Consider the following 57671-nt stretch of genomic DNA (forward strand, 5'->3'; position numbering starts at 1 on the left):
ACGGTTATGCGTCATATTCTTCTTCGAAATAAATTTCTCCATATTGATGCTCATCTTGATAATCTTTTCCCCACGATCCTAATTGCTTTAAAATGGGTAAGAGCGCTTCGCCAGCCTCCTTAAGAGAATATTCTGCACGTGGTGGAACTTCGTCATATATTTTTTTAGCCAAGAGATCTGCTTCTACTAGTTCTTTGAGTTGACGAGAGAGTACTCGTTCATTGATGTTCGGAATTTTACGTTTCAATTCTCCAAATCGGATCACGCCAGCACCGCCTACGTGATAGATGATAAGTGGTTTCCATTTCCCCCCCATCACATCGAGCGCCAACTCTACATTACAATAAAAAATCTTATATTCTGCTTCTTTCATGATTCCCTCCTCATCATTCCTAACACAAAAAGACACCGTCTCCGATGTCTTAAATCTTACAGGATACAATCACTCGTAATCCACTCCATAGTTCCAACAACCGACAACGATTGATGATGTGCAGTCACGATGAGATGATCACCTTGTTGAACATCCACTCCATCGATTTGACCATTCCCTTTTAAAATCGATATGAGTCGAAAACGATTCAATGACGAAAGATTGAAACCTGTCTGAACATTCATATGATAGACATTGAATTCATTCGTTTCAACCAACGTTGTAATTGTGCCCTCAGGAACTTTTATTGTTTCTGGGACAATGACTACCTGTTCATTCGGGAAGTTCGTGACAGCTAATGCTTTTTCTAAATGTAATTCTCTAAGATTTCCCGTCGCGTCGACACGATCAAAATCATATACCCGATAAGTCGTGTCTGATGACTGCTGTGTCTCAAGAATAACGATTCCTTTTCCAATCGCGTGAATCGTACCACTTGGAACATAGATGAAATCACCTTTTTTTACCGGCATGCGACATAAGAGGTCATCCCACTGGCCATGCTCAATCCGCTCCAAAAATTCTGATTTTGTTTTTGCACGATGACCAAGAATCAATTCCGCATCAGGTTCTGCATCGACCACATACCAACATTCGGTTTTTCCGTAAGGTTCACCTTCTAAACGTTGTGCCTGATCGTCGTTTGGATGAACTTGTACGGATAAATCCTCCCTCGCATCTAACAATTTAATGAGTAGAGGAAATTCTTCATTTTTGTACTCTCCGAATAAATAACGGTGATTTTTCCATAGCTCCGCTAGAGACATTCCTTTATATTCTCCAGCCAAAACGTAGCTCATGCCGTTCGGATGCGCCGAGATCCCCCAACATTCCCCAATATTTCCATCTGGAATTTTATAGTTAAAGAGAGTACTTAACTTTCTACCGCCCCATATTCTCTCTTGAAATACCGGTTCAACTTTTAGAATCATTGTTCCCTTCCTTTCTGGCTTGGAAAGTAGCATAGCAATGTGCCGCCGTCTGTTTAAGATGTTCATAAGCGACTTTTGGTTTCATTAACTCTTCGAGAGACATTGGGCCCGACGCGATGGAATGTGCTGCGAGAACGGAGGTATGTTGTAACTTTTCAAATGAGATGTTGACACTTCCCCCAAGTAACACTACGGGTATCTGTTCTTTCGCTCCAAGCTTTCCAATCATCAACGGAAGCTTCCCGTTTAAGGTTTGCTCATCGATTTTCCCTTCGCCCGAGATCACTAAAGCGTAGTTGGCAATTCGTTCGGGAACATCGTTCAGCGACAACACCAATTCTGCACCGGATGTATATTTAGCACCGGCATAGGCGTATAGTGCTCCTGCAATTCCGCCCGCCGCACCGCTTCCGACACATAATTGAACATCCACTCCTGTATCTCGTTCCATCAGTTTTGCGAAATGTTTCAACCTCTCATCTAGTAACAACACGTCCTCTTGGGTCGCACCTTTCTGTGGTGCATATACATACGCTGCCCCGGTCTCTCCGTAAAATGGGTTCTCTACATCGCAGACCAGAACAATCTCTGTGTCTTCTAACCTCTTCTTAAGCTCACACAAATCACTGCGAACCACAGAATGAAGGTTTTCGACGTTAGTGACTTCTTTTTGTTTAGCATCGAAGAAGATTCCTCCGAGTGCACGTAACATCCCGAATCCGCCATCCGTTGTTGCGCTCCCACCTAACCCGACATAAATCGTTCGACTTCCTTCTTTGATTGCATCAAGGATGAGTTGCCCGACCCCATAAGATGTCGCAAGTCGCGCGTTCCGTTCTTCGATTGGAACTTGAGGTAATCCACACGCCGCCGAGACTTCGATTACCGCTGTTTGATGTTGTCGATTGATTCCATACATCGCCATCACTTGTTTTTTTCGTGAATCAAGTACTTCAAGCTCCCGATTTTCGAGTTGTAATGCATGTCGTAATGCAGAGACCGTTCCTTCTCCTCCATCTGCAACTGTCAAAAGATCAATGCGTTCATTTGGATTGACCATTCGGATTCCATCTTTTACAGCTTGGTTAGCTTGTTCGGATGTCAGACTTCCTTTGAATGAATCAAGTGCTACTAATACAGACATGTTGATTCCCTCCGTATAAAAATCAATCAGGACACGGATCATCCATGTCCTGATTCGTTTTATTTCATCAAGATGGACTTCACTTGATTCGGTAAGATATTAAACTGATTGTTTGACACGACCTCAGTAATGTCTCGAACCGGTTCTTCATTCAAATTGACTTCAGTGAATGAATCAAAGTCTACTTTCGTAAACATGAGAGGAATCGTATGTTCAGTCGGGTTATACACACGCAACAGTAACGCTTTTTCGTTCTCTGCTTTCTTCAAAGTGCTCATCAATAACCCATTTTCAGCCATTTCAAAAAGCGATGCAGAGGCGTTTAAGCAAAGTCCGGTAGGGTTAAGCTTCATCGCATCATGCGGAATTTTGTTATAGGTCACAATCGGTGTAAGATGACGTTTCGTCAAGTCAGAGAGACGTTCAGTTCCATCCAATGATGTGAATGCAAGGTCAAACGTATACGTTCCGATCATCTGGGAATCCGGTGTCGATAATTTGATTCCAGATGGTCGCCCAGGTCGTCGAACAAGCTCTTCTTTACCTAACACGCCTACACTTCGGAACAAGGTGATGGCTAGTGTCGATTCACCTTCTTCTATTACTTCAAACTCACGTGAGCTGTTCGTAATGACACCCATTCCATTTCCTGATTCTTCTTGTAATCCCACATAAGACAACATCGGGAAAATTCCGTCCGGTCGTTCATTCCATCCTTCTTCTTCCCATACATGAATTGCATCATCGATGAACGGTCGTTTGATTTCACCGAACTGATTGTCGGAAAACGAAACATTCGTTTGGACAGAAGTTGGCAAACAAAGGCGAAGGCGATGATCATTTGCGTCATTATCCACGACTACTTTGAGTCCAATTGTTGAATCATTTTGTTCAATGACCAATTCAAGTGAAACCTTCAATAGATTCGTCAGTCGCCCATCTTTTCGTTCCATCAAATCACGCGGAATCTTCATATCATGTGAAATCGTGACAACTGTTCGGTTGGATGTGCTCGTCGTTTGAATGATCGGACGACTCGATTGTGTCGTGATCGGATTGTCTCCTGCGAGCGGAGAATAGTCATATTCATCTCCATCATCTCCACTATCTTCGAGCCACAACAAATCTCGGTGCAATACGCCCGATCGTTTATCCAGCAAATCGATAGTTCCATTTTCTTTGACCGTGATGTCATAGACTTTTGTTTCAATCAGTTGTGGACCAAATACTGTCGTCTCTTCTACAACTGTTGGCGTCGACTCTGATACTACAAATACGGTTTCATAGCTAAGTGCTGCCAATTCACGTCGAACTTCGATTGTATACTTGTAAAACGGATCATAGTTGCCGTAGTGAACGATTTGGCGATCAATCAAGCCTGGATCAATGATTTCTTTTTGAATCAATTCATAAGGTACTTCCGTTCCGTCTTCTGTTTCTAAGCGGAATGATTCAAACTTTGTGATGACTTCCGTCCGAATCACACGTTCTTCGGCAATGCTTCTCAAATTAAAGAACGTCAATCTATCTTCTGTTCGTTTCGTGTCAATCGAATCCACAATTCTACGTTTATAGAATGTGATCAATTGATCTGTTTTTTCGTTTGCGATGAAGAAACGGTTGAAGATTTCAGCATGGACTTTATCCGAACAACAGCAACCGATGCTGTCATGGGCATGATTTTTCATGATTTCTTTCCAAATCAATTCGATCAAACCGTGATGATATTCAATGCCGAGGGAATACGCTAAACTCATCAATGGTTCGAGCGTGTTCGTCAACTTGTTCTCAATGATGGCGTTCATCGTTTTGATATCCATTCGAGTTGAATAGATACTTCGGTGAACCCGCATGTATTTTCCATCGAGAAATTCGCCGCTAATCGTCGGAAGATTCAACTGTTTCTCGAGTTGCTCAAACACTTTTTCATAGCGACTCAAGAAAAATTCACGTTCAGGATACAAACGATGCAGTTCGGTGAGCACTTCCGTAATATTTTGCTGAATCGGCATCTGGTCATGACCATTTGGAAGGAGAAGGTTTTCACCTGTGGCTCCGCGATCAAGTACTGGCAAATATTTATCCATGCGTTTCTTTAACGCCTCTGGTTCGGTAGGCAAATACTTTCCGATTGCATAACCGAGTGGCATCAATTGAACCAATACGTTCGATCCATCTTTCGATTCCCAGTAGAATTCAGTCTTGTTTGTCCCATGACGTTCCGACGTTCCACGCCAAAAGATGGAGCGCTTGATCCCGAAACCATTCAAAATCATTGGCATTTGTGCAGATTGACCAAAGGAATCAGGCAGATATCCGATTTCCATATGGGGTCCAAACTCTTTAGAGTCTTTAATACCGTATAGCAAGTTTCGAACTATTGATTCTGCCCCAACAATCATCTCATCCGTCTGTGTATACCAAGGTCCGATGATCAACTTGTTCGCCTGAACGAGGCGTTTAATCCGCTCACGATTCTCCGGCTTTACGGCCAAATAATCTTCTAAAATAGACGTTTGTCCATCTAACACGTAATACGGATAGTGCTCATCTGTTTCCAAACGATGCATAATTTCTTCTAAGTTATTCACCAACAGAATTCTTGACTCTTCTGTGGAGAAGTACCATTCACGATCCCAATGCATATGTGGAACCACATGAACCTGTTTCATTTCTATCTCTCCTTTATGCTGCTTCTTTCTCCGCTTTCAACTGCTTTTGAACTTTGTGTCTCCGTGTATACAAGAGAAGGAATGTAGAGATTGCAGCCCCTACTAATGCTGCTCCCAACCAAATCGTTGCCGCGAAGAACAACGGTGGACCTTGAAGTAGTGCTAATGAGAAAATCCCTGCTCCCGGAACGTTCAATCCGATCCCAAAATATGCAACGATTGCGCCCGTCACGGCTGAACCCGCAACGAGTGACGGAATCACTCGGAGTGGGTCATTGATCATGAATGGAATAGCCCCTTCTGTAATACCGGCAAGTCCGAGTAACCAAGTCTGTTTCCCAATTTCACGTTCTTCACGTGTGAACAATGTTCTACCTAAACGCGTTGCCAATGTGACCGAGAAAGCAGAAACCATCTTGACCGAAGCGAATGCCGCATACGGGATAAAGTTCCCGCTTGCCATCGCACCGATACAGAACGTATATGCCGCTTTGTTGATTGGACCACCTAAGTCAAACGAGACCATGGCTCCGATAATCGCTCCAAGTAAGAGCGCATTTGCTCCTTCTAAACCACTTAACCATTCGAGCAATCCTGTGTTTAGCGCCGCAAGTGGTCGACCAATGACGAACAACATAATGGAACCGACGACTAATGTTCCTACTACCGGGTACACCCAGAAACTAATGAATCCTGCAAATGTACCTTTTGGTTGTATTTTCACTTTTAAATACTTAAGGAAGTAACCCGCTAACAAACCACCGAGCATCCCACCTAAGAAACCGCTACCAATTAAGTTCGCGGCAACACCAGCAGCAAAACCTGGACCTAGCGCCGGTTTATCTGCAATCGAATACGCCATGTATGCTGCAAGGATTGGAATCATAAGTTGACCTAAGAGCGATCCACCTAATTGTCTTAACAACCACAACCATGAGCCTTCTTCAGCATAAAGCGCCTGTAAATCAAAAATTTGGGCGATAAAGACCGCGACCGCAAGCGTCATTCCCCCGGCGACGATGACCGGTATAATATGAGAAATCCCAGTAAGCAGTGAATTTTTCACTTCTGTCTTCCATGACTGACCATCTTCTTCAGTATGCGTAGCCGAAACTTCTTTGAACTCACCGCGCGCTTCACTTTCGCCTTTATTTAATGCTTTTTGCACTAATTGTTTTGCATTACGAAGCGGTGATGCGACTGACGTTTTTACTTTCGGCAAATGACTGAAACGTTCTTCTTCTTTTACGGAAACGTCCACAGCAAAGATAACAGCTTCAGCACTTTCTAAATCTTTTGTCGAGTGGCGATCCTCAATCCCGTTCGCACCCTGCTTCTCGACTTTGACTTTCACGCCAAGTTCTTGACCCGCTTTTACTAGAGCTTCTGCCGCCATATACGTATGAGCGATGCCGGCAGGACAGGCTGTGACGCCCAAAACTAACTTTTGATTTTCATTTGATGAAATCGAATTCTCTTTCTCTTCCGTTTCATCTAATCGAACAAGCATCTCTTCTGGAGATTTCGCTTGTAATAAACGATTCTTATATGCCGTGTCAGTCAGACGAATAACAAATTCTGATAATAGCGACAAGTGAGTAGATCCTGCTTCAGCAGTAGGAATGGCCAACAAAATGACAAGATTGACTCGATTGGTAGGGTCAACACTTTCCCAGTCATCGATTGGTTGTTTAAGGGTGGCGATAGCAAAACCAGCTTTTACAACTGCATCTGACTTTCCATGAGGAATTGCAAGTCCTCCTTCAAATCCTGTCGGCGATAATGCTTCACGCTCCATCACTGCTTGATAAAATGTTGATTCGGACGTGATATTGCCATTTTGCTTAAGTTGTTTGATTAAAAAACGAATCGCTTCTTCTTTTGAGGAGAAGGATTGTTCAACATTCAACAATGAAACGTCTGTGCTCTCTCTCAGTTGCATAACTTCTGTCCTCCTTATGAGAATGAATAACTTTCTATATGCCAAGTGTATCAACAAAAAAAAGAGAAGAATGATTCTTCTCTTTTTTGCACAAACTCTATTCATGTAAGGGTTTTCATGTGTATTTATACACATCATTTATACGATTTCCAATAATCTTCAAGGATGTGTCTTAATAGATAAAAAATAGGTGTAGGGTCCGTAATGTTATGATGATGACTGTAGATTGGAGGGGATGAAAAATATAATGAATATGAGGATTCTCTCTGCAAGGTATTGTCGCATAAATGAGTAATAGCAACTGTTCGGACATGACGCTGTTTTGCGAGATGTGCCAGCTCAATCAATTGACTCGTTTCACCCGAAACGGAAATAAATATTAACAAGTCCTTACTTGTTAAAGTTTCAAGTTCTGTCAGCATATTATGACGATGAAGATAGAATTCACACTTCTTGTTTACTGTTCTTAATCCATTCATTAGATATTCGCAGTAAATAGCCGAGTCACCTATTCCATATACGATGACACGAGAAGATTGGTGAATCATCATATTAAACGTTTGTATTTTCTGATGACTTAGCAAAGCATGTGTTTTTTTAATGTTTTGCATCGCATCTAACTCTTCTAGTTCGCGCAATTCTTCCTTCATGGCCGTTTTCATGTGTGAAAATCCATCGTATCCAAGCTTTCGCGATAAACGAATAATCGTATTTGGTACCGTAAACATTTGAGTAGCCAATGATTGTACTGACATATGGGTTACATCTTCAAAATTGGCCTGAATATATTCTATGATTTGATCGTCTGTATCATTTAACAGATGCTCAAAATTTAGAATCCGATCATTAAAATGAAGCATAATCTCCTCCCGAAACACAATAATCCTACTCATTTTTCATTTGCATTAAATATAAAATAAATTATATACATGTATCACTCTTTCATTTAAGCGATTACAACAATCTCCATTAGCTTATACGACACGTAAAGAACTTGCAATCAAACAAAAAAGAGAGGTGTGTCCCCCTCTTTTAACTTCCTTATTGAACTTTATTCTCTGGACCGAATGATGGATAAAGCGATAGTCCACCATCCGCAAAGATTGTTGTACCGGTCACATAGGACGATTCATCTGATGCGAGCCAAGCGGCAACGGCGGCAATCTGCTCTGGCTTCCCAATGACGTGAGATGGGATAAGTGCCTCCAGCCCTTTCTTCTCTTCCGGGTCGCTCATCGTCTCTTCGTTGATCGGCGTATCGATTGCACCTGGTGCGATCGCATTGATACGAATGTGGTTCGGTGCATATTCGAGAGCGACTGATTTTGTGAACATTTTCACGCCGCCCTTACTTGCCGCGTAATGTGTGTAGCCCGGACGCGGAATGACTTCGTGAACGGAAGACATATTAATGATATTGCCTTCGATTTCATGTTCAACAAAGTATTTCAAGGCAGCACGCACACCAAGGAACGTACCGTTCAAGTTGACGTCGATAATCTTCTTCCAATTATCGAATTCCATCTCATGCGTTTTCGCTTCGACTTGTACGCCGGCATTGTTGACGAAGATATCCATCTTCCCAAACTCAGAGATAGCTTTCTCAATCATCTTCTCCGCGAGTCCTTCTTCCGAGACGTCTCCTTTCACGGCGACGGCTTTCCCGCCACCCGCCTCGATTGCACGGATGACTTCCTCCATCTCTTTCTCACTGCTGCGATAGTTCAGGACAACGCTCATCCCTTCCTTCGCATAGCGTTCCCCGATGGCTCGGCCGAGACCTTTCGAACTCCCCGTGATGACTGCGACTTTTCCTTTTAACTCTGGATAGTTTGCCATATCAATTCCTCCTTCATCTTCTCGGGTTTAGTTCCCGCATTCCCCTCTTCATCAAACATGATTGGCTGCATTTTGAATATTGGAGACAAATCAACTATACTGAAACAAACTATTCGTTTTCAGGAATTGCCTGAAAGACGTTTGATCTTATACTCAATGGAGGTGACTCCCCGATTTTTGGGGGAATTGTTGGACAGTCCCATGTTACTCAGCTTACTCATCGTTGCGCTCTTAATCTTTTTGACCGCCTTTTTCGTGGCAGCCGAATTTTCAATTGTGAAAGTGCGTGGCGCTCGACTTGACCAGCTCGTGCTTGAAGGAAATAAGAGAGCGGTCAGCGCAAAAAAAGTCATCGAGAATATCGACGACTCCCTTTCTGCATCTCAGTTCGGAATTACGCTTTCTGCACTCGGGCTCGGGTGGATTGGTGCCGATCAAATCGAAACATATATCCACACGTTGGTCGACCAGCTAAACTTATCGCCATCTCTCGTGACATTCTTGTCGTTCCTGATCGCATTCTTATTGATTGCATTCTTGCACGTCGTCATCGGGGAACTCGTTCCGAAAACACTTGCAGTTCATGAAGCCGAAAAGTTGACGCTCCTTGTCGCACGCCCGCTCTACGTGTTCACGAAAATCTTCTACCCGTTCATTCGTGCCTTGAACAGCATGGCACGCCTCACTCTCCGTTTATTCGGAGTGCAGACGACGGCGCAGGAGACGGCACACTCAGAAGAAGAGCTGAAAATCATCATGACGGAAAGTTTCCGCAGTGGTGAAATCAACGAAAACGAGTTGGCGTATGTACAAAACATCTTCTCGTTTGACGAACGAATCGCAAAAGATGCCATGGTTCCACGTATGAACATGGTAACCATTGATGAAGAAGATACAATTGAAGAGATCATTTCAGTTGTTGAAGAGCATCAGTACACACGTTATCCAGTCACAAGAGATGGGGATCGTGATGACGTCCTCGGATTCGTGAATGCGAAGCAACTCTTTACTGCTCAACTGTCAAAAAATGATGCACCATTCGAGTCGTTCATTCACCAATTACCACTCGTCACCGAATTCACACCGCTCCAAGAAGCGATGGTGAAGATGCAAAACGCGCAGACGATGATGTGCTTAGTCATCGATGAGTACGGGGGGACTGCGGGCCTCTTGACGATTGAAGATATTTTGGAAGAAATCGTTGGTGAGATTCGCGACGAGTTCGACCGAGATGAACAAGCAGAAATTACCGAAATTGCTCCGAAACATTACCGTCTCTCTGGACTTGTGTTGACACAAGAACTCGAGGAACGGTTCGGGATCGAAATCGAAGATGATGTCGATACGGTCGGCGGATTTGTTTTGTCACAAAAAGCGAACGCACGAACAGGAGAACGGTTCATTTTGCCTGGTAATCATGAACTGATTGTCAGCGAGGTCGATAACCATCGAATTGTCTTCGTCGATTTGATCTTAGCCTCTTATGAAGATGAGGAACCCGTATCAGAATAACGCTTTTCTTAACGCCCTTCTCTATATTTTAGAGAAGGGTTTTTGATATGTGAGCTGAACTGTCGCTATATTTTCGCCTCTTGCCGTGATATACTGCACATATGTTGCTTATTTGAGTGTCACGCACTCAATGACACAACATCACCGAAACATGGCGAGATGTTCGGTTTAAACAGAAAGAAATAGAAAGAAGGTTACGCATGGAACGCAAACTATTTTTGATTGACGGTAACTCCATGCTGGCCAGTGCTTACTATGGTGCCGCCGCGAGCCGAACGAAAAAAGGACGCGAGGTATCTAAAAACGATCGGAGTGCCGTCATCGGAATGACCGGCCTCATCCGGACGATTCTACGTAGACATCGTCCGACTCACTTTGTCGTCGTCTGGGACGTCTCACGTGAAACATTATGGCGTCGAGAACTCTACCCGGGCTATAAACGCCGCAGACGTCAAACACCGCCTGAATTGAAAGCGCAAATGGAACTCATGCGTCAACTGCTTGAAGATAGTGGGATTCCACAATTCCAAGTAGAGGGCTATGAAGGGGAAGATTTAATTGCCCACATCGCGCGTAAATTCAGTTGCAGTGCACCTGTGGTCATCATGACAAAAGACAAAGACTTGTTACAGCTTGTCAGTCCACGAATCACCGTTTGGTTGCAAACACAGGAGCTTCAGCAAATGCAGGCTCGCTGTGACATTCGTGATAACCGCCCATTACCGCTCAAACGTCATTTAGAAATTCGACCAGAAGAGATTGCGGCGTTATACGAAGGATTGAAACCGAAGCAACTGTCAGCCGTTAAAGCGTTGACGGGAGACCGTTCTGACGGGATTCCGCCAGTTGCAGGGCTCGACGAAAGCCAATCGGTCCAATTGATCAAACGATTCGGTTCGCTCGATAAGCTGTATTCTGCCTTGAGTATCAAAGGTGACAAACGACAACAAGTAAATGAAACGATCGCGGCACTGACGTCAGAGGAGGTGCCCCGTAACTTGAGACGAACACGCAAAAAAGCAGAGCGCAATATGGAGCTCGTTCGTCTCGATGTCACGGTGCCAGCACTTGAACATTTGAAGCTAGCTCATCTCGAGCTCAGCATCAATCCGAAGCGAGTCGAGCAAGCGTATCAAAAACGCGGACTTCGTCTCTCATTCAATGCAAGTCAGAAGAAAGTATCCGCACGTTAATAAAGAACGGACGCCTCAAGCGCCCGTTCTTTTTATATGCACGGTAATTCCGTCTTCATCGGTCAACGACCACTCAGACGATGTTCCTCCTAGTGCCTGATTCGTCTCTTCATCGACGAGAAGTGTCCACGCCTCGAGTCCGGCCTCAACGCCTAGCGCATCACTCGGACGTGCCCACACGTTCGTCCCAACGTGATGGTGATATCCGTCGGCCGCAAGGAACAATGCCCCTGGGTAAGAATCAGTCGTGATGGAGAACCCGAGTCGGTCATGGTAGAAGCGTTTCGCCGCCTCGATGGACCGGACTTTAAAATGCACATGTCCCATCGTCGTCCCGACTGGTAAACCTGTAAACGGTCGATCGGCTGCAGCTTGAAGCATCGATTCATAGTCGACCGGCTCAGTCGCCATTTTCACATGCCCGTTCGCTTCATAGCTCCATTGTTCTTTCGGACGATCGGCGTATAGCTCGATTCCGTTCCCTTCTGGGTCACTCAAGTAGAACGCCTCGCTCACCAAATGGTCGCCTTGCCCGACTTCGATACGCCGCTCGATGAGATGTGCCAAGATACTTCCTAACGCTACACGATTCGGTAAGAGAATCGCTAAATGAAATAATCCCGCCGCCCGCGGATTTGTCTTCGCCTCGGGAACACTGTGCAAGATGACGAGCGGGCGCTCCTTCGTTCCGAGCGTGACAAGCTCTTCGGTTTCTTCTTGGACGCTCATCCCGATCACGTCTACATAAAATTGTGTCACTTGTTCGATGTCACGAACCCGAAGTGTCACCGGTCCTAGTTCAATATTTTCGATTTTCATATACAATCACCTCACCTTCACTATACCCGCTCGACTTATGTTGCAGAAGTAGGCACAAAAAGGTGGTATAGTTACCTCAACGATACTATTGGAAAGGAAGAGCGATTGTGACGAAGATAGCAAGCTGCGAAGTCGATACGGCACTTGAACTAATCACAGGAAAATGGAAGCACTCCATCCTCCTCGTCCTAATCAATGGGGACACGTTACGCTTCAGTGAGTTGAAGCGAGCATTACCAAAGATCAGTCAAAAGATATTGACCTCGCAACTCCGTGACTTAGAAGAACAGGATATCGTCATCCGGACCGTCTATCCAGAAGTTCCACCCCGTGTCGACTATCGCTTAAGTGAGTACGGGAAAACACTCATCCCGATTCTCGAAGCAATGAACGAATGGGGAATGCGTCATGCAGAACGTATGCGTTCCAACTAGTTGTCCACATGTGGATAACCGTCTTACCCCATCCCATTTATCACTTATCCACAGGAGGTCGTCATGATTCGTTATCCACAGTTAACCGGTCATCAAATCGGGGTCACTGCCCCATCATCCGGTATACCAACAGAACTACACCATTTATTGCATCAAGCGGAACATAAGTTTTCTGATCGAGGGTTCACATTACAATTCACTCCAAATGCGTGGAAACAACAATTCGGGAAGTCTTCCCCGGCTCGCGTACGAGTAAATGAACTGACCAATCTCCTTCAAGACGACACTGTCGACTTGATCATTCCGCCTTGGGGCGGAGAACTTTTAATGGAGATCCTCGACCAAATCGAGTGGCAATCCTTACCCGCAAAATGGATGCTCGGTTATTCAGATACGAGTTTGTTGCTCTTCGTCTATACGTTAAAAACCGGGATCGCCTCGGCCCATGGTCCGAACCTGGTCGATTTACGTGCGGATATGTGGGACGAGACGAGTTCACGTTGGCTCGATGTTTTGTCGACGCGGGTCAACGAGACAGTCATCCAGCGCTCGTCTGAGAAGTTTCAAAAGGAATGGCAGTTTGACAATCCGACGCCACACCTGTTTCATTTAACGGAAACAACTGAATGGAAAGCGATTGGGGGTCAACACGCGACAGGTCGATTGCTTGGTGGATGTCTCGATGTGCTCTTACATACAATCGGGACACCGTATGGCGACGTCAGGACATTCCAACACGATTACCTGAATGATGAACCGATTCTTTGGTATTTTGAGAATGCCGAGATGAACGTCCCCGCATTAAAAAGGACCCTCCTTCAAATGAAGTGGGCCGGTTGGTTCGATCATACGTCTGGTATTCTATTCGGACGAAGTGATGCACCATCTGTGCATCAAGACTATACGGTCGAGATGATATATGAAGAGCTTCACCACATGCTAGGTATTCCAATCTTTTACGATATTGATTGTGGACACGTCCCCCCACAGATGACGCTCGTCAACGGGGCTCACGCTTCTGTCCAAGTCGAACATGGTCAAGGGACATTGATTCAAACATTCAAGGGCTGATACGTCAGCCCTTGATTTGTTGTAGCAATGTTTCTAAACGTTTGCGAAACAGCCCTTGCGGGAATTCCGCTACTTGTTCTTCGATGACCAGTACCCAATCGTCCCCACATCCGTTCAGTGTTCCCCTCAATAACCCTTCGTAGTAAATCGCGATATCGACTAAACTGTGTGTTTTCCACTCGTCTTTGTTTCCCCATAATGCCAATAAACACTCTCTTCCTTTTTCCGATTCCCCTTGGTAAGCGTAGTACACACCTTTTGCCATCGAAATCGCCGCAATGAAAGGCTCGATCTCTGTCGTGAGCGATTCCATCAACTTGACGTTTGCCCCTAACAGATCGATATGACGATATTCCATCGCATAGAGTGCTTCAGAAAGCGCCACTTTGATTTCTGCCAAACGGTCTTCGGTGAATTGAATGTATTGCTTCGCCTTTTGTAAAGAATCACAAACTTGCTTCTCGTCGTTCAAATAAAGCGCACAAATCGAAATGGTGCGATACACGTCGTCCGCACGATAATAAATCATCGTTCGCTTCATATAGTCGAGCACGTCTTCAAGCTGTCGAATTGAGCCTTCCAAATCCTCATCACACAGAAGATTTTTAAAGACAATCAACATGGCATATTCAGTTCGTGTCTTTGTTTTCATATATTTTGCATCAAGCAGTTCAATCGCTTCAATCCGTTCAATCGATTCTTCATATCGATTCCACATCAATAAATAATAAGCCTGGCTAATTCGTCCCATCGCCAATTCCTCGGACTCACCTAGCTTCTCAAAAATCTCAATCGCGCGGTCATAGTAAGCTAGTACTCTCTCACTCTCGCCCTCTTGAAAGTACGTATCACCATACAACATGTATGCTTTTCCTTGCCACACAGAGTTCATTTCTTCCTGTAAGTAAGGATTGAGCATTTCCCGAATTTCCTGATCCGGTAGTGAAAGGAGTTGCATCTCCTCAAACTCTAGCTTTTCCACCAGCGACTGCAGTTCAGCCTCTTTTGGATCGGTCAATAACTGTTGCATCGATACATCTAATCGACTGGCAAGTTCTCGCAAACTGCGCATTGATGCTTCTGCTTTCCCGTTCTCAATCATACTGAGCATCGATTTTGTGACAATCCCTTCCGCCAATTGCGTTTGGGTCATTTTTTTCTGTTTTCGTAACGCTTTAATTCGTTCACCAATCATATGCCACCTCATTAAGTTAAATTACATTGAACTTTATGTTTACATTTCACTCAATTACCTTTATGCTAATGTTAAATCACATTTAACTATTTTGCAAAGGAGTGCTTTTGATGAAATTCTTTTCTTCCAATTTATCAATTTTATTACTCGGTAAATTTATGTCTCTGTTTGCATCCAACTTATTTACGTTCGTGGCAGGATTAACGGTGTTGACGACGACTGGATCTGGACTGCAATTCGCATTCGTCTTACTTGCAGGAACATTGCCGCGCGTTCTTTTGTCACCATTTGCCGGCGCTTATGCGGATAAGCTTGACCGAAAACGAGTCATCATTAGGATGGAGTCTTTGAATGGAGGATTATTTTTACTCGCAGGGATTGCAAGCTTGATTTGGACGTTTGAAGCACCTGCCTTTTATGTCATCACCTTCTTCTTATCCATCGTCTCCACGTTCTTATCGGTCACGATCTCGAGTTCGATTCCACTTCTTTTTAAAGAAGAAGAACTTCAACGCGCCAACTCCCTTATCCAAAGCATCATTTCCATCTCAAGTATCGGTACACCGCTTCTTGCCGGAGCACTGTTTAAACTCATACCGATTCCAGCTTTTTTATTCAGCTCAGCCCTATTCTTTATGATTGCCGCCTTGCTTGCCTCTCGACTCAAATTCCATCAGAAAGAGGTTGCTCCAACCGAACAATCCACCTGGGAAGATGTACGGTCTGGTCTCTCTTATTTAAAACAGCAACCGGTCTTATGGACAGTCGCCGTCTTAGCTGCATTTTTGAACTTCTTTTTCGTCGCGTCAGAAGTGTTGTTCCCGATTGCAGCTTTACAAGAGGTCGGTGTGTCGCCGTTTCAGTTCGGGCTACTTGAAAGCATGGTTGCCATTGGTTTTTTAGTCGCTTCTTTACTTCACGCCTTGCCGTTATTCAATATCAAACATCGCCTGTCGACTATGCGCTCTGCACTGACCATACTTAGCGTTCTATTCGTCGGCCCTGCCATTCCATTATATTTTAACTTCAACGTCTTCACTTCGATTTTCTTTTTTGCGATGTTCGCTTTACTGAGTGGTTTCTTTATCGTACGTGTCAACATTCCAGTTCAATTGCTCTTACAAACGAATACGGACCCTAACTATTTAGGTCGCGTGATCGGGGTACTCGAGTCACTTGCGATGGGCATCACGCCAATCGGATTCATCCTATTCGGGGTATTGAGTGACCTTGTTCCGGTCGCTCATCTATACACCGCCTGTATGATTGGTCTACTCTTATGTACATTCACACTCACCTATCGCATCCGTCACGATATCCAAGCAGAACGAGCAGAAGTCCAGTCGATCGAACGCATCTCGTAACGAAAAAAGACATCGAACGAATCAGTTCGATGTCTTCTCTGTTGACGGGAGTACCCGTTTTTCTAATAAAAATGGTCCGAATGGGATGACCGATGCCATGACGGCAAGCGTCAGAACTTTGAAGCCCCAACGGAAGCGCCATGCCATGTAAACGGCTGCGAGCACGTAAGCAACAAACAAGAAACCATGTGCAGCGCCGACGATGCTGACCGCGAGTGGAATACCCGCCATATATTTCAGTGGCATCGCGATGAACAGTAACAACAAGAAGGACACACCTTCTGTGTAGCCAAGCCATTTAAAATGAGTCGTAGTCATATGCGTTCTCCTTTATCTCTGTAGGCTATATCTATCGTAGCCGAAACATGAGAGGTTTGTCACAGGAGAGTGCATAAAAGTTACGAGGCTATTTGACGATTTGGTGAACGATGCAATACTTTTGTTTCGACGAAGTTGCGAAGGAACAAGCCATCGACTCCGATTTTTCCTGCGTTATGTCCAGCAACCAAAATCAATACAGATACGATCAACATCGTCGGGTTCGTACTGACCGTCCCTGAGAGCAAGAACGCCATGTTCATGACAAGACCGAAGAACGCCGCGCTACGTGTGAGTGCACCGAGCAATAACCCTAACCCGACCAAAAATTCACCATAAGGAATAAGGACATCGAATAATCCGGCGTTCGGAATCGCAAAGTTTTCTAAGAATGCAGCCCACCATCCCGCGACGGCTGGATGCTCTCCAGTCGCGAGCGTCACCGCGTTGTTTAAGAAACCTTCCGTTCCAAAGCCACCTGTGATTTTACCCCAACCTGCTGTTAACCAATGATAACCGAGCCATACACGTAACACCGTCAAGATTGCCGTAGCGATGTTATGATTTTGCCAAAATTTCGTGAACATGATGATTCCTCCCTTTCAAGAAGTTGAATAAATGAATAATGTGATTACATTCACAATATAACACCTATGTTCACTATTTCACATATGTATTTTGCTTTGTTCATGATTCGTCCATATGTACGTCACACTCTATTCACATCCAGCAAAAAGACGCCTACTCGAGGCGTCTTTGAGAAGTTTACAATGTTACTTCTTGAGGTGGCTGCCCTTTTTTGTTCATCACACGCATCGATTCTGGTTCGATTTTGAGAATGACCAATTTCGGATCGTCCGGACCATCAAACCAGCCCTCGAGTTTGTCGTTCCACACTTTTTCTTTCATCGATTCATCGTCTGACACAGTCGCTTTACCTAAGATTTCTAAGTAGGTGTCTCCCACTCCATCTCCATCATAACCAATCAAAATATGCGTATATGGATTCTTTTCTAATTCCTCTACCTTATCTGTATCATTCGAGGTTGCTGTATAGAGCGTGAAATCATCATGGAAAAATGTCATGTATCGACTATGGGGCTTCACCTTATATACGGTCGCCATCGTCCCTACATCACTTGAATCTAGGATCTTCAAAGCTGTTTCTTTTGCACTCATTCCAAATTCCTCCTTCATGATTTGTCGCTCGTATACTGTTCCCTCAAACTACACGATTAAACACAAAAAAACCTGCTCGCCGATGCGAGCAGGTATCATATTCCTTAGAAAGGAAGATTAGATTTTTTCAACGTTAGAAGCTTGTGGTCCACGAGCTCCGTCTGTGATTTCGAAAGTTACTTCTTGGCCTTCTTCAAGTGTCTTGAAGCCGTCGCCTTGGATTGCTGAGAAGTGTACGAATACGTCGTCTCCGCCTTCCATTTCGATGAAGCCGTAACCTTTTTCTGAGTTAAACCATTTTACTTTACCTGTGTTCATGAATGAACCCTCCTGAAATAAACGCTATGCGTTATAGTAGTGCCTTACTAGAAAAAACTTGACCAAAAAAAATACAAGCCTCTGGATTATCTAATGAAAAATAATCCCAAGCACTTGTGAATTATGATTCCAGCTATTCTTAATTAAGCACATATTGAATATAACACGACTAGATGCTTCTGTCTAGTAAATACTTCTGATTGCTAAAAAACAAGGTGAAACGGGTACATGCTAGAGAAGATGATGCTAGGAGGATCTATTATGAAAAACGCAAGAGAGCAACAATCAATCGCCTCGATGATCGCTTCTTATTCGGATTGGTCTGAAGACCTGATTCATCAATCACTCGAGTGGCACCGAGCGACACGCGAAAAGTCTTACTCAGCGCAACAACTGTCCATACCTTGCCGAATTCCATTGACGGAACGCATTGCTCCTGTCCAAACATCACTTCCGCTCGAACAAATCGATGGAATCGTTCGTCCTGTTTGGATGCGGCGACTCGATGCGGAATATTTGAATCTGATACAGGTCACGAAACAACGCGTCGACGTGACGGACTATGGGGCCGTCGGAGATGGTAAAACGGATTGTACCCTCGCCTTTCGTCTCGCCCTCCGTTCCAACCGTCGTGTCTTTGTCCCAGCAGGCGTGTATATCGTTCGAGGTATTCGCCTCCCTTCCAACTGTGTGCTAGAAGGTGCCGGTCAAGATGTCACGATTCTAAAACTATCCAATCGTGCCCCAAAGCATCGAAGACTGTTGCGAAACGCCACCCCATTTGCGGGAAATCATCATATCGAGGTATGTCACTTGACGCTCGATTGGAACGTTGCACGATTAGGCGATGTGAAACGTACGACGAGCGGTGACACGACATCGAGCGCTTTGACGTTTGCGCACGTGACGTATGGCTGGGTGCATCACGTGACGGCCAAGAATGCCGGACTACATGCGTTCGATATCACGTCTCCACACTATCATTATCTCGGAGATGGACTCCGCGCCGCAAACGGCAGTCGCTACATCCACCTCGACCACCTCGAGGCGACGAACTATGGCGATGACGGAATCACGACACATCATAGTGATGCTATCTATATTACCAACTGCTATTGTCATCATCCTCATGGTCGAACGCATGCCCTCGGATTCTCAAACTCGAACGGCATTGAAATCGACGACGGATCTCGACATGTCACACTCGTAAACAATAAAAGTGAAGGCTGTTTTGGCGGAATCGAAGTGAAGGCACATGGCACCTCGTCAGCCGCTCATGATGTCCATATCTTCGGACATCTCTCCGTTCATGACAATCGCTCATTCAATTTCCGCCACATCAGTCATCATTTAGCGGACGACCCCGATTCGGCGACGGCACGCTTTCTGTCTGGTACGAACTTGGTGTCCATCGAACCGGTTAGAAGTTCGCTATACGCAAAATCCTCTCCAAGAAGTCTAGTCGTCTCGGCGTATCAGGATGTCTTGATTCATGGATTGACCGCCATCGGTGACCCGACTTACGACTATGAGCAGAACCCAGCGCTTGCGATTCAATATAAGTCGAAACGCGTTCAATTACATCGCATCTCTGTGAGCGGATTTACAACGGCTCGGGCTGACCTCGAACTGTTCGGGGGAGACAACCGAACCGATGAAGTGACCATCAAAAACTTGCGATGCCACGAATCTGCGCCAATCGCTTTGAAAATAGGACGTCAGCTGGAGAACATCGCACTTCATCAAATCGAAGGGCAGAAAAAAAGTGGAGATGTACTCATCTCCACGAAAAGCCCAATCGATGTGCAAGATCTACTCGCTTACGGATTCTCAGACCGGGTGCGTTCGGACGTTTGAGCCGCCTCCACGAGCTGGTCCAATTTGTCCTCATCGAGTTCAAGCGAGCTTTCTTTCTGTTTGGCCATCATTCTCACGATTGCTTTGTCTAAAAAGCCCATTCGTTCAAAGTCATACCCGCTGCCGACGACTTCGACGAAATAGGCATGCTCGCGCAGTGCGGCACGATAGGCTTCTTCTAACTCACGAATCCGCTCTGATTCTGTCGGTGTGCCAGCACACAAATACAAAGCAAGGGGGCGCTCGAGCAAGTGTTCTTCATGATTGGTCAACCATTCCTTCATCTCGTCCTGGATGGTGCCCATCCGAATCGAGCTGCCGACGATGACGTGATCGATTGTCTCCCACATGACAATCGGCTCTTCCACGATATTTTGGACATGAACGTCTCCCGATAACCGTTCAGCGAGTAGAGACGCCACTTTTTCACTTGTCCCATATCTCGAAGAGTAAGCGATTAAAGTACCCATGTCGTTCCCTCTTTTCATGTCAGACGTTATTTATTCTATTCCCGAATCATGAAAAGAAGATACGTATGCACTCAAAAAAGCTCGCCAAATGGCGAGCTTTTCGTCACAGTTTATACACTTGTGCTTCGTAAGGACGAAGGGTGAAAGGGTCAATCGGTTCCATGTTGCCGATGACGCGTTCTTTGACGTCATATGGTAAATCACGTTGTTGTGTGTCGCCTGAGAAGTTACAGAGCACGAGCCAAGTTTCTCCTTCGAACGATCGTGTGAACGCATAGACCGCCTCATCTTCCGGGAGCAAGAGCTCATACTTCCCATAGACGACGAGCGGATTGGCTTTACGAAGCGCAATCAACTGACGGTAGTAATGGAATAACGATTCCGGGTCTTTCCGTGCCGCTTCCGCATTGATGTCGACATAGTTCGGATTGACCTCAATCCAAGGCGTCCCCGTCGTAAATCCACCGTGCGCTTCGTTCGACCATTGTACCGGCGTGCGTGAATTGTCGCGTCCCCGCTCATGGATTCCACGGAAAATCTCGTCGTGCGTTAACAACCCTTTTGATGTGTAATCACGATAGGCGTTCAACGTCTCAATATCCCGATACTGATCAATCGAATCAAACGCGACGTTCGTCATCCCAAACTCTTCGCCTTGATAAATATAAGGTGTTCCTTTTAATAGATGAAGGAGCGTCGCAAGCATCTTCCCAGAACGGACTCGATACTCAGGTGAATCGTTTCCGAAGCGCGAGATGGCTCGTGGCTGGTCGTGGTTACTCCAGTACAGGCTGTTCCACCCTTCCTCTTCCAGTCCTTCTTGCCAACGTGAGAAGATCGTCTTTAACTCGGTCAACTTCCAGTCCGTCGGATTCCATTTCCCGAAGCTGCCGTTTCCGACGTCTACGTGCTCAAAATGAAAGACCATGTTCAGTTCGTTACGGTCTTCCCCCGTATAAAGCTTCGCTTCTTCCACACTGACACCTGGCATCTCACCAACCGTGATGGTGTCGTATTTCGATAAGACTTCTCGATTCATCTCTTGCATGAATTCATGGATGCGTGGTCCATTGAAGAAGAATGGCGTACCGTCACCGTAGCCCGTTCCTTGCGTTTGACCATCCGGATAGCTTGGATCTTTGGAAATCATATTGATGACGTCCATCCGGAACCCGTCGACTCCTTTATCGAGCCAATACGTCATAAGGTCATACACTTCACGACGAAGCGTCTCACTTTCCCAGTTCAAATCAGGTTGTTTCTTACTGAAGAGGTGAAGATAATACTCATCACTTGCTTCATCATACTGCCAAGCACTTCCGCCGAAGAAAGCTCCCCAATTCGTCGGTGGCTGACCGTCTTTCCCTTTTTTCCAAATGTAATAGTCACGGTATGGGCTCTCTTTTGAAGAACGCGACTCTATGAACCATTGGTGTTCGTCAGAAGAGTGGTTGACGACAAGGTCCATCATGATTTTAACCCCGTGACGGTGTGCTTCCTCAAGCATCGCATCAAAGTCGTCCATCGTACCGAACTCATCCATGATGGCACGGTAATCACGGATGTCGTATCCGTTGTCATCGTTCGGCGAGTCATACACCGGCGAGAGCCAGATGACATCGATCCCGAGTTCTGCCAAGTAAGACATCTTCTCCGTGATTCCTTGGATATCACCGATTCCGTCCCCGTTCGAATCATTGAAGCTCCGTGGATAAATTTGATATACGACCGCTTCTTTCCACCATTGTTTCATGTTACATCCTCCTTGAAGTTCATTTCCGTTTCAACGCTTTCATCGTACTGCCTTCAAGTATGCATGACCATCCATGATATGATTAAGATATATACAATCTTGCTATTAAAAGAGGAGATTATTATGGAAATCGGCTTTTGTGGCTATTCATATCATACAACGACTTATACTTTTCCATTTGCTAACCGACTCGATACGTATCTGATTCGATTGCAGACGGAAGGAACGGCTCGGGTGGTCGTCAATGGGGAAACACTATTCACACGACCTGGTGACGTATTGATTGTTCGTCCGGGTGACTTCTATGAAATGCATGTCGACACACCCGCGAGCGGAGACTACCATATCTTTTGTACCGGATCCTTGATTGATACATGGTGGCATGCGATCCCACGGGAGCGACTGTATTCCATCACCATTGATTCCCGTCTCCTATCGCTATGGCAACACATCACGGAAGAAGTGCGTCGGCCGCCTTCTGAACAGAGCACTGGATTAATCGAAACACTCGTCCAAGCGCTCTTACTCATGCTCGATCGCGCCATCCAAGACGTTCATTCCCATGCACGACCTCCAGTCGTCTCACGCATGATGCGTTTTATCGAAGCCCACGTCACGAGTGACTTCAAAGTGGCAGACGTCGCTATAGAGGTCGGACTTAGTGTTTCACGGACCGTCCATCTCTTTAAAGAAGGGACCGGGATGACGATCATCGAATATGCACAATCGATTCGTCTACAGCTTGCCGAAGAGCAAATGCGCTATACAAAACATTCGTTAGAAACGATTGCGGAACTGTCTGGATTTCGAAGTTATCCATATTTCCACAGAATTTTTAAACGAAAATATGGCGTAGCACCAGGGGTTTATCGCACTCTTCAACAAAAAAACGAAAAAAAAATAAAAAAAGAGTGATCCATTTTTTGAACCGCTCCGTTAGATGGGTGTAAATAACGACAACACTCACTTACGAAAAGGAGCGATTACACATGAAGAAGAAGACGTTAAACAAAATCGTAGCACCGGCACTAGCCTTAGGACTACTCGTACCGGTCAACGCACAAGCGGCGGATCACACACCGACAGCAAGCACACCAGCAGGTGACCTTCGCGCCACACTCGATCAACTCTTATCTGAGCACTACGTATTAGCCGTCACATCGATGATGAAAGGATATGACGAGGCAGCAGATGCTGAGGTCGCAGATCAAGCACTCGATCAAAACGCACTCGACATGACACCAGCTATCGCTTCAATCTACGGTGAAGAAGGCGCTGCACAGTTTGAAGAAATCTTCCGTGGCCATAACGACTATTCAGATGATTTCGTAGAAGCTGCAAAATCAGACAACCAAGAACTACGTATGGAAGCTGAAGCGGAAGTCGATGAGTTCGTAGAAGAATTCTCAACATTCCTCGACGCAGCGACTGAAGGAAACTTACCGAAAGACGCAGCAGCCGATGCACTTGAACTTCATGAAGACCAAGTCCTCTCTGTATTCGATAACTATGTCGAAGGAGATTATGAAGAAGCTTACATGACGTTCCGTGAAGGTTACAAGCACATGTTCAACATCAGTAAAGCCCTCTCAGGTGCAATCGTCACACAAATGCCTGACAAATTCACGACTGGAGCTGACACACCAGCTGTTGAACTCCGCTCGACATTGAACAGTCTTGCAGGTGAGCACTTCGCCCTCGCTGCAATCGGTATGCAAAAAGGTTACGATCAAGCAGAGGACTATGACTACGTGACATGGGCAGAAGACCAAAACACACTCGACTTTAAAGCGGCCATCGCATCTGTATATGGTGACGAAGGTGCTGCACAGTTCGAAAAAGTTTGGAACTCGGATCACATCACAGCACAAGGTGATATCGTAGCCGCTACACTTGAAGGTGACGAAGCGATGATTGAAGATGCGCGTATGCGACTTGATACTTTCGCTGTCGACTTCAGCACATTCCTCGATGCAGCAACAGAAGGTAACTTACCACAAGCTGCCGGTGAAGAAGCCATCAAACAGCACGAAGCGCTTGTACTCGACACATTTGATCAATATGTCGCAGGCGATGCAGAAGCGGCTTGGATGTCATTCCGTGAAGGATATGCGTTCATGTTCGGTGTTGGTGAAACACTCGGTAACGCGATCGTGACACAAATGCCTGACAAGTTCGAAGAAACAATGATGCCTGAAGAGATGCCTGAAACAGGTCTCGGTGGTGCACAAGAACAATCAATGAACACTCTCTACGCTGGATTAGCTGTACTTGGCGGAATCTTACTCGCCTTCGTAACGCTTCGCAAACGTAAAGTGTCTGAACAATAATCAATAAGGAGGGAGTCCCATGAACAAGCGCCTTTTGTTTCTGGCGCTCTCTCTCTTTTGTTTTAGCTTCTGGACGTGGACGAGCGCCCAAGAATCGTCGTCACCACCTGTAGAAGAAAAACAAATAGAGGAGAGCCCAGATTTAACGGCTGAATTCTCACTTCTACAGGAAGAGGTGAAAAAGCTACGTTTAGCCGAGGAAGAAGAAAACGCCAAGGCCGTTACCCCTGTTCAAATCCAGATCCCTAAAATCGATGTCGACACCGCCATCGAACAAGTTGGGGTCCTAGACAATGGACAGATGGGTGTACCAGAAGATGAGAACCAGGTCGGGTGGTTCGAACCCGGTGTCACACCGGGTAGCAAAGGAAATGCTGTGATTGCCGGTCACGTCGACAGCAAAACCGGCCCGGCTATCTTTTATCAACTCGATCAACTGACAAAAGGTGATGACGTTCTGATTCAAGATGAGGCGGGAAACACCTTACGATTCCGCGTCACGAAAACAGAACGCTATGATACGAAAACCGCGCCAATCGAAGAGATTTTCGGTGCCACATCAAATCGAAACTTAAATTTGATTACCTGTTCGGGTACGTTCGGGGACGGGGGCTATGATAAACGATTTGTCGTCTATACAGAGCTTGTGGATACCGAGCTGAACGAAACTGTCGAACTCGAGACACCAACGGCAGTCGAACTAAAAGGAAACTTGTTGACATGGCACGCCGTTCGTCAAGAGAGCGTGATTGGATATCGCATCTATGAAGTCGTCGACGGAAAAGCGACTCATATCGAAAGCATTCCGTCCCATGCACGAAAGAGTATCGAAGTTGCAAGTGACAATACCACATCCTATTATGTGACTGCGATTGACCAACTTGGGAACGAGTCAAAACCGTCTCAGACAGCGAAGTAGTACGAAACGTCCTTAGCTCACTGCTAAGGACGTTTTTCTATTTCCCATGTATAGTAGATGTAGCAATACATAGATTATGTTTAGGATAAGGAGTTTACACATCATGAAGACGCAACTTTCATCACCTCTCGCAAATCAGTTAAAGAGAAGAATTCGCGCCATTTGAGGTGTGACGGATTCATATTATTGGTACCCTCTATCGACTGCCGGGCGCACCGATGTGATCGCGTTCGATAGCGATTATATTGAAGACATTGATCAAAAAATCGAGGATATTCAGCAATGGATCGCGCGTCGAGGAGCGGATGTCATCTTTGAACTACACGAGGACCGTACGCTTTGGCAAATCGATACCGCTTCCTTGGATCCTTGTTACGACGGGCGCTATTTAGAACGCTATTGGTTCGACCAACACATGAACTGGGTCATTTATGCGTCCCATGAGAGTACGATTAGCTTTGGTGGGCACGAATTGATCACGTCACTTCAGTCCTCTTGGAAAGATTGGCAGGAACACCTGTCTGATTTAGACCATCGATTCATTGAACGATGAACTCCACAAAAAAACGCACCCATTTCATCAATGAGTGCGCTGAACTTATACGAAGCAAGGAATCTGCGGATTGAACGTCTTGTTGTTCTCCGTCATGACTTGCTTTTTAATTTTGCCTTCTCCGAGGTAGACGATGCGGTCAGCAAGCGCCTCGGCATCTTCCTCATCGTGTGTCACGAAAATCGTCGTCGTGCCCGTCTGCTTCAAAAGACGGCGAAGGTCGTCGCGAATTCGATGTTGGAGTGACGTATCCAAGTTACTGAACGGTTCGTCTAGAATCAACAACGCCGGTTTCGGCGCAAGCGCACGAGCGAGTGCGACACGCTGCTGTTGTCCTCCACTAAGTTCGTACGGATAACGGTGACGGAACTCCGTCAAATTGACGAGTTCGAGCATCTCTTCGACACGCGCATTCCGTTCCTTGCGACTAAGCTTGTGAAGGCCGAATCGAATGTTCTTTTCAACAGTCATGTGCGGGAAGAGTGCGTAATCTTGGAAGACCATCCCGACGCCACGATCTTCTGGCGGCATGAACTGACAATCGTCGCAACAGACACAGTCGTTCACGACGACGACGCCTTGGTTCGGCATCTCGAGTCCTGCGATCAATCGGAGAATCGTACTTTTCCCAGAACCGCTATCCCCAAGAAGCGAGACGATTTCGCCTTTTGTAATCGAAATCGAGAACCCTTTGATTGTTTCTTCATGCGCACCTTTATAGCTAAAATGTAAATCGTTGATTTGAACAAACATTAGTCGGCCTCCTTATCAAGCACCTTATGGGAAACGAAAATCAACAGTCCACTCATGAGGACGATGACGATCGAAGCGAGTGCCGCTTCGTGAATCTTCTCATCACTCACATATTTGAACGCCTGTGTCGCAAGCGTCGAAAAGTTAAATGGTTGTAAAAAGAGCGTCAATGGTAACTCTTTCATAATATCAATAAAGACGAGGATAAACGCGCTCATGATAGCGCCTTTGATCATCGGGATATCCACGCGGAAGAACGTTTGGACCGTGTTCCATCCAAGCATGCGAGACGCTTCTGTGAACGACTTCCCGACCTTCTCGAATCCGCTCTCGATCGAGTTGTATCCGATAGCGAGGAAGCGGATGACGTAGGCAAAGATGAGCATGATGAGCGTCGTACGAAACACGAACGTCTGACTCAAGTCGAGTGCCTTAGCCATGTCGAGCACTTTGTCATCGAGCCATAAGAAGAGCGTGATGACTGCAATCGCAATCGCTGCTCCCGGAATCGAATACCCGAGCGTCGTCACCTTCGAAATGACGCGTGTCATGTTCGATGGGAATAGTCGCGTATAGTTCGCAATGATGAGTGCGAATAGCAGGATAATCACTGTTGCGATAAAAGCGACACGAACCGTATTCCAAACGAGTTGCCAAAATTCTTCCGTGAAGACCGTATCGAACGTCAGGAACGTCCAAGCCGTCAACTGCGTGAACGGAATGACGAATGCGATTGCAAAGACGATTGAGACGTAGGTGAATACCGCGTAGCGATGCCATCCTTGAAGCGGTCTCGGTTTGAGCGGCTTCACTTTCGTCGAAGCGTAACTGAACTGCTTTCGTCCCCGTACGAGCCGTTCCATCGTCAAGATGGCGATGACAAGAATCATAAGGGTACCCGCTAGCTTCAATGCCGACGACGTGTCTTTCATCCCGAACCATGTGCTAAAAATAGCGGTACTGAACGTCTGAATCCCGAAATATTTTACGACGCCATAATCGTTGAGTACTTCCATCAAGACGAGACTGACGCCACCGATGATGGCAACTCGGGAAATCGGAATGACGACGGTGAAGAAAATATCCCACGACCCACGCCCGAGAATCCGTGCGTTCTCAATCATCGAGGACGACTGGTTATGCAGGAAAGCTCGTGTAATCGTATAGATGTATGGATACAGGAACAAGGTGAAGATAAACACTGTTCCCTGAATCGACATGATATTGAAGTACGATTGATCGACGGTGATGCCGAACTGGTTCCGTAACGTCGTTTGAATCACACCCGTATAGTTTAAGATGCCGTGATACGTATACGCCCCGATATAAGGCGGGATCGCCAGCGGCAAGATGAGTGCCCATTTAAAGAAGCGACGGAACGGAAAATCATAGACGGTCACGAACCAAGCGAGGCTCGTTCCGATCACAGTCGTCAGAAGACCAGTGGCCAACATGATGAACAACGTGTTCCGTACGTAACGGGGCAACAAATACTCTTGAATGTGCTGCCAGTTCTCGTTGACCGGTGCGAACAATTCGACGAGCACGACGACTCCCGGCAAGACGATCAATAAAATCGCGAGAAAGCTGAGGATCGCCCATCCATTCAGTTGTCTTTTAACCGCGTGCCAGTTCATGTCGTACCGCTCCCGTTCTATAAACAATCAATTCCTGTCCCATCATATCAGTTTCTACGTGTCCCGTGTAGCGCTTAGGTGTGAGAAACGCAAAAACCTCCGGCCTGAACTCTCGTTCAAGCCGAAGTCATCTTACTTCCAACCCACTTCGTTAAAGATACGGATTGCTTCTTGTTGGTTTTCACCAAGTACGGAGAGGTTGATGTCTTGCTCTTTGAACTCGCCCCATGATTGAAGAAGCTCGTTCGGTTCAACCGATTCGTTGACTGGGTATTCGTAGTTCACACTCGCAAATTTCTCTTGAGCTGACGGTTCTGACATGAACTCCATCAACTTCTGAGCGTTTTCTGTGTTTTTCGATGCTTTTGTCATCGCGATACCAGAAATGTTCACGTGTGTGCCCGTTGTATCTTGGTTCGGGAAGAAGACACCGAGCTCTTCAGCGACTTTCTTCTCTTCTTCGTCCTCAGAATTCAACATGAGACCCATGTAGTACGTGTTCATGATGGCGACATCCCCTTCACCGGCGACGACTGCTTTCGCTTGGTCACGGTCGTTCCCTTGTGGATCACGTGCCATGTTGTTCACTAAGCCTTTCGCCCACTCTTTCGCTTCATCGACACCGTTCACTTCGATGAATGATGCGAGGAGTGAGATGTTGTACATGTTTTCAGACGGACGGACGAGTACTTTGCCGTTCCACTGTTCTTCTGTCAACGCTTCATACGTCGACAACTCTTCTGGTTTCACGCGATCTTTCGAGTACACGATGACACGTGCACGTTTCGTCAAACCGAACCATTCGTTGTCCGTGTCACGATATTTGGCAGGAATGTTCGACTCAAGCTCATCGCTATCGACCGCTTGGAGATGTCCTGCTTCTTTCGCTTGGTACAAGTTACCGGCATCTGCCGTAATGAAGAGGTCAGCTTCTGTGCTCTCGCCTTCAGTGTTTAAACGCTCGAGGAGTTCGTCACTCTTACCTTCCACGACGTTTACCTTGATGCCCGTTTCTTCTTCAAACTGCTTATATAATTGTTGATCGACATCGTAGTGGCGACTCGAGTAAACATTGACGACGTTCGAATCGTCTGAGCCTTCATTTGAAGTTGTCTCATCTGTGCTTGCACAAGCGGCAAGGAGCGATGTCGTTAGTGCTGCTGAAATTCCTAAAGCTGCATATTTTTTGTTCATCTGTCATTCCCCCACGTTCAATTGATTTCTCTCTTTGGTAATGATAATTACTCTCAGTACCTATCATCACTGATAATCATTCTCACGTCAAGGTTTTTCTGCAATCGCTATCACATTGAATGTACGATTTGTGACAGTTTTGAGGTTATCATTTCTTGACTTCAAAAGAATGCGGACGATATAGTGAAATCAAACAAACCGTCTGGTCGGTACAGAAAGGGGTGGAAATATGACAAACCGATCGAACGTCACAAAACAAAAGCTACTCGATGCGGCAACGGACATCATCATGAATCAAGGTGTGCATCAACTTACGTTAGACGAAGTAGCCAAAACAGCCGGTGTTTCCAAAGGTGGACTTCTCTATCACTATGCTTCAAAAGAAGCGCTAATGACCGCAATCGTTGAGCGGTTGCAACAAGAGCAGAATGAACTGTATGCCTCACTTCAACAAGAAGGTCACGGTCCAGTCGAAGCGTTCGTTCGTCTGTTCGACGAGACGAACCTGCATCCCGAACGTTCCGCCATTCACATCGATGTCGAGAAAATGATCGCATTTCTCACGCTGTTCGCCGTCGACCAAGAGTATGCAGATCGATGGAAGCAAGATTTAGATACGTTCTTCGCCCAGTTCCAAAAAACAGCCGACCCGGTTGAAACGATGATCATTCGTTATGCGCTCGAAGGCATGATGATGTCAGAACATTTTGGTGTCGGTGTTCCCCCTGCCGAGCTCAAACAAGCGATTATTGCCCGATTGATTGAGCGGGCGCACGATATCGATCGTCAATCATAAAAACAACATATATGAGGAGATTAAAAACCCATGCAGAAAATCACATCCTTCTCCGTTAACAATAAGTTTGCGGTTTGGTTGATGACAATCATCTTAACGGCCGCAGGTCTTTTCGCAGGTCTTACGATGAAGCTCGAGACGTTACCGGACATTACAACGCCGACCGTCTCAGTCACAACCATTTATCCAGGAGCATCCCCTGAGCAAGTACTCGAAGAAGTCAGTACCGTTCTCGAAGAACGCCTGCAAAGTCTAAATGGTGTGGAACAAGTTCGTTCTTCATCGTTCCAAAACGCTTCGAACATCCAAATCGATTACGACTTCAGTACAGATATGGATGAAGCGGAACAGCAAGTCAAAGACGCGTTAAGTAACGTCGAACTACCGGAATCGGCACAAGAACCTCAAGTGTCACGCCTTAGCTTCGACGCTTTCCCGGTCATCGGGGCCGCCATCTCGGATGAGAGCCTGGACTTGGCTGAATTGACGAAACTCGTCGAGGAAGAAGTCCAACCCGCTCTTGAAGGCGTGGAAGGCGCACAAACCGTACAAATTGCCGGACAAGAGATTCGCCGCGTCGAACTTCAATTCGACCAAGAAGCGCTCGCTGAATACAATTTGACAGAAGACACGGTCAAACAATTGATTCAAGCGAACGATGCGCGAATCGCCCTTGGTTTGTATGAGTTGGGTGACACGGAGCAAGCCGTCGTCATCGACGGAAAGTCGGAGACACTCGAAGCGTTCCGCGATATCCAAATCCCTTACTCACCAGCACAATCAGCACCGGCGACACCGTCTGCTCCGACGGAATTGCCACCTGGTCAAACACCAGACGTACCGACAGAGGTCCCGACGGAAACACCATCGGCATTGCCGCCGAACGTCCCAACGACAGTTCCGACTGTCGCGTTGAGTGAGCTTGCTACCATCGAAGACAAAGGAATCGAAGAATCGATTTCCCGCTCGAACGGCGAACGCTCAATCGGCGTACAAGTGACGAAGACGCAAGACGCGAACACGGTAGATGTCGTCAATGCCGTCAAAGAAGTATTGAATGACTTCGAGGCAGAATACGATACGGCGAATGTATCGATCACACTTGACCAAGGACAACCGATTGAAGAGTCGGTCGAGACGATGTTATCGAAAGCATTGCTCGGTGGTCTATTCGCCATCCTGATCATCTTAGTGTTCTTGCGTAACTTCCGATCGACAATCATCGCTGTCATCTCGATCCCGTTGTCGCTTCTCATGGCACTCATCGTGTTGAAACAATTGGACATCACGTTGAACATCATGACACTCGGTGCGATGACCGTCGCGATTGGACGTGTCGTCGATGACTCCATCGTCGTCATCGAGAACATTTACCGTCGACTCACACGGGCGAACGAACCACTTCGCGGTAAAGAATTGATTATTGCGGCGACAAAAGAAGTGTTCATCCCAATCGCCTCGTCGACCATTGTCACGATCGCGGTCTTCTTACCGCTCGGTTTTGTCACAGGATTCGTCGGTGAGTTGTTCTTGCCGTTCGCATTGACTGTCGTCTTCGCCCTCCTCGCTTCGTTACTCGTGGCGATTACGGTCGTACCGATGATGGCCGACTCGTTCTTTAAGAACCGCGATAAGTTGAAGCCGGAAGAGGGTCCAGGTAAGCTCGCGGAATGGTATCGCGGCGTCTTGAACTGGTCACTCAACCATAAACTCGTCGTTTTCGGTCTCGCGACCGCCCTATTGATTGGTAGCTTCGCGTTAGTCCCAGCAATCGGGGTCAACTTCTTGAATCAGGATTCGGAGAAGACGCTATTCGTCACGTTCGACCCAGAACCTGGTCAAACGCTTGAAGATTCGATTGCCGCAGCAGAAGTGGCTGAAGAATATTTCATGGAAGAACAACCGAACGCAACGGACGTTCAATTTACAGTCGGTGGAGAGAATCCGCTGAACCCTGGAAACAACAAACAAGGAATCTTTATCGTCCAATACGACCCGGATACGGAAGACTTCGCGGATGTGAAGTTGGCTGATATTGAGAAGTTGAACGAACTCGCCTCAAACGGGGAGTGGAAAGAACAAGACTTCTCAGGTGGCGGCGCAACGAGCGGTGTCACGTATAACGTCTACGCCAACTCGCTTGAAGATTTAGAAGCGATCGTGCCGACCTTCATCGAAACGATTGAAGAAGAAACGGATTACGTCCGTCAGGCAACGTCAGACTTACGTGAGTCGTACGTACAATACACGTTCAACGTCGACCAACAAGCCGCTGCAGAAGCCGGTGTGTCAGCAGGTCAAATCGCACAAGTCATCAGCCAATTCCAGGCACCAGAAAGTCCACTTGCGAGCGTGACGGTGGATGACAAACAGTTAGACGTCATCATCCCGAACGAACAAGTGACGTATGACAGTGTGGATGATTTAGAAGCACAAGAAATCACGACACCGTTCGGTCCACGCCCGATCTCAGACTTCATTGAAATCGAAGAGGGCACGACACCGGACACACTCGTCGAGCGCGACGGAAAACTGCTCGCACAAGTGAGTGTCGAACTCAGCACGGATAAAGCGACGGAAGCATCGGCCGCGATTGAAGAACGCGTATCAGAGATCGAACTTCCATCTGGCGTATCGTATGATGTCGGCGGCGTAACGGAACAGATTCAAGAGTCGTTCACGCAGCTCGGTCTTGCGATGCTCGCTGCGATTGCCATCGTGTACTTGGTTCTCGTTATCACATTCGGCGGTGCCGTCACGCCATTCGTCGTGTTGTTCTCACTTCCGTATGCGATCATCGGGGGACTTGTGGCCCTTCTCATCACAGGTGAAACGATTTCGGTATCTGCCTTGATCGGAGCACTCATGTTGATCGGGATTGTCGTCACGAACGCCATCGTCTTGATCGACCGCGTCATTCATAAAGAAGAAGCCGGTTTATCAACACGTGAAGCATTGCTGGAGGCAGCAGGTACACGCCTTCGTCCAATCTTGATGACCGCACTCGCGACAATCGGTGCACTCGCACCGCTCGCACTCGGTCTCGAGGGTGGCGCGCTCATCTCGAAAGGTCTCGGTGTCACCGTGATCGGCGGACTCACAAGTTCGACGCTTCTCACGTTGCTCATCGTACCGATCGTCTATGAGTTCTTCGCACGATTCCGTAAGAATAAACAAGCGTAAGCCTAAAACATGCGTAGCGGATACACCGCTACGCATGTTTTATTTTTCAATGATATGTAGGTGTTCCGTATCATCTGGAGCTTCAAAAAATGAAGTCACGTGATGAAAGACTTCTTCCGTATCAAATGCGACTCGTCCCGGTTCCATGATGCGACGTTTCTGAATCTGTCGAAGACATTGTTCATCACTTCGGTTGAGATAAATCAGACGGTGATTCGCCCCAGCATTTTCTGACAATTGTAAAAACCAAAATCGTGACGCTTTTGTATTTGCCGGGAAATCCATCACTACATGTATACCGAGTCTCAACAACTGTTGTACATGGGATTCAATAAGGGGCTTCAGCAGCCTAGCATGCTTTTGGTAGTCCTCAAATGTATGAATTTGATTCGGATATAACGTAGATAACCATTCATCTTCAGATAAGAGAACCGCTCGTTGTTCAGAAGCCACTTGCTTGGCCATCGTCGATTTTCCAGCCCCCATTTTTCCACATAAAAAATAAAGTGTTCCCTTTTCTTCCATCGTTCTATCTTCCTCCTCTTCATCAAGTAGAATAAACGTATCATACCCTTTTCTTGACCAATAACGATGAATTTGAGAAGATTCATACGTTTTGAATGACGCGAAAGGAAGTCATATAAATGAAATTATTTAAATGGATCATCGGACTCTCACTCTTGTTTGGGTTGAGCACGCTCGGCAACTGGATCGTTGAAGCGTTCTCCTGGAAAGTACCTGGCAGTGTCATCGGCATGGTGCTCTTGCTCGTCCTCTTACTGACAAAAGTCATTCGCGTGGAGTGGATTGAAGACAGCGCTGGATATTTGACGAAGCATCTCGCCTTCTTCTTTATCCCGATTGCCGTCGGTCTCATGGCGTACGGTACGTTGTTAAAAGCCGCCGGCATCCCGCTTCTCCTCACGTTACTCGCCAGCATGGCGGTCGGAATGATTGTGACGGCGCTCGTTTCCGGGAAAGAAGGTGAGGCATCATGACATACGTTTGGATTGGGTTGACGATTCTCGTGTATACGCTTAGTCGGCAACTCTCTAAAAAATGGGCATCCCCGTTCACCAATGTCGTCTTCTTAAGTACAGCCATTTTGATTCTCTTGTTACTCGTGACGGGACAGTCCTATGATACGTATAAACCGGCTACCGATATCATCACGATCTTACTCGGTCCAGCGACGGTCGCCCTCGGATTGCCACTCTATCGCAACCTACCTGTGTTACTCGCTCGGGCAAAGCGAGCATTAAGTGCGATTGTTATCGGGTCTCTCTCCACGATTTTTGTCGCTGTGCTCTTTGGGAAGTTGTTTTCGTTTACCGAAAACGTTTTGATTGCGCTATCGGTCAAGTCGGCCACATCCCCAATCGCCCTCGAGTTGGCTCGACAACTAGAGGGGGATGCGACACTTGCGGCCTCAATTGCCGTCGCCTGCGGTATTTTAGGTGCGATGCTCGGACCGGTCTTGTTGACGTGGATCCGTATGGACGACCCGTTCACGCGTGGACTTACGCTCGGCACCATCAGTCACGGGATTGGAACTGCTCAAGCAGCCACTGAACATCCGCTGTCTGGTGCAACAGGTGGTGCTGCGATGGGATTGACCGCCATCTTCACATCGTTCATCTTACCCATTCTATATCCGTTTCTCTTTTGAACAGGTCACGCCCACTTCATCGATGGGTGTGACTTTTTTGTTTCGACTTCGAGCGCTCGTGATAAACTAATGAAGATGAAACTTTTAGAGGAGGGCAATCCATGCAAGAAAAATTAATTGAACGCTTAATGACTTACGCGAAGATCGATACACAGTCTGACTTCACGAGTACGACAACACCATCGACGGCCAAACAATGGGATTTGATTCGTCATTTGGAGAAAGAATTAAAAGAACTCGGACTGACAGATGTCGAGACGGATGAATACGGCTATCTATTCGCCACACTTCCAAGTAACGTCGATTATGACGTCCCGACAATCGGATTCCTTGCTCACGTGGATACAGCGACCGACTTCACAGGAACGAACGTGTCACCTCAACTCGTTGAGCATTATGAAGGTGGCGACATTGTCTTGAACGAGTCATTGAATGTCGTCTTATCACCAAAGGACTTCCCGGAACTTGATGGGTATGTCGGGCATACGCTCATGACAACCGACGGCACGACACTCCTCGGTGCGGATGATAAAGCAGGGATCGCTGAAATCGTCACAGCTGTCGAATACTTATTGGCCCACCCTGAGATTCCACACGGGACGGTTCGCATTGCCTTCACACCAGATGAAGAAATCGGACGTGGACCACATAAATTCGATGTCGCCCGTTTTAATGCGGACTTCGCTTACACGATGGATGGGGGACCGCTCGGCGAGTTGCAGTATGAAAGCTTCAACGCAGCGGGTGCGACCGTCACCTTCCACGGAACGAACGTACACCCAGGTAGCGCGAAAAACAAGATGGTGAACTCGATGAAGCTCGCGATGGCTTTCCAAAACCGTTTACCGGCTGATGAGGCACCAGAGCGTACGAGCAACTACGAAGGATTCTTCCATTTGAACGGCTTCAATGGGGATGTGGAGAAGACGACACTTCAATACATCATTCGCGATCACGACAAACAGAAGTTCGAAGCACGTAAAGCATTGATGGAGAAACTTGTCCTCGAATGGAAACAAAAATACGGGGAAGAGCGGATCGAGCTCAAGATGGAAGATCAGTATTACAACATGGCCGAGAAAATCGAACCCGTGAAACACATCGTCGATACCGTCGCTGACGTCATGCGCGGCCTTGGCATCGAACCGAAGATTGAACCGATTCGTGGTGGAACAGACGGATCGCAACTTTCTTACATGGGTCTTCCGACACCAAACATTTTCACGGGTGGCGAAAACTATCACGGGAAGTTCGAATATATCTCTGTGAACAATATGGAAAAAGCAACAACCGTCATCATCGAAACACTTCGCACATTCGCGAAGCGTGCACAAGCATAACAAATGCGCCTCCAATCGTTCTCTTTTACACTAGAGACATTGGAGGCGATTTTTGATGAAACATACATTTAGCATGAACCTCGGCTGGGATGGCGGACGAAATGACGTCGGTACCCTCGAGGCCGAGCGGTTAAAGACACAGATTTCAATCCCACCCGAAATGGACGGTCCCGGAGTCGGTACGAATCCGGATGAGATGTTACTCGGAGCCGCGGCCACGTGTTATATCATCACACTCGCAGCCGTACTCGGACGAAGTGACTTGACTCACCGTGGCATCACGATTGATGCGGAAGGCATCGTCGATGTGACGAACGGTATCTTCACCTATGAGACGATTCGCTATGAGACAACGATTCAAGTACCTGCAGAGATGACGGATCGAGAAATCACGCTAGTCGAGCGCATTGCGAAAAAAGCGAAAGATCAATGTATGATTTCACGCGCACTCGCAGGAAATGTGGCGTTTGAATTGAATACGACTGTTGTACGAGTCGACTAATGATAAAAGGAGCCGCTTCTTAGAAAACGGCTCCTTCTTCATGAAATATTTTTGATTGGTTGATCTGACTCTGAGTAATACGTTGTAGAGGATGATCGAAAGACGAAATAGAACTGAATCATACTTAAAATCAAGATGAAGCTCGCCGCAAAGAGGAGCGTGATTCGTAGCTCTACAATATCGCTGAATAGTCCTACGAGTAACACCCCAATCACTTGTAAGATACTTTGAACCATGCCATATACACTTGCAATCCTTCCTGTCATCTCTTCTGGTAGATTATTTTGATAAAATGTAATAAAACCCGCACCTGAAAATGCATTAAAAAAGCCTAATATCAGAAAACCAACTAGAGTCATCCAAAAAGAATGTGATAAGGCATAAATCATATAGCCGACGGCAACAAGCACCGATCCCACTCCAATCAACCATTTGATCGACAAGAATCGAGTAGCTGACGCGACGACTAATGACCCGACTACAGCACTCAGCCCTGTCAAACTAATTAAAAGACCATATTGAGCTTCGGATAAACGTAGCGTTTCTTGTGTGAACACCACTTCCTGTGCATCCATCGCGAACGAGACAATTACCATTCCTTGAAACAGCATATACATACCAAAAATAAATACATTCGATCGACTGAACGTCCATACTTTCTTCCAATCCGTTTGAACCGTTTGTATCGAAATATGCGCTTTAGACGTTGTTGGCTTCCATTCAAACTGAGGTAATCGTGTTAATAAAATTGCCGAAAAGAAAAAGGATGCAGCGTTTATCCATATCGCGACACTTGTTGTTGACACGAGAACAAGGGCTCCGGAGAGGGCGGGACCAATCAAAAATGCACCTGACGTGATTGCTTGTCGGTAAGCATTAAATTGTTTGCGTCTTGTCGTCGGAATCAATTTTGTCATGTATGAAAATGATGAGACTTCAAAAAAAGATTTTGCGACAGCAAGCAGATACAAACTTCCATACAACAGCCATAACGATTCCATAAAAGGAATTCCAATTAATAAAACTCCCCGAATAACATCCGTCCAAATCATTATATTTTTTAGAGACGATCGATCAACGATACTTCCAATCCAGAACTTTGTCATGACTGAAGCGAGTGGACCAATCATCCACAGACCTGCGACAGCCATCGCTGAATCCGTCAGGCGATAAACAAAAACATTGATTGCTACTAGATATATAAAATCCCCCATACTCGAAATACCAAGTGCCGTTAACAACGAACCTGTTTCAAAACGATGTTTGTTTTCTATACGAGTCATATGCTTCCCCTTTACCTGCAACCTCGCTACCCACTTCACTTTTTATTTTTACTTGAGCGCATTTGCAGAATATGTTGTTTGAATCAAATATGAGCGGCGACCAAACTCTTCGAAGTATCAGCTACCTTGTTGATCGACAATCTCACCGTTCACAGAAATTCCTCGTACAACCGCGTCTTCTCCAATTTGAAAATAATATCGGTACGGGCCTTTTTGAATCACCGTTGCCTCGGTGAACGTATTGTCGTGATGAGATTTTATTTCAATCGTATCGATTTCTGGATTGTTCACTTCTCCAAATCCCACATTGAAAGAATGTTCGACGTTTCCGGCTTCATCGTATTCTCGTAAAAATGTGCTATATGAGGTGAAATTGTCGTTTTCATAGTGCGTCCACCCTCTTGGTCCTAGAAGCTCCCACCCTTCCTCGTTATTCCCCTCAAAGAACTGGACGACTAGTGCCTCCATCTTATTTTGAAACTCACTATTATCTTGAAACTCTATGACATCTTGGAACTCTGCTGGATCTGGAATCGTCGTGTACATGACGATGGTCACCCCATCGTGACGGGTTGTATAAATCAATTTATTCATGTCATAAGTGAGACCCTTAGCCAACGCCTCGTCAAAATTATCATATTTCCCAAACTCAAACTTCCCCACCTCAAACGCTTGAAGTTCACTCTTCAATAGCGAATTCACGATACTTGAACTGACCACAACGAATAGGATGATCAACCAAAGTCTAATTTGTTTCATAGTATCCCCCATTTTATTCACGTTCATTTCGTTCTACATAATATTTCCATCTTACGGTGTAGAATCCTCTATCATGATGCACAAGTTGATCTTTAACGTTTGTGAATCATGACGTGACACTGCGCGATTTTTAAAAACGTGATACAATACACGTCGTAAACTAATCAGAAAAACGAGGGATACCATACATGATTACAGTAAATAACGTCAGCCTACAATTTGGCGGCCGCAAGTTGTTCGAAGACGTGAACATCAAGTTCACACCAGGCAACTGTTACGGATTAATCGGTGCAAACGGTGCCGGTAAATCGACATTCTTAAAGATTTTATCAGGTGAGCAAGATACGACGACGGGTGATGTGAGCATCACACCGGGTGAGCGTCTCGCCGTCCTCAAACAGGACCACTATGCGTATGAGGACAGTGCTGTTCTCGAGACCGTCATCATGGGTCACGAGCGTCTTTATAGCGTCATGAAAGAAAAAGACGCGATTTATATGAAAGAAGATTTCTCAGACGAAGACGGCATGCGTGCAGCTGAACTCGAAGGCGAATTCGCCGAGTTGAACGGTTGGGAAGCAGAGTCAGAGGCGTCGATGGTTCTTCAAGGTCTCGGAATCACAGAAGCGCTTCACCAGAAACAAATGAGCGAACTCACAGGTGGCGAGAAAGTCAAAGTCCTTCTTGCCCAAGCACTCTTCGGTAAACCAGACATCTTGCTTTTGGACGAGCCGACCAACGGACTTGACCTAAAAGCAATTCAATGGTTGGAAGAGTTTTTGATCAACTTTGAAAACACAGTCATCGTCGTTTCCCACGACCGCCACTTCTTGAACAAAGTCTGTACGCATATGGCAGACCTCGACTTTGGAAAAATCCAATTGTACGTCGGGAACTACGACTTCTGGTATGAGTCAAGCCAACTTGCTTCACGTATGGCTTCAGACCAGAACAAGAAGAAGGAAGAGAAGATCAAAGAACTCCAAAACTTCATCGCGCGCTTCAGTTCGAACGCCTCAAAGGCGCGTCAAGCGACGTCGCGTAAGAAGTTGCTCGATAAGATCACACTCGATGACATTCGTCCGTCGTCACGTCGTTATCCGTTCGTCGGATTCACGATGGAGCGCGAGATCGGGAACGATGTTCTCTATGTCGACAACGTATCGAAGACGATCGATGGCGTAAAAGTACTCGACAATGTCACGTTCTCACTCAACAAGACGGACAAAGTCGCATTCGTCGGTCGTTCGGACGTTGCCATCACGACACTCTTCAAAATTCTTATGGGTGAGATGGAACCAGATACAGGTTCGGTCAAATGGGGCGTGACGACGACTCAGTCGTACTTCCCGAAAGACAACTCGGAATACTTTGAGGGCTCGGAAAAGAGCATCCTCGACTGGTTGCGTCAGTTCTCACCAGCCGATGAGTCAGATACGTTCCTTCGCGGATTCCTTGGTCGCATGCTCTTCTCAGGTGAAGAAGTCATGAAGAAAGCGTCTGTCCTCTCAGGGGGAGAAAAAGTACGCTGCATGCTCTCGAAGATGATGCTCTCGAACTCGAACGTGCTCGTCCTCGACGATCCGACGAACCACTTGGATCTTGAATCAATCACTGCACTTAACAACGGTCTCGAGTCGTTCAAAGGCGTGCTCCTCTTCAGCTCACATGACCATCAGCTCATCTCGACGATTGCGACACGCATCATCGAAGTGACACCGAACGGCATCGTGGATAAAGAAGCAACGTACGATGAGTACTTGGAGAACGAAGCGCTTCAACAACAAGTTGAATCACTCTACCAAAACGCATAATAAAAAATCGGCTCAAACGCGAGCCGATTTTTTTATTTAACGTCTACCGTCTCCATCACGTGTTCATGAATGTCATGACCTTTCGTGACATGGACTTGAACGTTGTATGCGCCAGATTCAGTAAAGGTGTACGATCCTTTATACATTCCTGCCTCTACCTCTTCCAACTTCACCCACTCATGCTTTTCTGCCCCGTCTTGGAAGATTTCGAGTTGTACGTCTGCTCCCGCGAGCATCTCCTCTTCAATCATAACGTGCACCATGAACGGTTGTTCTTCACCTGCTGTCGCCTCTTTTGGGTCAAACGTGATATCCGCTCCAGCGTGGTGATGATGGTCACTATCCTCTTCCGCTTCGGCAACCGTTTCTGGATGTCCGACTGTCACGTTCGTCGTCGGCATCGTGTGCATCGAACGAGCCGTCACGTGAACTTGGACCGTGTAGACTGCTTCTTCAGCGAACGTCGTCTCCGCTTCATAGACGCCATCTTTCGTGAGCGTCGCCTTAATCATGTCGCTCTCTTCTTTCGCACCGTTCTTCCACACTTCGAATTTAATCTCATCCGCATCGTCTACAGGCTGACCGTCTTGCGTGACTTTTACAGATAAAGGTACTGTTTCTTCTTTTTCTGCCGTCGCCGCCACCGTCAACTCTGCTTCAACAGGTTCCATCGATTGTGGAACAGCTGCGCTTTCCGCTTCTTTTTCCGTGCCGCACGCACCGAGTACGAACAGGCCGATGAGTCCAAACACGACCCCAAACCGTGTCATCATCTTTTTCATCATAAGTCCTCCTTATAAATCGCTTACATCTTTCACACATTCTTCATGATACCATCCCTTTCTAGAAAGAGTGTGAGCATTCTGTGATATATCCCACGATACGTTCTCACAAATTTCACACATATGATTAATTGAAAATTTATCGTGTGCATTTCCGAATTTTAGTCCATCATTTCTAAAAAGGGGTATATAAAAACTATATAGGGTGTGCATTTGGAAAGTCTTAACATCAAGAGGATGACATCATGAATGGAGGCAAATTCAGATGAAACGTAGGGTCATTCGTGGGGCGATGGCATTTTTCATCTTATTGGCGATGGTGATCACACAATCGATTTCCGTCAGTGCCGCCGCTTCAAAATTTATCACGAGTGTGAACACGACGAGCAAGGTTGTCGCGTTGACATTTGATGACGGGGCAGACGGAGCAAACACGAACAAGATTTTAGAAATTTTGGCAAAAAACAACGTCAAAGCGACTTTCTTTTTGACCGGATCCGGTGCGAACAACCATCCCCAATACATTAAAAATATCGCCGCAAAAGGACATCAACTCGGTAATCACTCGTATACACATCCTGACTTCACGAAACTGACTGCCACTCAAATGAAATCAGAACTCGATCGCACGGAAGCCTTGATTCAATCATTGACCGGAAAAACGACAAAACCGATTTTCAGAGCACCTTTCGGAGCCGTCAATAGTGCCGTATTGAACGGCGTCGGTGCTGCCGGATATGGTTACACGATTCAATGGAACATCGACACCATTGACTGGAAAGGATTGACCGCGAGCCAAATCAATACGAAAGTACAAACCAATATCAAACCGGGTTCAATCGTCTTGATGCATACAGGTGCGGGTGCACCGGGTACCCCACTCGCATTACCGACGATGATTTCGCAACTTAAAGCAAAAGGGTACCAATTTGTCACGGTTTCGCAATTACTCGCCTATCAAAACACGTCAACGAACAAAACGTATACCGTGAAGTCCGGTGACACGTTGTACAGCATCGCACGGACATACGGCGTCACCGTTTCAGCTCTTGCTGCCGCAAACAATATCACGAACTACAGCTTGATCTATGTTGGACAAGTGCTCATCATCCCAGGAACAACCGTCACACCACCACCTACAACGACCGTGAAATATACGGTGAAGTCGGGCGACACACTCTACAAGATCGCGACAATGTACAATACGACCGTCGCGAAGATCGCAGCCGCCAATAACATCACGAACATCAACCTCATCAGTGTCGGACAGGTGCTCATCATTCCTGGAACGACCGTCACACCACCACCTACAACGACCGTGAAATATACCGTGAAGTCGGGCGACACACTCTACAAGATCGCGACAATGTACAATACGACCGTCGCAAAAATTGCAGCCGCTAATAACATCACGAACGTCAATCTCATCAGTGTCGGGCAAGTGTTGACCATTCCGAAATGATTGCCTCGTGAATCTTTTCCTCAGCTTGTGACGTATCGTATACAAACAGGAAAAGAGGAACCGCTATGACTAGAACCTTAATCCGTGTCAGTACTACTGCATTCGTCGGACTTTTGGTTTCAATTGCCACATTCTCGATTTTGATTTGGCTCGGTTATGAACAGGCACTCACATCCGGTGAGCCAATCCAATTCTTAACGCGTGACATTTATCAATTTGAGAATGGAATCGGAGTCGCTAACCAGAATCAGATGGCCATCCTCGGTGCCGGATTTATGGGCATTGTCGTTCTCATCGGAGAGATCGGGATACGTCTTAAACAAAAGTAACCGCTGCGCGAGCAGCGGTTACTTTTTTAATGCTGATGTCCCCCACCATGACCATGGGAGTGAGCTGTAGGTTGCTCCAGCTTGTCAATCTGGTCTTGCGGTACATCACCGACAATCATCCATGCGGTCGGTGTATACACTTTCTTCCCTTCATGCACCATGCCGTTCACTTGATAGATGCCTTGATCGAGCTTTAAGCTCGTCACGAGATATCCATCTTTTTCCGTCACTTCGTACGTCCGTGTCTCTTCTGACTCGTAAGGTGTCACTTGAATATGACTTTCCGTCACACGTTCGTCATTCGATACTTTCATCGCAAGCGTGGTCGACCCGACTTCCACACGTTCAGGTACAATCAATTGAATACCGATCGGATCAATCGTACGTTCTACCGGTTGAAGCTGACACGCTCCTAACCAAATCGTCGCTAGGATGAGAGGAATGACTTGGATGAATCGTTTCATGCTGCCACCTCCGCATTCAATTTCCGTCGACCGATGAACCAATCGAAAAGAAGCACGACGAGGATACTGATCCCTGCGAGCGGTAATGTGACACCGAGAAGTAAAATCAAGATACCGACGATTCGTTTGATTCGTTCATCCTCGAATCGCTTCATCTGTTCGATGGATCCGACTTTCCGTTTTCGCCACATCACGAATGAGCTGATGACCACGAAAATGAGACCTAGACAAAGCGCGACCCCGACCAATTGATTGAGTAAGCCGAATAGGCGACCTTCATGGAATGAGATTCCGACCGTAATCAATTTTCCGAGAATCCCATAATCCGCATACGTCACAGAGCTGAGTGTTTCACCACTATATTGATCTAAGTTCACCGTCGCTTCTTTAAACGGATGTCCTGCTGCCGATGTAACAGTGTAGACGCCTGTTTCGCCTTCAGGAAGCGAAATCGTGTACGGTCGATCAATCGACGTATTGTTCACGACCTGATTCAAGTCAATTGGCAATAGCGAACTCGGTGAAGACGCTGGGACGAGGTCTGCTTGTGTCGCCCAAGGCACGTCTTCTGCCACATCTTTCGTGGTCACGGTTGATTCAGGTTTAGCACCGAACGCATACGCGTACATCGGTGTTCCGGTGTTTGTCGATGAGGAAACCCATTGCAACATCGCACCCGACACGGATGACCAGGCCAATCCTGAACTGATGATGATGACAAGTCCTAACGATGACCATAAAGCGACGCTACCGTGCATTTGCTTCCACCACTGCCGCCCTTTCCCGAGCTTCGGCATAAGCATCCGAATCGGGTTTTTCCCACGTGGCCAGAATAAGAATGTCCCCGTAATAAGAAGAATGATCGCCCAGGACGCCGCGAGTTCGACGACCCAGTTCCCGATTTGACCACCTAATAGTGTGCCATGAATCAAAACTAATAGATCCATGCTACTTTCAGCAGTTCGCGTTCCTAAAACTTCTGCAGTTTCTGGATGAATATATGTATACATCATCTCGTCATTGTTCATCCAACCGATTCGAGTCGATTCTCCTTCACCTGGCAAACGGATCGATGTGATCATCGCCTCCGGATGTTCTGCCAGGAATGACTCCTTTTGGACTTCAATCGGTTGTTCTTCGGCAAATGATGCCGTCATCATGTCTCTGTATTGTATTTTCGTTAATTGCGGTTCAAATAAATAAATGCTGCCCGTCACAGCCAGGATAATAAAAATCGGTGCAAATATAAGTCCTGCATAAAAGTGCCAACGCCACACCGCTTGATACCAAGCGTTGCGTTTGTTCAATCGTTCCCCCTGCATGCCGCTTCCCCCTTTGTCATTGTGTCCAACTTGTGAACAGATTGAGTATACAAGGAATGGAAACGGTTTATTCTTTTCAATTGTGACAACTATTCGTCGAATTGAAGAAGTGAAAATGAACTTCAATTCATCTTTTTTTCACATTTTTACCAACCCTTCTCACACACTTTCACATAAATAAAGAGACACCAATAAATTGGCGTCTCCAAGATATGATCAATTTGTGAACTGCTCCGCCTCTGTCGATCCAGCTAATGCTGTCGTAGAGGACTGTCCTCCTGAAATCACAAGCGACACTTCATCGAAATAACCTGTTCCGACTTCACGTTGGTGACGTGTCGCCGTGTAACCATGAACTTCAGCCGCAAATTCTGCTTGTTGTAACTCTGAATAAGCCGCCATCCCGCGATCTTTGTACCCGCGTGCAAGTTCGAACATCCCGAAGTTGAGCGCGTGAAATCCAGCGAGTGTGACGAACTGGAACTTGTATCCCATCGCACCGATCTCTTGTTGGAACGTCGCAATCTCTTCGTCTGACAACTTCTTCTTCCAGTTGAACGACGGTGAACAGTTGTACGCGAGGAGTTTTCCTGGATACTTCGCATGAATCGCTTCGGCAAATTGACGAGCCTCCGCTAAGTCTGGTTCAGACGTCTCACACCAGACGAGGTCTGCATATGGTGCATAAGCGAGTCCACGAGCGATCGCTTGTTCGATGCCGGCTTCCGTACGATAGAATCCTTCCGGTGTACGCTCCCCAATGATGAACGGGTGATCGATTGGATCGATGTCGCTCGTGATCAAGTTCGCCGCGTGCGCATCTGTCCGCGCTACAATGACGGTCGGGACACCCATGACGTCTGCCGCGAGTCGAGCCGAGATCAAGTTTTTCACAGCCGTCTGAGTTGGGAGTAACACCTTCCCACCAAGGTGACCACATTTCTTCTCAGACGAGAGCTGGTCTTCGAGGTGAACGCCGGCAGCCCCTGCTTCGATCATCGCCTTCGTCAATTCGAACACGTTGAGCACCCCACCGAATCCTGCTTCCATATCCGCGACAATCGGTGCGAACCAATGTGTGTCGCCCTTTCCTTCCGCCGTTTGAATTTGATCGGCACGTTGGAGTGCCTGATTGATTCGTTTGACGACACTCGGAACCGAGTTGGCCGGATATAGACTTTGGTCTGGATACATATGACCCGATAGATTCGCATCCGCCGCTACTTGCCAGCCGCTCAAGTAAATCGCTTCAAGTCCTGCCTTCACTTGCTGAATGGCTTGGTTTCCTGTCAACGCGCCAAGTGCATGCACGTAGTCACGCTCGTGCATCAATTGCCATAAGCGTTCCGCTCCCTTTGTCGCGAGCGTCTGTTCAATCACAATCGATCCTCGTAATTTCATAACATCTTCTACGGAATATGGACGTTCTACCCCTTCAAATCGTTCCGACTTCCAGCTATCCATCAATTGTTCGCGTTGTTTCATCAATAAACCCTCCTGTATTATATTAATTTCAATAAATTAAATTTGTTATATAACAGATAGTGCAAAATAAATGGGTTAGTCAAGGTAAGCACAGCACTCCAATGCCGCTTTGAACGTCGAGTGTTCCATTCCACAGCAACGACAGACGTTCTCTTCGTCCCGATCTTCCGGTTTGCGGAAGACGACGACTTCATCAATCGGTTCCTTCATGATTTGAAGTGATCCATCTGCCCGGTCCAAGACGAGACGCATCAAGTCGTTCCCGTATACGAATGCTGTATTCGCCAAAGAAGCTGTCGATTCTCCAGATACGATGCGGCGGACGACCCAACGTTCAATCAACTGTTCGCTTTCCATTTTTTTCGTAGTCATGATGAGGTTCCTCCTTTAAGGTTTAACTCCATAGTTTGTCGTTTCATAAATTCACGGCGACGGCGATGTAAGATCGGTTCTGTGTACCCGTTCGGTTGTTTCAACCCATGAAACACGAGTTCATGCGCAGCTTGATAAGCGATCGATTGATCGACGTTCGGTGTCATCGGTCGATAATTTGGATCTGCCTCGTTTTGTTCATCGACGACCTGTGCCATTCGATAGAGTGTGACTTCGACTTGATCTGCTGAACAGATGCCATGATGCAACCAGTTGGCCACGTGCTGGCTTGAAATACGAAGTGTTGCCCGGTCTTCCATTAGCCCAATATGATGAATGTCTGGCACTTTCGAACAACCAACACCTTGTTCGACCCAGCGAACGACGTATCCGAGCAATCCTTGCAAGTTGTTCTCGAGCTCTTCTCTGATTTCGTCTTGCGAATAGATGCGTGTCGCGAGCGGAATATCGAGGAGTTGTTGTCGTTCATTTTCCAAAGCAGGTTGCTGCATCAATTGTCGCTGCACAGCAAAAGCGTCGAGTTGATGATAGTGCATCGCATGGAGCGTCGCTGCCGTCGGGGAAGGCACCCACGCCGTTGTCGCCCCGGACCGTACGTGCGCAATCTTTTCACGCATCATGTCCCGCATCCGATCAGGCATCGCCCACATCCCTTTCCCGATTTGTGCACGGTGATGGAATCCGCTCTCGAGACCAGTCGATACATTCAATTGTTCGTATGCAGCGAGCCAAGGAGACGTCTTCATCTCTCCTTTTCGACGCATTGGTCCAAGTGTCATCGAGGAATGAATCTCATCCCCCGTCCGGTCGAGGAAGCCCGTGTTGATGAAGACGACCCGATCTTTCACTTGAGCGATACAGTTTTTTAAATTGAGCGACGTTCGTCTCTCTTCATCCATCACGCCGACTTTTAACGTATGGCGAGGAAGGCTCAATCGATCTTCCACGGCGTCAAATAAGTCGTTGGTGAATGCCACTTCTTCAGATCCATGCATTTTTGGCTTGACGATATAGATGGACCCTTCCCGAGAGTTAAGGTTGCGATGTAGATGTCGACTCGCAATCAGTGAAGTAAAGATGGTGTCTACTATACCTTCTGGTACCTCGCGACCTTCTGCATCAAGCATCAAGTCTGTCGTCATCAAGTGTCCGACGTTCCGAATGAATAAGAGCGCGCGTCCCGGGAGGACGACTTCCGCTCCACCTTTTCCGATTAAACGCTTATCCTCATTCAAATGTCGTGAGAGTCGCTTCCCGTTCTTTTCGAACGATGCTTCAAGCGTCCCATCCATGAGGCCAAGCCAATTGCGATACAGATGAACTTTGTCTTTCGCACAAACGGCTGCGACCGAGTCCTCACAATCCACGATTGCGGATAGGGCTGATTCGAGCTCGATGTCCATCAGTCCAGCAGGGTCGACTTTCCCGACCGGATGTTCACGGTCGAATTGCAGTTCAACGTGTAAGGCATGGTGCTGGAGCATCAATGTTTTCAAATTGTTCAAGTCCCCGGTATAACCGACGAAGGAATCATGTGCGAATGCGTGCTCATCTTCCCCAATCACCGCGTAGGCGACATCATCACGAACGAAGTAACGTGTCACTTCCCCGTGCGATCCTGACGGCAAAGGGAACGTGTCATCTAGAAACTGTTTTGCCAATCGAATGACTTCATTGCCGCGAATGGGATTGTATCCCGGCCCTTTTTCCGTACCGTCCGTCTCTTCAATCATGTCTGTTCCATAAAGGGCGTCGTAAAGACTTCCCCATCTGGCATTGGCGGCGTTGAGTGCATATCTAGCATTGTCTAATGGTACGACGAGTTGCGGACCGGCTTGATGCGCGATTTCTCGGTCAACATTCGACACGTCAATGTTGAAATCTTCGACGACCGGTTCGATATAGCCGATTGACGTTAAAAACGTCTCATATTCGATCGGGTCGACTTCGTCTTGCTGACTGTACCACTCCTGTAACAATCGTTCGTATGTCGCACGCTTTTCTAGAAGCATCTGATTCACTGGAATGAAACGCTCTAGAAGCGATTCAACACCTTCCCAAAAATCGTTGATTTCATGGGGTTCAAGTACGTTTGTATTCACGAATTCAAACAGCTTCTCATGAACATGGTACGTATTTAGCCGTTCGTAATGTTCCAAGCGCTCACATCCTCCTTAATCATTGTTATATATCAGTTGATTACAATATAGACTATTATATAACAGTTTGACAACCCATTTCTTAAAACTTTTTATTTGAAATCTCCTCAAGATGGGTTTACTATACATTGTGTGACCCATCAATGATTGAGTCATCAATGATTTGAGGAGGCGATGTGCATGCGAGATTCTTGCTCGCTTCGTGATCAAATTCTCTATCACATCATCACCGTACAAAAAGAATTGGGGCAATTATTCGACTCCGAAATGAACGGGCTCAGCTTAAGTCGCTATGACATTTTAAGCAACCTGTATCACGTCGGTCCATTGCGGCAACGTGAATTGCAACAACGCGTTGATGTCGATCATGCGGCTATCACCCGACACCTGAAACAGCTAGAGACACAAGGACTTATCACGCGTAGACGTTGTGAACAGGACAACCGTGTCATCTATGTCGAGTTGACAGACGATGGTCGTGAACAAATTGCACATTGGACTGAGCAAAAAGAGTGCTTAACGGACCGACTTTTTGTCAACATGAAGGTAGAGGATCAACAACAGTTATTAACATCTTTGACGATGTTACAAGATACAATTGACCATGAAAGGAAGACAACAATATGAACACTGCTACACAAAAAGACTTTATGGAGATTGTCAAAGGACGCCGTTCGATTCGTGTATACGATGAGAACGTCAAAATCTCAAAAGAAGAAATGACACAAATTCTTGAAGAGGCGACGACAGCACCTTCATCACTTAACCTACAACCATGGCGCTTCGTCGTCATCGATAGCGCAGAAGGAAAAGAAACACTCCTTCCACTCGCAAGCTTCAACAAACGCCAAGTCGAAACGTCTTCAGCGGTCATCGCACTCTTCGCTGACTATCAAATGGCAGACTACACAGAAGAGATTTTCGATACAGCGGTAGAACGCGGGATGATGCCGGCTGAGGTCCGTGACCGTCAAGTCGACATGATCAAAGGCATCTTCAAAGACGCACCGAAAGAAATGATTAAAGACAGCATCATGCTTGATTCAGGTCTCGTTGCGATGCAACTCATGCTCGTCGCACGTGCTCATGGTTACGACACAAACCCAATCGGCGGATACGATAAAGCGAACATCGCGGAAGCGTTCGGCCTCGACAAAGAACGTTACCTTCCAGTCATGCTTCTCTCAATCGGAAAAGCAGCAGAAGAAGGATATCCATCAGTACGCTTCCCAGTCGACCGCATCACAGACTGGAAATAATTCAAAAGGGTACATCGCCGAGGCGATGTACCCTTTTTTTCATCCGATATATTTGACGACTTCGTTAAAGTCACGACGTGTTTTCGGGGCAAAATCGCGCGCCCGGTACCCAAATGCGACCATAACCGAAAGCGACCATTCGCCTCGTTCCATGACACCTTCTGAGATGAGCAACTCATCGATTTCCTCTTGATTGAACCCTTCAATCGGGCATGAATCAATCTCGATTTGTGCGGCCGCCGTCATCATGTTCCCAAGTGGGATATATGTCTGACGCTTGATCCATTCTTGGAAGACGCGCTCATCGTCTAATAGACGATAATCGTTCTCTTGAAACTCCTGTACTCGTTTCACGCGTTGTGCGTATTCTTCTTCCGTGCGACCTTGTACGCCCGTCACGATATGACGAATATAGTCCGCATCGTAACGCATCGCTTTCGGTGTTCTTGCGAGAATTAACACGAAGTGACTCGCGGTCAAAGCCTGACCTTGCGCTCCCCATGCGTGATCTTTAATTTTTTGGAGTAAATCTTCCCGACGGACCACGACAAACTGCCACGGCTCAAACCCGAACGAACTCGGGGAAAGACGTCCTGTCTCTAAAATGAACTCCATGTCCTCTTCTTTGATTTTACGATCCGCATCGAATGCTTTCGTCGCTTGACGCCAACGATACGCCTCTAAAATGTCTTTCTTTTTCATCGTGCTCACTCCTCCATCACCAAGATGATTCCATCATATCAAAACGATAAATCAAAAATCGCTCATGAAGATTCTTGAGGGGCAGTCGAACGGACTGTACATAGTGAAAAGGCGTTTCGTCGTTCAAATAATGGAGATACGCATCTGCCGGGTAATACAAGATCACATCGACCGGACGGGGGGATGTCTCAACAGATTCGATGATGTTGGCAATCACTTGTCGAAAGATGTTTACCGAGAACGGATTAAAGAAGTAGAACCGATTCGCATCCGATGGAATCGTAAATTCCTCCGCGAGCCCCTGTTCCAATTGAACACTTCCTCGGGTCCGGTGTTTCTTCGTATAACTCACTAAATTTTGAAGCGCCTCTTCGTGGAACCCACCGTCCATCTCGACACCAATTGCCCGCACACGAAACGTATACGCCAAATAGAACGGCAGACGCCCCTTGCCCGAACCGAAATCCACGATGGTATCTGTGGACTCTAGCGGATACGCATCTCGAAGCAAATCGAGCGCTTCGTAAGGAGTCGGTTCATAACGGTGATATTCCGCCGACGACGGGAATCCCTGCTGAGGTTTAGCCGTCTGGATGTGTAATAGGTGCTCATATTGCTGTTCGTTCATGATGAACCTCTTTCTTGAATGGATTGGAAGAATGGATGCCGCTCCATCTCCCTCGTGAACGACGTATGCTCCTGATAGGCGACATACAATAGATAAATCGGAACCAACACTTTGAACCAGCTCGGAAGGAGAATCACGCTCGTGACCCCGAGCGGAATGAGTCGAAACCATAAATTCCGATGACTCGGCGTTCTAAAGTACATAAGGAGTGCCATCGTCCGTCTGACGGTTCCAAAGCGATTCGGTCTCGGTCGATACAAGGGACGTTTTCGCTCACTCGTCTTTTCGATGGCACCTGAGGTTGTCAGTAGCATACGGTCGAACGAGGCACGTTCACGTTCCCCGATCTCAATCTCGCGACCGATATTCGGATGTCTCGATACCCATCCTTCCCCGACGTATAACGCAAAGGTGACCATCACGCTTCCAATCAATACACCGAGTAACACCGACTCAATCAATAGCGCATACGCGCCTACGAAAGCAAGGAGTATGATCAAGAATCGCTTCGTAAGGTGGGCATGTCGGAGGCGAAGCTGATATTGAATCCACGCATGACACCAAGCAAGCAGGAGAAACGCGGCTCCGAATGCGAGAATCTCGACAGCACTTCTTCCCTTCATGTGAAGAATCGGCGCAATCAATGAAAGATAGAATCCGTATTGAATGACATGTTGAACGAGATGATATGAAACAGAATACCATTTTAACTGCCGAATCATGCTCCGGTCAGACACGAGGATGATGTCGGCGCGCTCCACCCAGACAAAAATACGATCCTGCCACATCACCCACCCGAACAGGATTGCCCATAACAGGTAAGGTACATCACGCAACCAATCGATATTCCCTTCCCATACGAGCCAGTAGGAATAGCCTGCCCATATGAGCAGAGGAACTACCCCATATAAAAAAATCGTCCAATCGACAATCAATCGGACTGTCTTCCACTGTTGCTTCATATAACGGGAGACACGCATCCAAAATAGTCGTTTCGCAATCATCGGAGCGCCACATCTTCCATCATATCGAACAAGGTCATCCCCTCTGTTTCGAGCGCTTCCCGAATCTCTGCTTTCGTCCCACTCGCCAGCAGTTGTCCGTCATCAATCCATACGAACCGGTCACACAACCGCTCCGCCGTATCAAGAACGTGTGTGACTAGTAAGACAGCGGCTCCCCTCATGCGCTCCGCTTCTAACAGTCGAAGTAGCTGAATCGTCGTCGTTGCATCCAACCCGATAAACGGTTCATCGACAATCAATACATGCGCTTCTTGGATGAGCGCCAATAAAATCATCGCTTTCTGTTTCATCCCTTTTGAAAATGAAGAAAGATAGCGGTCTGTCACATATTCTAGTCGGAAAAGCTGCAGCAACGCCTCTGTCTTTTCTGTCGAATCCACGCCCGTCAATTCTTGGACGAGCGCGATATGTTCAGATAGTGTCAAATAATCATAGTAGACCGGTTGTTCCGGGATATATGCATAGCGTTCCATCTCGACCGTTCCCTTCATCCAAGGAATCGTTCCGGTAAGACAGGCGATGGTGGTCGTTTTTCCCGCACCATTCGACCCAATCACTCCTAAAATCTCACCTGATCGCACATCAAACGAGATGTCTTGGATGATGGGCTCGTTTATCTCGTATCCTGCCTGTTCAATTTTCACATCCACGATGGGTCCTCCTTACGAAAAAGTCGCCATCGCGGCGACTTTTATTTCACAATATTGACCGATGAAAACACAAATTTATCGTATCGATGACGGGCAAACGAATACTCGAACGGTTTCCCGTTACTTAAATAGACCACTTGCTCGACTTCGATAATCGGTTCAGTGATATCATTCTTCAAGTAAGCTTGATCGTACTCATCCGGTTTATCTGCTCGAATCACTTTATGCGAGCTTGTAATCGTATAACCCAGATCTTCTTGAATATACGCGTACACGGATTTTTCCAAAATTTCACGCGTGATTCCTGTAATGAGGTTAGCAACCATGTACGTCAATTCGATGACATACGGCTCATCGTCTACGTAACGCACACGACGTATTTCATAGACTGGTTCTGTCAGCTCAATCATGAGATGATTGGCGACTTCCTGACACGGAAACTTCACCTCAAAATTCAGGACTTCACTTCGTAACGAGCGATCTCCGATTACTTGAGTCAGCCCTCTCGTTTCTTTGCTAATCACGTTGATGCGATCTTTTTGGAAGCTCGACTGTAAAATGAATGTTCCTTTACCACGTTTACGATAAATCAGCCCTTCCATGACGAGAATCTCAAGCGCACGTTTCATCGTCATTCTGCTCACCCCAAACTCTTGGGCCAAATGGATTTCATCAGGTAATGCATGTTCTAGCGGATAAACGTGTTCAATAATTCTTTTACGAATTTCATCAGCAATGGTTTCATATTTCGGTTTTTTCTTAGTAGACATATAGCACCTCATGTATAGACATATATGTACAATATATCAAAAAAAGCTGACAAAGAGTAGTCTTTGTCAGCTTACTTCATTATTCTGTAAAACCATTAGCGTCAATCAACTGTTTAAACCAGTGCCCTGATTTTTTTACAGTACGTTGTTGTGTATCTAAGTCAATGCCTACAAATCCATAGCGATTTTTATAAGCATTGCTCCATGACCAATTGTCCATGAACGTCCAAAGATGGTAGCCTTTCACGTTTGAACCCTCTTCAATCGCTTGATGCATCCATTTCAGATGTTCGCGAATGAAATCAATTCGATAATCGTCTTGGACACTTCCGTTCTCGTCACGATAACGCTCTTCACCCTCGACACCCATTCCATTCTCTGAAATGAAGCAAGGAATATTACCATAGTTTTCTTTTAGATTGATTAATATATCATAGATTCCTTTTTCGTAAATTTCCCATCCACGATAAGGATTCATTTTACGTCCAGGCATCTCATAAAAATCAAATAAGTTTTCCGGTAAGAATGGTGCGTCCGGATTCGGCAGTGATGCTTTTGCTTTCACGCGACGCGGCTGGTAATAGTTGATGCCAAGCAGGTCTACTGTATGTTCTCGAATGAGTTCAAGATCGCCTGTTTCTATCTGTGGCATCGCATCTTCAGACTTCAACACCTCTACTAATTCTTGAGGGAACGTGCCTAAAACAGATGGATCGAGGAACGAGCGATTGAACATCGCATCAGCAATGCGCGCTGCGCTCAAATCAGCTGGGTGCTGACTTCTCGGATATGAGGGTGTCAGATTTAAGATGATCCCAATTTGCCCTGATTGTCCCATGTCACGATACGCTTCGATTGCCTTCGCACTCGATAAGATCGAGTGGTACGCTACTTGGACAGCTCGCTTGAAATCAACAACGTTTGGATAATGAAAATCATATAAATATCCACCCTCTACCGGTACAATCGGTTCATTATGCGTGAACCACTTCTCGACGCGGTCACCAAACAACTCAAAGCATGTCTTCGCAAAGGTGACATATGCCTCCACGACTTCCCGTGACTCCCAACCACCTTGTTCTTGAAGCGCCATCGGCATATCAAAGTGATACAGATTGATGAACGGTTCGATACCGTTATCAATTAAGCAATTGATGACATTGTTATAAAATGTGATTGCCTCTTCATTTACTTCCCCGACACCTTGTGGAAAAAGGCGTGACCATGAAATGGAGAAACGGAACGTGTTATGCCCGAGTTCTTTCATCAATGCGATATCTTCTTCATACAAATGATAGAAGTTTGAGGCCTCTGTTGCGCTCACGCCATTGAAAAAGCGATTCGGCTCTTGCATGTACCAATAATCCCAGATGTTCAATCCTTTTCCACCTTCAAAAGCAGCACCTTCCATCTGTGTAGCAGAAGAAGCCGTCCCCCACCAAAAGTCTGTCGGAAATTGATAGGTCTTTTGCTCTTTCATTCGTGTTTGTGTCGGGTTCGTCATCTTTTATCTCTCCCTTATTTCTATTTTCTCTATTTGTTTACACTGCTTCTTGTTTATCTGTTGATTCTTCTAACTCTTTTTTCAAGTTCATGCGGTCGATAAATTTCAAGAACGGGAACCAAATCGCCAAAATAATGAAAAAGTTCACGATTTGAAGAAGACCTCCGGCAAGCGAATTCGTCGCCATCATGCCACTCAGGATCATTGGGACGGTCCATGGAACAGCGACACCCGTTGGTGGTGGGACTAAGCCTGTCGACATCGCGAAGTATGTGACCGTTACCGTCACGAGCGGTGCGACAATCCAAGGAATCATGATGAGCGGGTTCATAACGATCGGAAGTCCGAAGATGACCGGCTCGTTTACGTTGAATAGTCCAGGCCCGAGGGATAGTTTCCCGATTTGTTTCAACTGTTTCGATTTCAAGAACAACAAGATGGCCACGACGACAGCAAGTGTAGATCCGGAACCACCAAGCCCTACCGTGTAAATTTCAATGAACTGTTTACTGATAATGTTCGGAACATCTCCAGTCGAGGTATAAGCCGTCAAGTTTTCCACAGATAATGTGTTCCAAATCGGGTCCATCACCGAGTTGACGATGACCTGACCGTGGAGTCCGAAGAACCAAAATAGCTGAACGAAGAAGATTGCGATCAACGTTGGAATGAGACCATTCCCCAATGTCACAAGCGGTTGCTGAACGACGTTGAAAATGACGTCATGAAGATTCGTATTGAATAAGTTCGTCACGATGATGTTGAATGTTAAAAATACAGTCAAGGTTAATAATGCAGGAACAAGTGCTGAGAATGATTTCGCAACAGCTGGCGGTACTCCATCCGGCATCTTAATCGTCCAGTTCTTTTGAACGACAAATCGATAAATCTCACCGGACAGGAATCCTGTAATCATCGCAAGGAACATCCCTTTCGCTCCAAGGCGATCCAATGGAAGGACATTCCCGACTGCCTCTGACATACCGTCCACTTCAATCAAGAAAGGCGTTAAGAGAAGGAAAGACACGAGTGAAATCGCTCCTCCGAAGACAGCCTCGACTTGATAACTTTTCGATAGATAATACCCGATACCGAAGACGACAAAGATAGACATAATCCCCATCGTTGCAGATGGTGCGTTCCCAAGTGATGTTTTAAATACACTGAGTGTACTCTCGGACATGAAACGGTCGAGGAACGGCAGGTTTGCAATGACGACGATGATTGACCCAAACATGGTAATTGGGAAAGCGAGCATGAATGCATCTCGCAATACTTGTAAATAGCGACTGTTGTTTAAATAGGTCGCCATCGGCATGAGCAGTTTACTGATCATGTTGAACATCTTATTGTCCTGTGGCATATGATTCACCCTTCTTGATTAGGATTTACAATCTTTTGTTCGACCATTTCGACCAAACCCGCTGTCAAATCAAGCATCGTTTGCGTAGACATTAAATGGTCCTCTGCATGAAGAAGCAATAAAGAGACGTCTGTTTTTTCTCCATTCGCTTCTCTTTGGATTTGTGAAAAGTGTGTTTGATGTGCTTCTTTCAATTG

The 57671-nt window shown here is 46.4% G+C and carries 56 protein-coding genes (1 of these 56 running past the window's edge); 21 read left to right on the plus strand and 35 right to left on the minus strand.

The genetic code is table 11. The features are described from left to right. Window positions 1-4: 4 nt before the first annotated feature. The 7 genes from KNO91_RS11065 to KNO91_RS11095 form a co-directional block, all read right to left on the minus strand. Complete coding sequence (locus tag KNO91_RS11065) at window positions 5-373, minus strand: winged helix-turn-helix transcriptional regulator (protein ID WP_214790252.1); 369 nt, start codon at window positions 371-373, stop codon at window positions 5-7. Window positions 374-429: 56 nt separating this feature from the next. Then, window positions 430-1365: a mannose-6-phosphate isomerase, class I gene (manA, locus tag KNO91_RS11070; protein WP_214817943.1), complete on the minus strand. Its 936-nt coding sequence runs from the start codon at window positions 1363-1365 to the stop codon at window positions 430-432. Continuing rightward, window positions 1349-2509 (minus strand): glycerate kinase family protein, encoded by a 1161-nt coding sequence (locus KNO91_RS11075; RefSeq protein ID WP_214790250.1) that lies wholly within the window; start codon window positions 2507-2509, stop codon window positions 1349-1351. The genes manA and KNO91_RS11075 overlap by 17 nt, the downstream gene beginning before the upstream one ends. A 59-nt stretch (window positions 2510-2568) precedes the next feature. After that, a complete protein-coding gene (gene mngB, locus KNO91_RS11080) occupies window positions 2569-5181 on the minus strand; it encodes a mannosylglycerate hydrolase (protein ID WP_214817946.1) in 2613 nt (870 codons plus the stop codon). A gap of 13 nt (window positions 5182-5194) precedes the next feature. Next, entirely contained in the window at window positions 5195-7123 is a 1929-nt protein-coding gene (mngA, locus tag KNO91_RS11085; RefSeq protein ID WP_214817948.1) for a PTS 2-O-a-mannosyl-D-glycerate transporter subunit IIABC, read from the minus strand. A gap of 134 nt (window positions 7124-7257) precedes the next feature. Continuing rightward, complete coding sequence (locus KNO91_RS11090) at window positions 7258-7983, minus strand: MurR/RpiR family transcriptional regulator (RefSeq protein ID WP_214790244.1); 726 nt, start codon at window positions 7981-7983, stop codon at window positions 7258-7260. A 181-nt stretch (window positions 7984-8164) separates the two neighbouring features. Next, the gene (locus tag KNO91_RS11095) at window positions 8165-8962 is read right to left on the minus strand and encodes a glucose 1-dehydrogenase (RefSeq protein WP_214790242.1); all 798 of its coding nucleotides are present in this window, start codon (window positions 8960-8962) and stop codon (window positions 8165-8167) included. A 189-nt stretch (window positions 8963-9151) separates the two neighbouring features. Here KNO91_RS11095 and KNO91_RS11100 point away from each other — a divergent pair, with 189 nt between their 5' ends. Beyond that, window positions 9152-10474 carry a hemolysin family protein gene (locus tag KNO91_RS11100; RefSeq protein WP_251126172.1) on the plus strand — a complete coding sequence of 441 codons (1323 nt, stop codon included), beginning with the start codon at window positions 9152-9154 and terminating at the stop codon, window positions 10472-10474. Window positions 10475-10674: 200 nt separating this feature from the next. Continuing rightward, window positions 10675-11667, plus strand: a complete 993-nt coding sequence (locus tag KNO91_RS11105; protein ID WP_214790240.1) for a 5'-3' exonuclease — start codon at window positions 10675-10677, stop codon at window positions 11665-11667. Between the two features lie 15 nt (window positions 11668-11682). Here KNO91_RS11105 and KNO91_RS11110 read toward each other — a convergent pair whose 3' ends face one another. Beyond that, window positions 11683-12486 carry a VOC family protein gene (locus tag KNO91_RS11110; RefSeq protein WP_214817950.1) on the minus strand — a complete coding sequence of 268 codons (804 nt, stop codon included), beginning with the start codon at window positions 12484-12486 and terminating at the stop codon, window positions 11683-11685. A 107-nt stretch (window positions 12487-12593) separates the two neighbouring features. Here KNO91_RS11110 and KNO91_RS11115 point away from each other — a divergent pair, with 107 nt between their 5' ends. Next, window positions 12594-12920, plus strand: coding sequence for a winged helix-turn-helix transcriptional regulator (locus tag KNO91_RS11115; protein ID WP_214817951.1), 327 nt, complete (start codon window positions 12594-12596; stop codon window positions 12918-12920). Window positions 12921-12983: 63 nt separating this feature from the next. Beyond that, complete coding sequence (locus tag KNO91_RS11120; RefSeq protein ID WP_214817952.1) at window positions 12984-13991, plus strand: S66 family peptidase; 1008 nt, start codon at window positions 12984-12986, stop codon at window positions 13989-13991. A gap of 4 nt (window positions 13992-13995) precedes the next feature. Here the strand turns inward: KNO91_RS11120 and KNO91_RS11125 are convergent, their stop codons facing one another. Then, window positions 13996-15186, minus strand: a complete 1191-nt coding sequence (locus KNO91_RS11125; protein WP_214817953.1) for a helix-turn-helix domain-containing protein — start codon at window positions 15184-15186, stop codon at window positions 13996-13998. A 110-nt stretch (window positions 15187-15296) separates the two neighbouring features. On the opposite strand from KNO91_RS11125, the gene KNO91_RS11130 reads away from it, so the two are divergent. Next, window positions 15297-16550 (plus strand): MFS transporter, encoded by a 1254-nt coding sequence (locus tag KNO91_RS11130; protein WP_214817954.1) that lies wholly within the window; start codon window positions 15297-15299, stop codon window positions 16548-16550. Between the two features lie 21 nt (window positions 16551-16571). On the opposite strand, the gene KNO91_RS11135 is transcribed toward KNO91_RS11130, so the two are convergent. The 4 genes from KNO91_RS11135 to KNO91_RS11150 all read right to left on the minus strand — a co-directional run bounded on the left by KNO91_RS11135 (window position 16572) and on the right by KNO91_RS11150 (window position 18365). After that, on the minus strand, window positions 16572-16868 hold the full coding sequence (locus KNO91_RS11135; protein ID WP_214746837.1) for a DUF3817 domain-containing protein: 297 nt from the start codon (window positions 16866-16868) through the stop codon (window positions 16572-16574). Window positions 16869-16948: 80 nt separating this feature from the next. Beyond that, a complete protein-coding gene (locus KNO91_RS11140) occupies window positions 16949-17455 on the minus strand; it encodes a DoxX family membrane protein (protein ID WP_214790228.1) in 507 nt (168 codons plus the stop codon). Window positions 17456-17633: 178 nt separating this feature from the next. Next, window positions 17634-18047 (minus strand): pyridoxamine 5'-phosphate oxidase family protein, encoded by a 414-nt coding sequence (locus tag KNO91_RS11145; protein ID WP_214695810.1) that lies wholly within the window; start codon window positions 18045-18047, stop codon window positions 17634-17636. Window positions 18048-18164: 117 nt separating this feature from the next. After that, on the minus strand, window positions 18165-18365 hold the full coding sequence (locus tag KNO91_RS11150) for a cold-shock protein (RefSeq protein WP_015880427.1): 201 nt from the start codon (window positions 18363-18365) through the stop codon (window positions 18165-18167). A 261-nt stretch (window positions 18366-18626) separates the two neighbouring features. On the opposite strand from KNO91_RS11150, the gene KNO91_RS11155 reads away from it, so the two are divergent. Next, complete coding sequence (locus KNO91_RS11155) at window positions 18627-20222, plus strand: glycoside hydrolase family 55 protein (protein WP_214817956.1); 1596 nt, start codon at window positions 18627-18629, stop codon at window positions 20220-20222. On the opposite strand, the gene KNO91_RS11160 is transcribed toward KNO91_RS11155, so the two are convergent. Beyond that, window positions 20186-20692 (minus strand): flavodoxin domain-containing protein, encoded by a 507-nt coding sequence (locus tag KNO91_RS11160; RefSeq protein ID WP_214817959.1) that lies wholly within the window; start codon window positions 20690-20692, stop codon window positions 20186-20188. The two genes, KNO91_RS11155 and KNO91_RS11160, sit on opposite strands and share 37 nt — an antisense overlap. 103 nt (window positions 20693-20795) lie before the next feature. Next, window positions 20796-22445: a glycoside hydrolase family 13 protein gene (locus tag KNO91_RS11165; protein WP_214817961.1), complete on the minus strand. Its 1650-nt coding sequence runs from the start codon at window positions 22443-22445 to the stop codon at window positions 20796-20798. 123 nt (window positions 22446-22568) lie between these two features. Here KNO91_RS11165 and KNO91_RS11170 point away from each other — a divergent pair, with 123 nt between their 5' ends. From KNO91_RS11170 to KNO91_RS11185, 4 genes are all read left to right on the plus strand, one after another. Continuing rightward, entirely contained in the window at window positions 22569-23360 is a 792-nt protein-coding gene (locus KNO91_RS11170) for a helix-turn-helix domain-containing protein (protein ID WP_214796020.1), read from the plus strand. 74 nt (window positions 23361-23434) lie between these two features. Further along, window positions 23435-24775 carry a globin family protein gene (locus KNO91_RS11175; protein ID WP_214817963.1) on the plus strand — a complete coding sequence of 447 codons (1341 nt, stop codon included), beginning with the start codon at window positions 23435-23437 and terminating at the stop codon, window positions 24773-24775. A gap of 19 nt (window positions 24776-24794) precedes the next feature. Continuing rightward, window positions 24795-25694 (plus strand): class F sortase, encoded by a 900-nt coding sequence (locus KNO91_RS11180; RefSeq protein WP_214817965.1) that lies wholly within the window; start codon window positions 24795-24797, stop codon window positions 25692-25694. Window positions 25695-25863: 169 nt separating this feature from the next. Then, window positions 25864-26247, plus strand: coding sequence for a hypothetical protein (locus tag KNO91_RS11185; protein ID WP_214817967.1), 384 nt, complete (start codon window positions 25864-25866; stop codon window positions 26245-26247). A 45-nt stretch (window positions 26248-26292) separates the two neighbouring features. On the opposite strand, the gene KNO91_RS11190 is transcribed toward KNO91_RS11185, so the two are convergent. From KNO91_RS11190 to KNO91_RS11200, 3 genes are all read right to left on the minus strand, one after another. Further along, window positions 26293-27000: an ABC transporter ATP-binding protein gene (locus tag KNO91_RS11190; RefSeq protein ID WP_214742571.1), complete on the minus strand. Its 708-nt coding sequence runs from the start codon at window positions 26998-27000 to the stop codon at window positions 26293-26295. Next, on the minus strand, window positions 27000-28637 hold the full coding sequence (locus KNO91_RS11195) for an ABC transporter permease (RefSeq protein WP_214817969.1): 1638 nt from the start codon (window positions 28635-28637) through the stop codon (window positions 27000-27002). Before KNO91_RS11195 ends, KNO91_RS11190 begins: the two co-directional genes overlap by 1 nt. Window positions 28638-28769: 132 nt before the next feature. After that, complete coding sequence (locus tag KNO91_RS11200) at window positions 28770-29831, minus strand: Fe(3+) ABC transporter substrate-binding protein (protein ID WP_214790212.1); 1062 nt, start codon at window positions 29829-29831, stop codon at window positions 28770-28772. Between the two features lie 229 nt (window positions 29832-30060). On the opposite strand from KNO91_RS11200, the gene KNO91_RS11205 reads away from it, so the two are divergent. Further along, window positions 30061-30627 (plus strand): TetR/AcrR family transcriptional regulator, encoded by a 567-nt coding sequence (locus KNO91_RS11205; protein ID WP_214790210.1) that lies wholly within the window; start codon window positions 30061-30063, stop codon window positions 30625-30627. A gap of 30 nt (window positions 30628-30657) precedes the next feature. Then, the gene (locus KNO91_RS11210) at window positions 30658-33810 is read left to right on the plus strand and encodes an efflux RND transporter permease subunit (protein WP_214817972.1); all 3153 of its coding nucleotides are present in this window, start codon (window positions 30658-30660) and stop codon (window positions 33808-33810) included. 39 nt (window positions 33811-33849) lie between these two features. On the opposite strand, the gene KNO91_RS11215 is transcribed toward KNO91_RS11210, so the two are convergent. Continuing rightward, window positions 33850-34335, minus strand: coding sequence for a P-loop nucleotide/nucleoside kinase family protein (locus KNO91_RS11215; protein ID WP_214817975.1), 486 nt, complete (start codon window positions 34333-34335; stop codon window positions 33850-33852). Between the two features lie 119 nt (window positions 34336-34454). Here KNO91_RS11215 and KNO91_RS11220 point away from each other — a divergent pair, with 119 nt between their 5' ends. The 4 genes from KNO91_RS11220 (at window position 34455) to KNO91_RS11235 (ending at window position 37321) form a co-directional block, all read left to right on the plus strand. Then, window positions 34455-34808, plus strand: coding sequence for a CidA/LrgA family protein (locus KNO91_RS11220; RefSeq protein ID WP_214817977.1), 354 nt, complete (start codon window positions 34455-34457; stop codon window positions 34806-34808). Further along, window positions 34805-35479: an LrgB family protein gene (locus tag KNO91_RS11225; RefSeq protein ID WP_214817979.1), complete on the plus strand. Its 675-nt coding sequence runs from the start codon at window positions 34805-34807 to the stop codon at window positions 35477-35479. The genes KNO91_RS11220 and KNO91_RS11225 overlap by 4 nt, the downstream gene beginning before the upstream one ends. A gap of 101 nt (window positions 35480-35580) precedes the next feature. Continuing rightward, entirely contained in the window at window positions 35581-36819 is a 1239-nt protein-coding gene (gene pepT, locus KNO91_RS11230; protein WP_214817981.1) for a peptidase T, read from the plus strand. Between the two features lie 52 nt (window positions 36820-36871). Then, window positions 36872-37321, plus strand: coding sequence for an SACOL1771 family peroxiredoxin (locus tag KNO91_RS11235; protein WP_371816663.1), 450 nt, complete (start codon window positions 36872-36874; stop codon window positions 37319-37321). A gap of 38 nt (window positions 37322-37359) precedes the next feature. Here the strand turns inward: KNO91_RS11235 and KNO91_RS11240 are convergent, their stop codons facing one another. Together KNO91_RS11240 and KNO91_RS11245 are read right to left on the minus strand one after the other, a co-directional pair. Continuing rightward, on the minus strand, window positions 37360-38604 hold the full coding sequence (locus KNO91_RS11240; protein WP_214817982.1) for an MFS transporter: 1245 nt from the start codon (window positions 38602-38604) through the stop codon (window positions 37360-37362). Window positions 38605-38721: 117 nt separating this feature from the next. Beyond that, complete coding sequence (locus KNO91_RS11245) at window positions 38722-39363, minus strand: hypothetical protein (RefSeq protein WP_214817983.1); 642 nt, start codon at window positions 39361-39363, stop codon at window positions 38722-38724. A gap of 188 nt (window positions 39364-39551) precedes the next feature. Between KNO91_RS11245 and KNO91_RS11250 the strand changes: the two genes are divergently transcribed. After that, the gene (locus KNO91_RS11250) at window positions 39552-41177 is read left to right on the plus strand and encodes an ABC-F family ATP-binding cassette domain-containing protein (RefSeq protein ID WP_214790196.1); all 1626 of its coding nucleotides are present in this window, start codon (window positions 39552-39554) and stop codon (window positions 41175-41177) included. Window positions 41178-41209: 32 nt separating this feature from the next. Here KNO91_RS11250 and KNO91_RS11255 read toward each other — a convergent pair whose 3' ends face one another. Next, on the minus strand, window positions 41210-41959 hold the full coding sequence (locus KNO91_RS11255; protein WP_214817984.1) for a FixH family protein: 750 nt from the start codon (window positions 41957-41959) through the stop codon (window positions 41210-41212). Window positions 41960-42224: 265 nt separating this feature from the next. Between KNO91_RS11255 and KNO91_RS11260 the strand changes: the two genes are divergently transcribed. Beyond that, the gene (locus tag KNO91_RS11260) at window positions 42225-43421 is read left to right on the plus strand and encodes a LysM peptidoglycan-binding domain-containing protein (protein WP_214817986.1); all 1197 of its coding nucleotides are present in this window, start codon (window positions 42225-42227) and stop codon (window positions 43419-43421) included. Between the two features lie 65 nt (window positions 43422-43486). After that, entirely contained in the window at window positions 43487-43750 is a 264-nt protein-coding gene (locus tag KNO91_RS11265) for an LlsX family protein (protein ID WP_214817989.1), read from the plus strand. 26 nt (window positions 43751-43776) lie between these two features. Here KNO91_RS11265 and KNO91_RS11270 read toward each other — a convergent pair whose 3' ends face one another. From KNO91_RS11270 to KNO91_RS11290, 5 genes are all read right to left on the minus strand, one after another. Next, complete coding sequence (locus tag KNO91_RS11270) at window positions 43777-44214, minus strand: hypothetical protein (RefSeq protein WP_214817992.1); 438 nt, start codon at window positions 44212-44214, stop codon at window positions 43777-43779. Then, window positions 44211-45536: a PepSY-associated TM helix domain-containing protein gene (locus KNO91_RS11275; protein ID WP_214817994.1), complete on the minus strand. Its 1326-nt coding sequence runs from the start codon at window positions 45534-45536 to the stop codon at window positions 44211-44213. Before KNO91_RS11275 ends, KNO91_RS11270 begins: the two co-directional genes overlap by 4 nt. 216 nt (window positions 45537-45752) lie before the next feature. Beyond that, entirely contained in the window at window positions 45753-47021 is a 1269-nt protein-coding gene (gene aceA, locus KNO91_RS11280; RefSeq protein WP_214795989.1) for an isocitrate lyase, read from the minus strand. Between the two features lie 75 nt (window positions 47022-47096). Next, the gene (locus KNO91_RS11285; RefSeq protein WP_015880380.1) at window positions 47097-47393 is read right to left on the minus strand and encodes a hypothetical protein; all 297 of its coding nucleotides are present in this window, start codon (window positions 47391-47393) and stop codon (window positions 47097-47099) included. Then, window positions 47390-49573, minus strand: coding sequence for a malate synthase G (locus KNO91_RS11290; RefSeq protein WP_214795987.1), 2184 nt, complete (start codon window positions 49571-49573; stop codon window positions 47390-47392). The genes KNO91_RS11285 and KNO91_RS11290 overlap by 4 nt, the downstream gene beginning before the upstream one ends. A gap of 180 nt (window positions 49574-49753) precedes the next feature. Between KNO91_RS11290 and KNO91_RS11295 the strand changes: the two genes are divergently transcribed. Both KNO91_RS11295 and KNO91_RS11300 read left to right on the plus strand, forming a co-directional pair. Beyond that, entirely contained in the window at window positions 49754-50200 is a 447-nt protein-coding gene (locus KNO91_RS11295) for a MarR family winged helix-turn-helix transcriptional regulator (protein ID WP_214795985.1), read from the plus strand. Then, window positions 50197-50832 carry a nitroreductase family protein gene (locus KNO91_RS11300; RefSeq protein ID WP_015880377.1) on the plus strand — a complete coding sequence of 212 codons (636 nt, stop codon included), beginning with the start codon at window positions 50197-50199 and terminating at the stop codon, window positions 50830-50832. The genes KNO91_RS11295 and KNO91_RS11300 overlap by 4 nt, the downstream gene beginning before the upstream one ends. 39 nt (window positions 50833-50871) lie before the next feature. On the opposite strand, the gene KNO91_RS11305 is transcribed toward KNO91_RS11300, so the two are convergent. The 8 genes from KNO91_RS11305 to KNO91_RS11340 form a co-directional block, all read right to left on the minus strand. Further along, the gene (locus KNO91_RS11305) at window positions 50872-51534 is read right to left on the minus strand and encodes an NAD(P)H-dependent oxidoreductase (protein ID WP_015880376.1); all 663 of its coding nucleotides are present in this window, start codon (window positions 51532-51534) and stop codon (window positions 50872-50874) included. 16 nt (window positions 51535-51550) lie between these two features. Then, complete coding sequence (locus KNO91_RS11310; protein WP_214817996.1) at window positions 51551-52162, minus strand: SAM-dependent methyltransferase; 612 nt, start codon at window positions 52160-52162, stop codon at window positions 51551-51553. Further along, window positions 52159-53166 (minus strand): ABC transporter permease, encoded by a 1008-nt coding sequence (locus KNO91_RS11315; protein WP_256441833.1) that lies wholly within the window; start codon window positions 53164-53166, stop codon window positions 52159-52161. The genes KNO91_RS11310 and KNO91_RS11315 overlap by 4 nt, the downstream gene beginning before the upstream one ends. Further along, window positions 53163-53837 (minus strand): ABC transporter ATP-binding protein, encoded by a 675-nt coding sequence (locus KNO91_RS11320; RefSeq protein ID WP_214818001.1) that lies wholly within the window; start codon window positions 53835-53837, stop codon window positions 53163-53165. Before KNO91_RS11320 ends, KNO91_RS11315 begins: the two co-directional genes overlap by 4 nt. Before the next feature lie 41 nt (window positions 53838-53878). After that, complete coding sequence (locus KNO91_RS11325; RefSeq protein WP_074035076.1) at window positions 53879-54607, minus strand: GntR family transcriptional regulator; 729 nt, start codon at window positions 54605-54607, stop codon at window positions 53879-53881. A gap of 79 nt (window positions 54608-54686) precedes the next feature. After that, the gene (locus KNO91_RS11330) at window positions 54687-56111 is read right to left on the minus strand and encodes a glycoside hydrolase family 1 protein (protein ID WP_371816664.1); all 1425 of its coding nucleotides are present in this window, start codon (window positions 56109-56111) and stop codon (window positions 54687-54689) included. 37 nt (window positions 56112-56148) lie between these two features. Beyond that, the gene (gene celB, locus KNO91_RS11335) at window positions 56149-57456 is read right to left on the minus strand and encodes a PTS cellobiose transporter subunit IIC (RefSeq protein ID WP_214796193.1); all 1308 of its coding nucleotides are present in this window, start codon (window positions 57454-57456) and stop codon (window positions 56149-56151) included. Window positions 57457-57479: 23 nt separating this feature from the next. After that, a protein-coding gene (locus KNO91_RS11340) for a PTS sugar transporter subunit IIA (protein ID WP_041917964.1) crosses the window boundary here: on the minus strand, window positions 57480-57671 show its 3' portion. 153 nt of this gene lie beyond the right edge of the window; only the last 192 of its 345 coding nucleotides appear in the window; its start codon lies beyond the right edge, outside the window — the gene reads right to left on this strand; the stop codon is at window positions 57480-57482.

The organism is Exiguobacterium sp. s59, from assembly GCF_018617475.1.
Taxonomy (GTDB): Bacteria; Bacillota; Bacilli; order Exiguobacteriales; family Exiguobacteriaceae; genus Exiguobacterium; species Exiguobacterium aestuarii.

Bases quoted from the DNA above. Each gene is read 5' to 3' on its own strand.
- KNO91_RS11295 (WP_214795985.1), top strand. From the start codon at position 49,754: ATGCGAGATTCTTGCTCGCTTCGTGATCAAATTCTCTATCACATCATC.
- KNO91_RS11170 (WP_214796020.1), top strand. From the start codon at position 22,569: ATGGAAATCGGCTTTTGTGGCTATTCATATCATACAACGACTTATACT.
- KNO91_RS11190 (WP_214742571.1), bottom strand. From the start codon at position 27,000: ATGTTTGTTCAAATCAACGATTTACATTTTAGCTATAAAGGTGCGCAT.
- KNO91_RS11165 (WP_214817961.1), bottom strand. From the start codon at position 22,445: ATGAAACAATGGTGGAAAGAAGCGGTCGTATATCAAATTTATCCACGG.
- KNO91_RS11075 (WP_214790250.1), bottom strand. From the start codon at position 2,509: ATGTCTGTATTAGTAGCACTTGATTCATTCAAAGGAAGTCTGACATCC.
- celB (WP_214796193.1), bottom strand. From the start codon at position 57,456: ATGTTCAACATGATCAGTAAACTGCTCATGCCGATGGCGACCTATTTA.
- KNO91_RS11305 (WP_015880376.1), bottom strand. From the start codon at position 51,534: ATGAAAAAGAAAGACATTTTAGAGGCGTATCGTTGGCGTCAAGCGACG.
- KNO91_RS11125 (WP_214817953.1), bottom strand. From the start codon at position 15,186: ATGATTGGTGAACGAATTAAAGCGTTACGAAAACAGAAAAAAATGACC.
- KNO91_RS11140 (WP_214790228.1), bottom strand. From the start codon at position 17,455: ATGTTCACGAAATTTTGGCAAAATCATAACATCGCTACGGCAATCTTG.
- KNO91_RS11215 (WP_214817975.1), bottom strand. From the start codon at position 34,335: ATGGAAGAAAAGGGAACACTTTATTTTTTATGTGGAAAAATGGGGGCT.
- KNO91_RS11160 (WP_214817959.1), bottom strand. From the start codon at position 20,692: ATGGGTACTTTAATCGCTTACTCTTCGAGATATGGGACAAGTGAAAAA.
- KNO91_RS11105 (WP_214790240.1), top strand. From the start codon at position 10,675: ATGGAACGCAAACTATTTTTGATTGACGGTAACTCCATGCTGGCCAGT.
- KNO91_RS11220 (WP_214817977.1), top strand. From the start codon at position 34,455: ATGAAATTATTTAAATGGATCATCGGACTCTCACTCTTGTTTGGGTTG.
- KNO91_RS11200 (WP_214790212.1), bottom strand. From the start codon at position 29,831: ATGAACAAAAAATATGCAGCTTTAGGAATTTCAGCAGCACTAACGACA.
- KNO91_RS11260 (WP_214817986.1), top strand. From the start codon at position 42,225: ATGAAACGTAGGGTCATTCGTGGGGCGATGGCATTTTTCATCTTATTG.
- pepT (WP_214817981.1), top strand. From the start codon at position 35,581: ATGCAAGAAAAATTAATTGAACGCTTAATGACTTACGCGAAGATCGAT.
- KNO91_RS11205 (WP_214790210.1), top strand. From the start codon at position 30,061: ATGACAAACCGATCGAACGTCACAAAACAAAAGCTACTCGATGCGGCA.
- KNO91_RS11330 (WP_371816664.1), bottom strand. From the start codon at position 56,111: ATGACGAACCCGACACAAACACGAATGAAAGAGCAAAAGACCTATCAA.
- KNO91_RS11250 (WP_214790196.1), top strand. From the start codon at position 39,552: ATGATTACAGTAAATAACGTCAGCCTACAATTTGGCGGCCGCAAGTTG.
- KNO91_RS11300 (WP_015880377.1), top strand. From the start codon at position 50,197: ATGAACACTGCTACACAAAAAGACTTTATGGAGATTGTCAAAGGACGC.
- mngB (WP_214817946.1), bottom strand. From the start codon at position 5,181: ATGAAACAGGTTCATGTGGTTCCACATATGCATTGGGATCGTGAATGG.
- KNO91_RS11090 (WP_214790244.1), bottom strand. From the start codon at position 7,983: ATGCTTCATTTTAATGATCGGATTCTAAATTTTGAGCATCTGTTAAAT.
- KNO91_RS11110 (WP_214817950.1), bottom strand. From the start codon at position 12,486: ATGAAAATCGAAAATATTGAACTAGGACCGGTGACACTTCGGGTTCGT.
- manA (WP_214817943.1), bottom strand. From the start codon at position 1,365: ATGATTCTAAAAGTTGAACCGGTATTTCAAGAGAGAATATGGGGCGGT.
- KNO91_RS11195 (WP_214817969.1), bottom strand. From the start codon at position 28,637: ATGAACTGGCACGCGGTTAAAAGACAACTGAATGGATGGGCGATCCTC.
- KNO91_RS11095 (WP_214790242.1), bottom strand. From the start codon at position 8,962: ATGGCAAACTATCCAGAGTTAAAAGGAAAAGTCGCAGTCATCACGGGG.
- KNO91_RS11225 (WP_214817979.1), top strand. From the start codon at position 34,805: ATGACATACGTTTGGATTGGGTTGACGATTCTCGTGTATACGCTTAGT.
- KNO91_RS11210 (WP_214817972.1), top strand. From the start codon at position 30,658: ATGCAGAAAATCACATCCTTCTCCGTTAACAATAAGTTTGCGGTTTGG.
- mngA (WP_214817948.1), bottom strand. From the start codon at position 7,123: ATGCAACTGAGAGAGAGCACAGACGTTTCATTGTTGAATGTTGAACAA.
- KNO91_RS11315 (WP_256441833.1), bottom strand. From the start codon at position 53,166: ATGATTGCGAAACGACTATTTTGGATGCGTGTCTCCCGTTATATGAAG.
- KNO91_RS11255 (WP_214817984.1), bottom strand. From the start codon at position 41,959: ATGAAAAAGATGATGACACGGTTTGGGGTCGTGTTTGGACTCATCGGC.
- KNO91_RS11145 (WP_214695810.1), bottom strand. From the start codon at position 18,047: ATGAGTGCAAAAGAAACAGCTTTGAAGATCCTAGATTCAAGTGATGTA.
- KNO91_RS11120 (WP_214817952.1), top strand. From the start codon at position 12,984: ATGATTCGTTATCCACAGTTAACCGGTCATCAAATCGGGGTCACTGCC.
- KNO91_RS11310 (WP_214817996.1), bottom strand. From the start codon at position 52,162: ATGAACGAACAGCAATATGAGCACCTATTACACATCCAGACGGCTAAA.
- KNO91_RS11135 (WP_214746837.1), bottom strand. From the start codon at position 16,868: ATGACTACGACTCATTTTAAATGGCTTGGCTACACAGAAGGTGTGTCC.
- KNO91_RS11275 (WP_214817994.1), bottom strand. From the start codon at position 45,536: ATGCAGGGGGAACGATTGAACAAACGCAACGCTTGGTATCAAGCGGTG.
- KNO91_RS11270 (WP_214817992.1), bottom strand. From the start codon at position 44,214: ATGAAACGATTCATCCAAGTCATTCCTCTCATCCTAGCGACGATTTGG.
- KNO91_RS11285 (WP_015880380.1), bottom strand. From the start codon at position 47,393: ATGACTACGAAAAAAATGGAAAGCGAACAGTTGATTGAACGTTGGGTC.
- KNO91_RS11065 (WP_214790252.1), bottom strand. From the start codon at position 373: ATGAAAGAAGCAGAATATAAGATTTTTTATTGTAATGTAGAGTTGGCG.
- KNO91_RS11155 (WP_214817956.1), top strand. From the start codon at position 18,627: ATGAAAAACGCAAGAGAGCAACAATCAATCGCCTCGATGATCGCTTCT.
- KNO91_RS11150 (WP_015880427.1), bottom strand. From the start codon at position 18,365: ATGAACACAGGTAAAGTAAAATGGTTTAACTCAGAAAAAGGTTACGGC.
- KNO91_RS11130 (WP_214817954.1), top strand. From the start codon at position 15,297: ATGAAATTCTTTTCTTCCAATTTATCAATTTTATTACTCGGTAAATTT.
- KNO91_RS11265 (WP_214817989.1), top strand. From the start codon at position 43,487: ATGACTAGAACCTTAATCCGTGTCAGTACTACTGCATTCGTCGGACTT.
- KNO91_RS11180 (WP_214817965.1), top strand. From the start codon at position 24,795: ATGAACAAGCGCCTTTTGTTTCTGGCGCTCTCTCTCTTTTGTTTTAGC.
- aceA (WP_214795989.1), bottom strand. From the start codon at position 47,021: ATGAAACAACGCGAACAATTGATGGATAGCTGGAAGTCGGAACGATTT.
- KNO91_RS11175 (WP_214817963.1), top strand. From the start codon at position 23,435: ATGAAGAAGAAGACGTTAAACAAAATCGTAGCACCGGCACTAGCCTTA.
- KNO91_RS11325 (WP_074035076.1), bottom strand. From the start codon at position 54,607: ATGTCTACTAAGAAAAAACCGAAATATGAAACCATTGCTGATGAAATT.
- KNO91_RS11245 (WP_214817983.1), bottom strand. From the start codon at position 39,363: ATGAAACAAATTAGACTTTGGTTGATCATCCTATTCGTTGTGGTCAGT.
- KNO91_RS11240 (WP_214817982.1), bottom strand. From the start codon at position 38,604: ATGACTCGTATAGAAAACAAACATCGTTTTGAAACAGGTTCGTTGTTA.